Source organism: Sinorhizobium fredii USDA 205, from assembly GCF_001461695.1.
Taxonomy (GTDB): Bacteria; Pseudomonadota; Alphaproteobacteria; order Rhizobiales; family Rhizobiaceae; genus Sinorhizobium; species Sinorhizobium fredii.
On the sequence record NZ_AUTC01000045.1, the window covers coordinates 57,115 to 113,586 of the forward strand.

General features: G+C 64.1%; 52 protein-coding genes and 2 pseudogenes (2 of these 54 cut by a window edge). 29 read left to right on the plus strand and 25 right to left on the minus strand.

All coding sequences use genetic code 11. The features are described 5' to 3' along the window. The 3 genes in view from N181_RS06185 to N181_RS06195 are tightly spaced (each overlapping or abutting the next) and all read left to right on the plus strand, a layout consistent with a single transcriptional unit that may run on beyond the window. A protein-coding gene (locus N181_RS06185; RefSeq protein ID WP_037394049.1) for a precorrin-8X methylmutase crosses the window boundary here: on the plus strand, positions 1–315 show its 3' portion. Its footprint begins 318 nt before the window's first position; 315 of the gene's 633 nt are visible here — the last part of the coding sequence; its start codon lies off the left edge, out of view; it ends in the stop codon at positions 313–315. After that, positions 312–1,061, plus strand: coding sequence for a precorrin-2 C(20)-methyltransferase (locus tag N181_RS06190; protein WP_037394052.1), 750 nt, complete (start codon positions 312–314; stop codon positions 1,059–1,061). Before N181_RS06185 ends, N181_RS06190 begins: the two co-directional genes overlap by 4 nt. After that, positions 1,058–1,822, plus strand: a complete 765-nt coding sequence (locus N181_RS06195) for a precorrin-3B C(17)-methyltransferase (RefSeq protein WP_037394055.1) — start codon at positions 1,058–1,060, stop codon at positions 1,820–1,822. Before N181_RS06190 ends, N181_RS06195 begins: the two co-directional genes overlap by 4 nt. Here N181_RS06195 and N181_RS06200 read toward each other — a convergent pair. After that, positions 1,786–2,586, minus strand: coding sequence for a cobalt-precorrin-6A reductase (locus N181_RS06200; protein ID WP_037394108.1), 801 nt, complete (start codon positions 2,584–2,586; stop codon positions 1,786–1,788). The genes N181_RS06195 and N181_RS06200 overlap by 37 nt on opposite strands. Here N181_RS06200 and N181_RS06205 point away from each other — a divergent pair. Beyond that, complete coding sequence (locus N181_RS06205) at positions 2,564–3,796, plus strand: bifunctional cobalt-precorrin-7 (C(5))-methyltransferase/cobalt-precorrin-6B (C(15))-methyltransferase (protein ID WP_037394056.1); 1,233 nt, start codon at positions 2,564–2,566, stop codon at positions 3,794–3,796. The genes N181_RS06200 and N181_RS06205 overlap by 23 nt on opposite strands. A gap of 19 nt (positions 3,797–3,815) precedes the next feature. Beyond that, on the plus strand, positions 3,816–4,574 hold the full coding sequence (gene cobM, locus N181_RS06210; protein WP_037394059.1) for a precorrin-4 C(11)-methyltransferase: 759 nt from the start codon (positions 3,816–3,818) through the stop codon (positions 4,572–4,574). A gap of 7 nt (positions 4,575–4,581) precedes the next feature. Here the strand turns inward: cobM and mnhG are convergent, their stop codons facing one another. The 11 genes and pseudogenes from mnhG to N181_RS06265 form a co-directional block, all read right to left on the minus strand. Continuing rightward, positions 4,582–4,953, minus strand: a complete 372-nt coding sequence (gene mnhG / locus N181_RS06215) for a monovalent cation/H(+) antiporter subunit G (RefSeq protein WP_037394062.1) — start codon at positions 4,951–4,953, stop codon at positions 4,582–4,584. Beyond that, positions 4,950–5,231, minus strand: coding sequence for a K+/H+ antiporter subunit F (locus tag N181_RS06220; RefSeq protein ID WP_014329881.1), 282 nt, complete (start codon positions 5,229–5,231; stop codon positions 4,950–4,952). Before N181_RS06220 ends, mnhG begins: the two co-directional genes overlap by 4 nt. After that, positions 5,228–5,713 carry a Na+/H+ antiporter subunit E gene (locus tag N181_RS06225; protein WP_037435146.1) on the minus strand — a complete coding sequence of 162 codons (486 nt, stop codon included), beginning with the start codon at positions 5,711–5,713 and terminating at the stop codon, positions 5,228–5,230. Before N181_RS06225 ends, N181_RS06220 begins: the two co-directional genes overlap by 4 nt. Positions 5,714–5,715: 2 nt before the next feature. Then, positions 5,716–7,362, minus strand: coding sequence for a monovalent cation/H+ antiporter subunit D (locus N181_RS06230; protein WP_037394067.1), 1,647 nt, complete (start codon positions 7,360–7,362; stop codon positions 5,716–5,718). Next, a complete protein-coding gene (locus N181_RS06235; RefSeq protein ID WP_014329878.1) occupies positions 7,328–7,678 on the minus strand; it encodes a Na+/H+ antiporter subunit C in 351 nt (116 codons plus the stop codon). Before N181_RS06235 ends, N181_RS06230 begins: the two co-directional genes overlap by 35 nt. Beyond that, positions 7,678–10,607: pseudogene (locus tag N181_RS06240) on the minus strand (monovalent cation/H+ antiporter subunit A). Before N181_RS06240 ends, N181_RS06235 begins: the two are co-directional and overlap by 1 nt. A 238-nt stretch (positions 10,608–10,845) precedes the next feature. Then, positions 10,846–13,512: a bifunctional diguanylate cyclase/phosphodiesterase gene (locus N181_RS06245; protein WP_050984024.1), complete on the minus strand. Its 2,667-nt coding sequence runs from the start codon at positions 13,510–13,512 to the stop codon at positions 10,846–10,848. Positions 13,513–13,617: 105 nt separating this feature from the next. Continuing rightward, a complete protein-coding gene (locus N181_RS06250) occupies positions 13,618–15,231 on the minus strand; it encodes a cisplatin damage response ATP-dependent DNA ligase (RefSeq protein ID WP_037394072.1) in 1,614 nt (537 codons plus the stop codon). 3 nt (positions 15,232–15,234) lie between these two features. Next, positions 15,235–16,245 (minus strand): ligase-associated DNA damage response exonuclease, encoded by a 1,011-nt coding sequence (locus N181_RS06255; protein ID WP_037394113.1) that lies wholly within the window; start codon positions 16,243–16,245, stop codon positions 15,235–15,237. Between the two features lie 277 nt (positions 16,246–16,522). Then, the gene (locus tag N181_RS06260) at positions 16,523–17,476 is read right to left on the minus strand and encodes a nucleoside hydrolase (protein WP_037394075.1); all 954 of its coding nucleotides are present in this window, start codon (positions 17,474–17,476) and stop codon (positions 16,523–16,525) included. A gap of 91 nt (positions 17,477–17,567) precedes the next feature. Continuing rightward, the gene (locus tag N181_RS06265) at positions 17,568–18,803 is read right to left on the minus strand and encodes an NAD(P)/FAD-dependent oxidoreductase (RefSeq protein ID WP_037394078.1); all 1,236 of its coding nucleotides are present in this window, start codon (positions 18,801–18,803) and stop codon (positions 17,568–17,570) included. A gap of 201 nt (positions 18,804–19,004) precedes the next feature. Between N181_RS06265 and N181_RS06270 the strand changes: the two genes are divergently transcribed. Further along, positions 19,005–19,652 carry a hypothetical protein gene (locus N181_RS06270; RefSeq protein ID WP_037394081.1) on the plus strand — a complete coding sequence of 216 codons (648 nt, stop codon included), beginning with the start codon at positions 19,005–19,007 and terminating at the stop codon, positions 19,650–19,652. Positions 19,653–19,738: 86 nt separating this feature from the next. Here N181_RS06270 and lysS read toward each other — a convergent pair whose 3' ends face one another. From lysS to N181_RS06290, 4 genes are all read right to left on the minus strand, one after another. Next, complete coding sequence (lysS, locus tag N181_RS06275) at positions 19,739–21,235, minus strand: lysine--tRNA ligase (protein WP_014329869.1); 1,497 nt, start codon at positions 21,233–21,235, stop codon at positions 19,739–19,741. Positions 21,236–21,245: 10 nt separating this feature from the next. Further along, positions 21,246–22,703 carry a glutamate--tRNA ligase gene (gltX, locus tag N181_RS06280; protein ID WP_037394117.1) on the minus strand — a complete coding sequence of 486 codons (1,458 nt, stop codon included), beginning with the start codon at positions 22,701–22,703 and terminating at the stop codon, positions 21,246–21,248. Positions 22,704–23,142: 439 nt separating this feature from the next. After that, positions 23,143–23,898, minus strand: a complete 756-nt coding sequence (locus tag N181_RS06285; protein ID WP_037394084.1) for a TerC family protein — start codon at positions 23,896–23,898, stop codon at positions 23,143–23,145. A gap of 182 nt (positions 23,899–24,080) precedes the next feature. Beyond that, positions 24,081–24,920: an AraC family transcriptional regulator gene (locus N181_RS06290; RefSeq protein ID WP_037394087.1), complete on the minus strand. Its 840-nt coding sequence runs from the start codon at positions 24,918–24,920 to the stop codon at positions 24,081–24,083. 200 nt (positions 24,921–25,120) lie between these two features. Here N181_RS06290 and N181_RS06295 point away from each other — a divergent pair, with 200 nt between their 5' ends. Beyond that, on the plus strand, positions 25,121–25,459 hold the full coding sequence (locus N181_RS06295; protein WP_234885891.1) for a VOC family protein: 339 nt from the start codon (positions 25,121–25,123) through the stop codon (positions 25,457–25,459). A gap of 19 nt (positions 25,460–25,478) precedes the next feature. Here the strand turns inward: N181_RS06295 and N181_RS06300 are convergent, their stop codons facing one another. Next, positions 25,479–26,165: a TetR/AcrR family transcriptional regulator gene (locus N181_RS06300; RefSeq protein WP_037394092.1), complete on the minus strand. Its 687-nt coding sequence runs from the start codon at positions 26,163–26,165 to the stop codon at positions 25,479–25,481. A 246-nt stretch (positions 26,166–26,411) separates the two neighbouring features. Here N181_RS06300 and N181_RS06305 point away from each other — a divergent pair, with 246 nt between their 5' ends. The 15 genes and pseudogenes from N181_RS06305 to N181_RS06375 all read left to right on the plus strand — a co-directional run bounded on the left by N181_RS06305 (position 26,412) and on the right by N181_RS06375 (position 44,100). Beyond that, positions 26,412–27,626: an HlyD family secretion protein gene (locus N181_RS06305; RefSeq protein WP_037435151.1), complete on the plus strand. Its 1,215-nt coding sequence runs from the start codon at positions 26,412–26,414 to the stop codon at positions 27,624–27,626. An 84-nt stretch (positions 27,627–27,710) separates the two neighbouring features. Continuing rightward, the gene (locus N181_RS06310) at positions 27,711–29,300 is read left to right on the plus strand and encodes a DHA2 family efflux MFS transporter permease subunit (RefSeq protein ID WP_037394130.1); all 1,590 of its coding nucleotides are present in this window, start codon (positions 27,711–27,713) and stop codon (positions 29,298–29,300) included. A gap of 160 nt (positions 29,301–29,460) precedes the next feature. Beyond that, positions 29,461–30,579, plus strand: coding sequence for a metallophosphoesterase (locus N181_RS06315; RefSeq protein ID WP_050984026.1), 1,119 nt, complete (start codon positions 29,461–29,463; stop codon positions 30,577–30,579). Positions 30,580–30,677: 98 nt separating this feature from the next. Continuing rightward, positions 30,678–31,715: a LacI family DNA-binding transcriptional regulator gene (locus N181_RS06320; RefSeq protein ID WP_037394132.1), complete on the plus strand. Its 1,038-nt coding sequence runs from the start codon at positions 30,678–30,680 to the stop codon at positions 31,713–31,715. Between the two features lie 10 nt (positions 31,716–31,725). Further along, complete coding sequence (xylB, locus tag N181_RS06325; protein WP_050984027.1) at positions 31,726–33,180, plus strand: xylulokinase; 1,455 nt, start codon at positions 31,726–31,728, stop codon at positions 33,178–33,180. A gap of 121 nt (positions 33,181–33,301) precedes the next feature. Further along, positions 33,302–34,612 carry a xylose isomerase gene (xylA, locus tag N181_RS06330; RefSeq protein WP_037394143.1) on the plus strand — a complete coding sequence of 437 codons (1,311 nt, stop codon included), beginning with the start codon at positions 33,302–33,304 and terminating at the stop codon, positions 34,610–34,612. Between the two features lie 292 nt (positions 34,613–34,904). Further along, positions 34,905–35,957: a sugar phosphate isomerase/epimerase family protein gene (locus N181_RS06335; RefSeq protein ID WP_014329857.1), complete on the plus strand. Its 1,053-nt coding sequence runs from the start codon at positions 34,905–34,907 to the stop codon at positions 35,955–35,957. Between the two features lie 157 nt (positions 35,958–36,114). Beyond that, on the plus strand, positions 36,115–37,299 hold the full coding sequence (locus N181_RS06340; RefSeq protein WP_014329856.1) for a Gfo/Idh/MocA family protein: 1,185 nt from the start codon (positions 36,115–36,117) through the stop codon (positions 37,297–37,299). Positions 37,300–37,496: 197 nt separating this feature from the next. Next, positions 37,497–38,870: a GH1 family beta-glucosidase gene (locus N181_RS06345; protein ID WP_014329855.1), complete on the plus strand. Its 1,374-nt coding sequence runs from the start codon at positions 37,497–37,499 to the stop codon at positions 38,868–38,870. Between the two features lie 340 nt (positions 38,871–39,210). Beyond that, on the plus strand, positions 39,211–40,290 hold the full coding sequence (locus N181_RS06350; protein WP_014329854.1) for a methionine ABC transporter ATP-binding protein: 1,080 nt from the start codon (positions 39,211–39,213) through the stop codon (positions 40,288–40,290). After that, a complete protein-coding gene (locus tag N181_RS06355; RefSeq protein WP_014329853.1) occupies positions 40,280–40,945 on the plus strand; it encodes a methionine ABC transporter permease in 666 nt (221 codons plus the stop codon). The genes N181_RS06350 and N181_RS06355 overlap by 11 nt, the downstream gene beginning before the upstream one ends. Before the next feature lie 46 nt (positions 40,946–40,991). After that, a pseudogene (locus tag N181_RS06360) lies at positions 40,992–41,770 on the plus strand (MetQ/NlpA family ABC transporter substrate-binding protein). 222 nt (positions 41,771–41,992) lie between these two features. Next, a complete protein-coding gene (locus N181_RS06365; RefSeq protein WP_014329851.1) occupies positions 41,993–42,391 on the plus strand; it encodes a GFA family protein in 399 nt (132 codons plus the stop codon). Between the two features lie 45 nt (positions 42,392–42,436). Further along, positions 42,437–43,681: an aconitase X gene (locus N181_RS06370; RefSeq protein ID WP_037394135.1), complete on the plus strand. Its 1,245-nt coding sequence runs from the start codon at positions 42,437–42,439 to the stop codon at positions 43,679–43,681. After that, positions 43,678–44,100, plus strand: a complete 423-nt coding sequence (locus N181_RS06375; RefSeq protein ID WP_014329849.1) for an aconitase X swivel domain-containing protein — start codon at positions 43,678–43,680, stop codon at positions 44,098–44,100. The genes N181_RS06370 and N181_RS06375 overlap by 4 nt, the downstream gene beginning before the upstream one ends. Positions 44,101–44,122: 22 nt before the next feature. On the opposite strand, the gene trhO is transcribed toward N181_RS06375, so the two are convergent. The 3 genes from trhO to N181_RS06390 form a co-directional block, all read right to left on the minus strand. Continuing rightward, on the minus strand, positions 44,123–45,067 hold the full coding sequence (trhO, locus tag N181_RS06380) for an oxygen-dependent tRNA uridine(34) hydroxylase TrhO (protein WP_014329848.1): 945 nt from the start codon (positions 45,065–45,067) through the stop codon (positions 44,123–44,125). Between the two features lie 68 nt (positions 45,068–45,135). Further along, complete coding sequence (locus tag N181_RS06385) at positions 45,136–46,044, minus strand: CHAD domain-containing protein (RefSeq protein ID WP_014329847.1); 909 nt, start codon at positions 46,042–46,044, stop codon at positions 45,136–45,138. After that, positions 46,041–46,514 carry a CYTH domain-containing protein gene (locus tag N181_RS06390; RefSeq protein ID WP_014329846.1) on the minus strand — a complete coding sequence of 158 codons (474 nt, stop codon included), beginning with the start codon at positions 46,512–46,514 and terminating at the stop codon, positions 46,041–46,043. Before N181_RS06390 ends, N181_RS06385 begins: the two co-directional genes overlap by 4 nt. 200 nt (positions 46,515–46,714) lie before the next feature. On the opposite strand from N181_RS06390, the gene N181_RS06395 reads away from it, so the two are divergent. The 4 genes from N181_RS06395 (at position 46,715) to N181_RS06410 (ending at position 49,246) form a co-directional block, all read left to right on the plus strand. After that, entirely contained in the window at positions 46,715–47,353 is a 639-nt protein-coding gene (locus N181_RS06395) for a 2-dehydro-3-deoxy-phosphogluconate aldolase (protein WP_014329845.1), read from the plus strand. Positions 47,354–47,518: 165 nt separating this feature from the next. Further along, positions 47,519–48,217, plus strand: a complete 699-nt coding sequence (locus N181_RS06400; RefSeq protein ID WP_014329844.1) for a tellurite resistance TerB family protein — start codon at positions 47,519–47,521, stop codon at positions 48,215–48,217. Between the two features lie 118 nt (positions 48,218–48,335). After that, complete coding sequence (locus tag N181_RS06405; protein ID WP_014329843.1) at positions 48,336–49,034, plus strand: GNAT family N-acetyltransferase; 699 nt, start codon at positions 48,336–48,338, stop codon at positions 49,032–49,034. After that, entirely contained in the window at positions 49,031–49,246 is a 216-nt protein-coding gene (locus N181_RS06410) for a hypothetical protein (protein WP_037394138.1), read from the plus strand. The genes N181_RS06405 and N181_RS06410 overlap by 4 nt, the downstream gene beginning before the upstream one ends. 7 nt (positions 49,247–49,253) lie before the next feature. Here the strand turns inward: N181_RS06410 and N181_RS06415 are convergent, their stop codons facing one another. The 3 genes from N181_RS06415 to N181_RS06425 form a co-directional block, all read right to left on the minus strand. After that, on the minus strand, positions 49,254–50,291 hold the full coding sequence (locus N181_RS06415) for a nickel/cobalt transporter (protein ID WP_042775664.1): 1,038 nt from the start codon (positions 50,289–50,291) through the stop codon (positions 49,254–49,256). Next, on the minus strand, positions 50,285–50,929 hold the full coding sequence (locus N181_RS06420; protein ID WP_037394164.1) for a DUF1007 family protein: 645 nt from the start codon (positions 50,927–50,929) through the stop codon (positions 50,285–50,287). The genes N181_RS06415 and N181_RS06420 overlap by 7 nt, the downstream gene beginning before the upstream one ends. Positions 50,930–51,036: 107 nt before the next feature. Beyond that, positions 51,037–51,930, minus strand: a complete 894-nt coding sequence (locus tag N181_RS06425; protein ID WP_037394153.1) for a LysR family transcriptional regulator — start codon at positions 51,928–51,930, stop codon at positions 51,037–51,039. Between the two features lie 606 nt (positions 51,931–52,536). On the opposite strand from N181_RS06425, the gene odc2 reads away from it, so the two are divergent. Both odc2 and N181_RS06435 read left to right on the plus strand, forming a co-directional pair. Beyond that, positions 52,537–53,670: an ornithine/lysine decarboxylase gene (odc2, locus tag N181_RS06430; RefSeq protein WP_014329838.1), complete on the plus strand. Its 1,134-nt coding sequence runs from the start codon at positions 52,537–52,539 to the stop codon at positions 53,668–53,670. Positions 53,671–53,756: 86 nt separating this feature from the next. Next, entirely contained in the window at positions 53,757–54,347 is a 591-nt protein-coding gene (locus N181_RS06435) for a GNAT family N-acetyltransferase (RefSeq protein ID WP_014329837.1), read from the plus strand. A 118-nt stretch (positions 54,348–54,465) separates the two neighbouring features. Here the strand turns inward: N181_RS06435 and N181_RS06440 are convergent, their stop codons facing one another. Continuing rightward, the gene (locus tag N181_RS06440) at positions 54,466–55,101 is read right to left on the minus strand and encodes a LysE family translocator (RefSeq protein ID WP_060563299.1); all 636 of its coding nucleotides are present in this window, start codon (positions 55,099–55,101) and stop codon (positions 54,466–54,468) included. Positions 55,102–55,365: 264 nt separating this feature from the next. Here N181_RS06440 and N181_RS06450 point away from each other — a divergent pair, with 264 nt between their 5' ends. Then, a complete protein-coding gene (locus N181_RS06450) occupies positions 55,366–55,812 on the plus strand; it encodes a glyoxalase superfamily protein (protein ID WP_014329835.1) in 447 nt (148 codons plus the stop codon). Between the two features lie 25 nt (positions 55,813–55,837). On the opposite strand, the gene cysE is transcribed toward N181_RS06450, so the two are convergent. Then, positions 55,838–56,472, minus strand: partial view of a serine O-acetyltransferase gene (cysE, locus tag N181_RS06455; protein WP_014329834.1) — the 3' portion only. 193 nt of this gene lie beyond the right edge of the window; only the last 635 of its 828 coding nucleotides appear in the window; its start codon lies beyond the right edge, outside the window; its stop codon occupies positions 55,838–55,840.

Here is a 56,472-nt window from a genome sequence, read left to right on the forward strand (position 1 = left end):
GAGATCGCCGCCGAGATCGGCAATACGCGCTCGGCGGCGGCGCTGAAGCTTTGGGGCGAGCGGATGGCAGGTTCGGTCGTTGCGATCGGCAATGCGCCGACGGCGCTGTTCTATCTGCTCGAAATGCTGCGTGACGGCGCGGCGAAACCGGCGGCGATCCTCGGCATGCCGGTCGGCTTCGTCGGCGCGGCGGAATCGAAGGATGCGCTTGCCGAGAATTCCTATGGCGTTCCCTTCGCGATCGTCCGCGGCCGGCTGGGCGGCAGTGCGATGACGGCGGCGGCGCTGAATTCGCTGGCGAGGCCCGGCCTGTGAGCGGGCCGGGCAGACTGATCGGCGTCGGAACCGGCCCCGGCGATCCGGAGCTCTTGACCGTGAAGGCGGTGCGGGCGCTTGGCGAGGCGGACGTTGTCGCCTATTTCGCCAAGGCGGGTCGCAGCGGCAACGGCCGCGCCGTCGTCGAACACCTTCTGAAGCCCGATCTTGTCGAACTGCCGCTCTACTATCCGGTGACCACCGAAATCGACAAGGACGACGAGGCCTACAAGCGGCAGATCACCGACTTCTACAATGCCTCCGCAGAAGCGGTTGCCGCGCACCTCAGGGCTGGGCGCACCGTCGCCGTTCTGAGCGAGGGGGACCCGCTGTTCTACGGTTCCTACATGCACCTGCATGTACGGCTCGCAGGCCGGTTCGCGGTCGAGGTCATTCCCGGCATCACGGCGATGTCCGGATGCTGGTCGGCTGCCGGTCTGCCGCTGGTGCAGGGCGACGAAGTTCTCTCGGTCCTTCCCGGCACGATGGGCGAGGCCGAACTGCAGCGCAGGCTTGCCGACACCGAAGCGGCCGTGATCATGAAGGTCGGCCGCAACCTGCCGAAGATCCGCCGCGCGCTTGCGGCGGCCGGCAAACTCGACGCGGCGGTCTATGTCGAGCGCGGCACGATGAAAAATGCGGCGATGATCCCGCTCGGCAAGAAGCCGGACGACGAAGCGCCCTATTTTTCGCTCGTGCTCGTTCCAGGTTGGAAGGACAGGCCCGGCCCGAAGGACAGAGCATGACCGGAAAACTCTTCATCGTCGGCACCGGCCCCGGCAATCCGGCGCAGATGACGCCGGAGGCGCAGGATGCGATCGCGGTTGCGAGCGAATTCTTCGGCTATGGCCCTTACCTCGACCGGCTGAGCCTCAGGGCCGACCAACGGCGCATCGCCTCCGACAACCGCGAGGAACTGGACCGCGCTCAGGCGGCGCTGACACGCGCGAGCGCCGGCGTCGATGTCTGCGTGGTCTCCGGCGGCGATCCTGGCATCTTCGCGATGGCCGCGGCCGTCTGCGAGGCGATCGACAAGGGGCCGGTCGAGTGGCGGCAGGTCGATCTCACGATCACGCCCGGCGTCACCGCCATGCTCGCGGTGGCGGCGCGCATCGGCGCACCGCTCGGTCACGACTTCTGCGCCATGTCGCTGTCGGACAACCTGAAACCGTGGGATGTGATTACCAAGCGCCTGCGGCTTGCGGCGCAAGCGGGGCTGGTCATCGCCCTCTACAACCCGATCAGCAAGGCGCGTCCCTGGCAGCTCGGCGACGCCTTCGAGGTGCTGCGCCAGGTGCTGCCGGCTCGTGTGCCGGTGATCTTCGGCCGGGCCGCCGGCCGGCCGGACGAGCGCATCGCCGTCATGACGCTCGGCGAAGCCGATCCCGAGCGCGCCGACATGGCGACCTGCGTGATCATCGGTTCGCCGGAGACGCGGATCGTTGCCCGCGACGGCAAACCGGATCTTGTCTACACGCCGCGGTCCTTCACCGGGGACAGCCATTGATGGATGCGTTCGAGCGCCTCGTCGCAGTCGCAGACCGTCGGCACATCGGCCGGCTTGTGGCGCTCGACCATCACTACCTCGATCCCGAGCTTCCGGGCCGCGGCGATCTTGCCATAGGTGGCGGTGCCGCCGCTGTTCTTGGCGACGACAACATCGATTGCATGTTCGCCGAGCAGTTCGAGCTCGTCCGCCTCGGCGAACGGGCCGTGCGCGAGAATCGCCGTGGCGTCGGGAAGGTTCAGCGGCGGCATCACCGGATCGACGCTGCGCACCACATAGCTGTGCTGCGGCGCCTTCTCGAAGTGGAAGGCCTCCTGGCGGCCGATGGCCAGGAAGACGCGCCGCGGCGCGGCGCCAAGGGTGGACACTGCCTCGGCTACGCTCGCGACGCGCGTCCAGCGATCGCCCGGTTGGGCGCCCCAGGCGGGCCGGCGCAGCGCGAAGAGCGGCGTTCCGGTTGCCGCCGCTGCGGTTGCCGCATTGTGGGAAATGCGCGCCGCAAAAGGATGGGTCGCATCGACGAGCAGGGCAACGGTCTCGAGCTCCAGGAAAACGGCAAGCCCTTCGGCGCCGCCGAAGCCGCCGACGCGGGTCGGCAATGGCTGCGGCCGCGGATCGGCGGTGCGGCCGGCCAGCGAGACCGCCGCGTCGTAGCGCCGATCGGTCGCGAGGCGTTCGGCAAGCTGCCGCGCCTCGGTCGTGCCGCCGAGGATCAGGATGCGAGGTCTCTCCATGGCTGACATGTCGAATAGCGTCTCGGCCATTGTCGCTCCCTGGTTGACCGTCATCGGTATCGGGGAGGATGGTGTAGCCGGTCTCGGCGACGAGGCCAAGCGGCTGATTGCTGCGGCCCCGGTCGTCTTCGGCGGCATCCGCCATATCGAGCTCGCGGCATCCCTGATCCGGGGCGAGCGCGAGGCCTGGCAGAGCCCCTTCGAAAAATCGGTCGAGGCGATCATTTCAAGGCGAGGGAGCCCCGTCGTGGTGCTCGCCTCCGGCGATCCGTTCCTCTACGGCGTCGGCGCCACGCTGGCGCGCCGCATCGAGGCGAGCGAGATGCGGACGATTCCCGCGCCCTCGGCCTTCAGCCTCGCAGCCGCGCGGCTCGGATGGGCGCTGCAGGAGGCGGCAACCGTTTCGCTGCACGGACGCCCGCTCGATCTCATTCGGCCGCATCTGCAGCCGGGCGCCCGCGTGTTGGCACTGACTTCGGACGGGAACGGCCCGAATGCGCTCGCCGGACTGCTCAGCGAAAGCGGCTTCGGTCAGTCCCGGCTTACCGTCCTCGAAGCATTGGGCGGCGAACGCGAGCGCGTCTCCCGGCACGTTGCCTCGAGCTTCACGCTGGAAAAGGTCAACGCCTTGAACGTCTGTGCGATCGAGGTCGTCGCGGATGCGGGTTCACGCGTTCTGCCGCTTGCCAGCGGCCGCGACGATGCGCTCTTCGAGCATGACGGTCAGATCACCAAGCGTGAGGTCCGGGCGCTGACCCTTTCGGCGCTGGCGCCGCGCAAGGGCGAGCTCCTCTGGGACATCGGCGCCGGCTCGGGCTCGATCGCCATCGAATGGATGCTGGCGGATCCGGCGATGCGGGCGATCGCCGTCGAAGCTTCGCCCGAGCGGGCGGCGCGGATCGGCCGCAATGCGGCGCGTTTCGGTGTCCCGGGATTGTCCGTCGTCGAAGGCCAGGCGCCGGACGCGCTCTCGGGACTGGCCCGGCCGGACGTGATCTTCATCGGCGGCGGCGGCAGTGAGGCCGGTGTCATGGAAGCGGCGATCGCAGCACTTCCCTCCGGCGGTAGGCTGGTTGCCAATGCGGTAACGACAAAAATGGAAGCGGTGCTGCTGGCCCATCACGCTGGGCTCGGCGGTTCGCTGATCCGTATCGACATCGCCCGTGCCTCACCCGTCGGCACGATGACGGGCTGGCGACCGGCGATGCCGGTGACGCAATGGTCCTGGGTCAAGGCCTGAGGTTTTTAGAGGATAGATCATGACGGTACATTTCATCGGCGCAGGACCAGGCGCGGCAGACCTCATCACGGTCAGGGGCAGGGACCTGATCGGCCGCTGCCCGGTCTGCCTCTATGCCGGCTCGATCGTCTCGCCGGAGCTCTTGCAATATTGTCCGCCCGGTGCCCGCATCATCGACACGGCGCCGATGTCGCTCGACGAGATCGAGGCGGAGTATCTGCGCGCGGCTGAAGCCGGAGAGGATGTCGCGCGGCTGCATTCCGGCGACCTGTCCGTCTGGAGTGCGGTTGCCGAGCAGATACGGCGTCTGGAGAAACACGGCATCGGCTACACGATGACGCCCGGCGTACCGGCCTTCGCCGCCGCGGCGGCGACGCTCGGCCGCGAACTGACCATTCCGACCGTGGCGCAAAGCCTTGTGCTGACCCGCGTTTCCGGCCGCGCCTCGCCAATGCCGAACAGCGAGACGCTAGCCGCTTTCGGCGCCACAGGTTCGACACTGGCAATCCACCTTGCCATCCACGCGCTCGACCGCGTCGTCGAGGAACTGCTGCCTCTTTACGGCGCCGATTGCCCGGTGGCGATCGTCGTCAAGGCCTCCTGGCCGGATGAACGTGTCGTGCGCGGCACGCTCGGTGATATCGCCTCAAAGGTCGCAGTCGAACCGATCGAGCGCACGGCACTGATCTTCGTCGGGCCGGGGCTAGAGGCATCGGACTTCCGGGAAAGCTCCCTTTATGATCCGGCCTATCAGCGCCGCTTCCGCGGCCGGGAATAGAGCGGTCTCATTCCGCATCCGGTTGCGCTACCGGCTTTGGCTTGCGCGGAACATCGCGCCGATCCTCGACGCGATCGCGGTAAAGCGCGGCCTGTCCGAGCAGCATCAGCGTAACCGGCGTCGTCACGATGACGAAGAAGATGATCAGCAGTTCGTGGAAGATCCAGCGGCTCTGCAGCACCGCGAAGCAGAGCATCGACGCCAGGCAGATGAGGATCGTGCCGCCACTCGTTGCGATCGTCGGCGCGTGCAGGCGGTCGTAGAAGCTCGGAAGGCGCAGCAGGCCGAGCGAGCCGACGAGCGTCATCGCCGCGCCGACAAGCAGCAATCCGCAGACGATGATCGCCGCCCAGGCTGGCAGGTCGGTCAGATGGTTCATTCGATCACCTCGCCCCGCATGAGGAATTTCGCAAAGGCGATCGAGGAGACGAAGCCGATCAGAGCGATGATCAGCGCCGTCTCGAAATAGATCGTGTTGGCCGTGCGGATGCCGAAGACAAGCAGCATCAGCATCGCGTTGATGTAGAGCGTGTCGAGCCCGAGGATGCGGTCCTGGGCGCGCGGACCCTTGATGATGCGGTAGAGTGCGAAGGCCATCGCCAAGGCGAGCATGACCTGTGCGAGCAGGACCGACCAGACGATTGCAAGCGCGATCATTGCAGTATCTCCTTCAGTCCCGCCTCGTAGCGCTTGACGGTTCGCCGCCAGAGATCCTCGTTGTCGATATCGAGCACATGCAGGAGCAAACTCTTCTGACGCCGGTCGTATTCGAGCCAGGCGGTGCCCGGCGTCGCAGTCAGGATGCAGGCGAGCAGGGCCAGCGCATTCTCGTTCTCCAGATCCACATCGACGGTCATGAAACCGGTATTTGCCGGTCTGCGTCGAGCCCGCAGGATGATCCCGGCGACTGCGACATTCGAGCGAATGATGTCGGCGGCGACGGCAAGTGCGAAGCCTGCCATAAGCCCCAGACGGCGCAGGCGCGATTGGGTCGGCTGCAGCTTCACCATGACCCAGGCGAGGAGCGTGCTCAGGAAGACGCCGACGACGATCGCGCCGGGTGCCATCGACTGGTTGAGCAACAGCCACATGAGGAAGAGGGCGATCGAGAACAGCGGATAGGGATACCAGGCGCGCATCTCTACTTTCCCCCCGCCCTGGGTGCGGAAAGAACCCGCTCGCTGAGGATGAGCGGGGCGAGCAGATCGTCGGCGGTCGCCTGCATGTATCGCATCGCGGGCCCGGCCTGGAAGCTCAGGAAGACGCAAGCCGCGAGCAGGACGGCAACGGGCGTGATCTCGATGACGACGACGCGCGGTATGGTTCCCTCGATCGAAGCCCAGAAGGTCCGGATGCCGACCCGGTTCATGGCGATCATGGCGGCGAGGCCCGAAAGGATGAGGAGCGCCACATAGATCCAGTCGGCGGCCGAAATCGTGCTCGCCTCTTTTGCTTCCGGCAGGTCGAAGAGCCCGCGCAGCAGCGCGAATTTGGCGATGAAGCCCGATAGTGGCGGCAGGCCGGACAGCAGGATGGCGCACACGCAGAAACAGAGCCCGAGAATGGCCATCGTGCCCGGAATGGCGACGCCCACTTCCTCCTCTTCTTCATCCTCGTCGAAGTCGCCATAGGCCTCCATCGTCACCGCCAGAACGTCGGCGCCAGCGTCGCGGCCGCGTTCGACAAGTTCGATAAGCAGGAAGAAGGCTGCGATCGTCAGCGTCGAGCTGACGAGATAGAGGAGGGCGCCGGCGAGCATTTCCGGTCGTCCGAGGCCGATCGCCGCAAGCAGCGTCCCGGAAGAGACGAGCACCGCATAGGCGGCGAGCCGACCCATTGCCTGCGAAGCAAGCACGCCGATGGTGCCGAAGGCGATCGTCAGCATGCCGCCGGCCAGAAGCCAGTCCTGGCCGAATCCGGCCGATGCGCCCGCCGCGGTGCCGAAGACGAGCAGATGCAGGCGGAGAATGACGTAGATGCCGACCTTCGTCAGGATGGCGAAGACGGCGGCGACCGGCGGCGTCGCCGCCGCGTAGGCGGTCGGCAGCCAGAAGCTCAACGGCCACATGCCCGCCTTGACGAGAAAGGCGACGCCCAGCACGGCGGCGCCGGTTTCGACGAGCCGCCGGCTTTCCGGCGCGAGCGTCGCGAGCCTCTGCGCGAGATCGGCCATGTTGAGCGTGCCGGTGGCGCCGTAAATCAGGCTGACGCCGATCAGGAACAGCGATGATGCGGCGAGGTTGATGGCGACGTAATGCAGCCCGGCCTTGACGCGCAACGGCCCGGAACCGTGCAGCAGCAGACCGTAGGAGGCGGCGAGCATCATCTCGAAGAACACGAAGAGATTGAAGAGATCGCCGGTCAGAAAAGCGCCGTTGAGGCCGGCGACGAGCAGTTGGAACAGCGAATGGAAATGGTGGCCGGCGGTGTGCCAGCGGGCCATCGAATAGACCTGGGCGGCGAGCGCCAGGCCGCTGGCGAGGCAGAGCATCAGCGCCGACAGGCGATCGAGGACGAGGACGATGCCGAATGGCGCCGGCCAATTGCCGAGCTGATAGACGCCGTCGCCCGGCAGGCTGCCGTCGCCCGCTGCGGCAAGCCGCATCAGTATCATCGCGACGATGAAGACGACGAGCGTCGATGCGAAGCCGATGGCTCCCTTCAACGTCCGATCGCGCTCGTCGATCGGGATCAGCACCGCCGCGACGGCGAGCGGCAGCAGGACCGGCAAGACCAGCAGGTGGTGCAACCAATCAGTCACCGCGCGGAGGCTCCCTTCCGTCAACATGGTCGGTGCCGGTGAAGCCGCGTGAAACGAGCAGCACGACGAGGAAAAGCGCGGTCATGGCGAAACCGATGACGATCGCGGTCAGGACGAGGGCCTGCGGAACGGGGTCGGTGTAGCGCAGGAGGTCGCCCACGCCTCCCGGCTCGAGCACCGGCGGGGCGTTCACCCTGAGCCTCCCCATGCTGAAGATGAAGAGATTGACCGCATAGGAGAGCAGCGAGAGGCCGATGACCACCTGATAGGTTCGCGGCCTCAGCAGAAGATAGATGCCCGATGCGGCGAGCGCCCCGATGCCGGCAGAGAGAATGAGCTCCATTACTGTGCCGCCTCCCTTTCCGGCCGCGCGGGTCGCATATGGGCGCGCGGCGCGCGGCGGACCGACTGGTGGGCCAGCGCGATGAGCAACAGTACCGTGGCGCCGAGGACGAGCGAAAAGACGCCGAGGTCGAAGAGGATGGCGCTTGCGAGCGGCACCTTGCCGATGACCGGCAGGCTGGCATATTCGGAGCGCGACGTCAGGAACGGATAGCCGAAGAGCCAGGAACCGACGCCGGTTGCCAAGGCGACGAGGAGACCGATGCTCATCCAGCGAAGCGGGTGAATGCGCAGCCGTTCCTCCACCCAGCGGGTGCCGCCCGACATATATTGCAGGATGAACCCGATCGACATGGCAATGCCCGCGGCAAAGCCGCCGCCCGGCAGGTCGTGGCCGCGCAGGAACAGATAGGCGGCGAGCATGCCGGTGACGGGGAACATCCAGCGCATGATCACCGAGGGGATGTGAAGATACTCGGCGACGCTGTCGCCCTCCGCCCTCTCGGGATGGTCGTCGTCATAGGCCTTCTGCACCTTCTGCTGCTCCGGCGTTTCCAGGCTGTCCGGGTGCGGGCGGAAGCGCAGCAGCAGCGCAAAGACCGTGAGCGCGACGATGCAGAGCACGGCGATTTCGCCGAGCGTGTCGAAGCCGCGAAAATCGACCAGGATGACATTGACGACATTCGTGCCGCCGCCCTCGTGGTAGGCCCGGGCGAGGAAGTGGCTGCGATGGTCTCCTGTATCAACGGCCGGGTCATCACCGTGTAGGCGACGAGCGCGACGCCGCCGCCCGCCGCGGCGGCGAGCAGGAAGTCGCGCAGGCGCCTGAAGCGGACCTTGAGCGGAATATCCGCCGTCTCGGGCTCCTCTATGCGCTTCGGCAGCCAGCGCAGCCCGAGCAGGATGAGCACCGTCGTGACGATCTCGACGAGAAGCTGGGTGACGGCAAGGTCGGGAGCAGACAACCAGACGAAGGTGAGGCAGGTGACGAGCCCGGCGCCGCCGAGGAGCACGAGCGATGCGAGCCGGTGGAACTTCGCCAGGAAAGCCGAGCCGACGGCGCAGGCGATGCCAATGCCCCAGAGCAGGGCGAAGGCGGGATCAATGCCGCGAATGACGAGCGGCGGCAGCTGGAAGCCGCCGATTGCGAGGGGCAAAGCGCCGGCGGCGAGTGCCAGGAACACCAGGAGCCGCATCTGCGGCTGCAGGTGGCGCGTGCCGAGGCTCTGCTCGAGCGAGCGGGCCCATTTCCACGAAAGCGTCACCAGCACGCGCTCGAAGATGCGCTGTCCCTCGAGCAGGCGGAAGACCGGCGGCCCCTCTATGCCCGTCGCAAGATAGGAGCGCATGAGGAAATAGAGGCCGACGCCGCCCGACAGCGCCACGAAGCTCATGATCAGCGGGATGTTCAACCCATGCCAGACGGCAAGGCTGTAGACCGGCGTTTCCTCGCGCAGGATCGAGACCACGGCGGTGTGCAGGAACGGCCCGATCGTCTGGGCGGGAATGATCCCGACGACCAGGCAGGCGAGCACCAGGAAGTCGACCGGAGCCCGCATCCAGCGCGGCGGCTCGTGCGGCTTCTTCGGTAGGTCGGAGGGGAGCGGCCCGAAAAAGACGCTGTGAATGAAGCGCAGCGAATAGGTCACCGCAAACATGCTTGCGATCGTGGCGACATAGGGGGTCGCCGTGTCGAGCGTATTGATGAGATGCGTCTCGATCGCCTCGGCGAAGAACATTTCCTTCGACAGGAAGCCGTTGAGCAGCGGCACGCCGGCCATGGCGGCGCTCGCGACCATGGCGAGCGTCGCGGTAATCGGCATGTAATGGAAGAGCCCGCTCAGGCGGCGCATGTCGCGCGTGCCGGTTTCGTGGTCGATGATGCCGGCGGCCATGAACAGCGAGGCCTTGAAGGTCGCGTGGTTGACGATATGGAAGACCGCCGCGATTGCGGCCAGCGGGCTGCCGAGGCTCAACAGAACGGTGATCAGCCCGAGATGGCTGATCGTCGAATAGGCGAGCAGCCCCTTCAGGTCCTGCTGGAAGATAGCGAAATAGGCGCCGAGCAGCAGTGTCGTCAGGCCGGCAAGGCCGACGATCCAGAACCAGGCTTCCGTGCCGGCCATCACCGGCCACAGCCGCGCCAGCAGGAAAACGCCGGCCTTCACCATGGTCGCCGAATGCAGATAGGCAGAAACCGGCGTTGGGGCGGCCATGGCATGCGGCAGCCAGAAATGAAAGGGGAACTGGGCGCTCTTTGTCAGGGCGCCGAGCAGAACGAGGACCAGGATCGCGTTGTAGAGCGGATCGTTGCGGATCACGTCGCCCGAGGCGAGCACGACGTCGAGGTCGTAGCTGCCGACGGCCCGGCCGATCAGCAGCAAGCCGACGAACATTGCAAGGCCGCCCATGCCGGTCATCGTCAGTGCGATGCGAGCCCCGTCGCGCGCATGCGCGTTGTGATGCCAGTAGCCGATCAGCAGGAAGGAAACGATGCTCGTCAGTTCCCAGAAGACCGCGAGCAGGATGAGGTTGCCGGAAAGCACCACGCCGAGCATCGAGCCCATGAAGGCGAGAAAGAGCGCGAAAAAGCGCGGCACGGGGTCTTCCTCGGCCATGTAATAGCGGGCGTAGAGGACGACCAGGAATCCGATCGCCGTAATCAGCGCCGAAAACAACCAGGCAAACCCGTCCATGCGCAACTTGAAGTTCAGCCCGAGTTCGGGGATCCAGGCGAGCTCGAAGCGGAGCACGCCGCCAGTGGCGACAAAGGGGTAGAGGGCGGCCGTGACGAGGAAACAAATGAGGGCGATCGCGCCTGCGAACCAGGCTGTGGCGCCGCGTTGATCGGACGGAAAGAAGATTGCGATGAGGCTTCCCCCGAACGGGGCGAGAATGAAGACGGATAGCAATTTTTCCGCGTATTCGATCGTTCAGCCCTCTCGGTCTGGATGCATCGGAGATTGGAACTGCTGGTTCCGGAGGGACAGCCGCCGAAGCAACCGTCGCCGAAATGCCCGGACTATCCGCGAAGCGGCAGAGGCATATGTTTTTATGACTTTTTTCCGCTCGACTGCCAAGCCTTTCGGGGCAGAAAAACGCGCCGAAACGTCGCGTCATGCGGTGCCCGGTGCGAGAGCGCCGCGTTCGCAGCCGGTAGCCCCTATCTCAGGCGGCGCGCCACTTTCGTTCGAAGATGAAGGTTGCGAGATCATTGGCGCTCATCGGCCGGGCGAAGGCATAGCCCTGCAGTCCATGGCAGCCGAGCTGCTTGAGAATGGCGGCGTGTTCGTGCGTCTCCACGCCTTCGGCGATCACTTCGATGCCGAGGGAGGTCCCGATGTCGATAATCGATTCGACGAGGCGGCGTTGCTGGGGGGATTCGAGAAGCGGCAGTACCAGTTGCCGGTCGATCTTCAGGCGACGCGGTGTCAGCTTCAAGAGGCTGAGGATGGAGGCGTAGCCGGTGCCGAAATCGTCGATCTCGATGTCGATGCCCAGTTCCTTGATGCGCCTGATGTTCGACAGCAGCGTCGTGTCGTTCTCGTCGAAGGAGATCGATTCCAGCAATTCGAAGGAAAGTCGACCCTCGGGTATCCGCATCTGCTCCAGCCGTTCGATCAGCCCCTCGTCGCGCAGCCGCGAATAGGAGAGGTTGACCGAGACCTTGGGTATGCGGATGCCGTTCGCCTCCCAGCGGCAGATCTGGAAGAGCGCCTGTTCCAGGATCGCCTGGTCGATGGCAGCGACGACGTTGATGTCTTCGGCGGTCTTCAGGAAGGCGTGCGGCCCGATCAGCCCCTTGGTGGGGTGATCCCATCGCGCCAGCGCCTCGACGCCGATGACCTCCAGGGATGCCGGACAAAACTGCGGCTGGAAATGTGCGACGAACTCGTTCTGCTCGAGCCCGCGGAGGATCTCGTCGGCCGTCTGCTTCGTCTGGAACACGGCGGTCTTGAGCGCGCCGGTAAAGGTTTCGTGCCTGTTGCGGCCGCGCCTCTTGGCCTCATAGAGCGCGATGTCGGCGTTGACGAGGATCTGGGCGAGCTCATCGGTCGTCGCGGCCTGGGCGGCAATGCCGATGCTGACGCCGATGCGGCATTCCTGCTCCTTGTAGCGGACCGGCATGCTCATTGCCTCGATGATGCTCGAGGCCAGCGCCGCATCTTCCTCGGTGTTGCCGCCGGCCCGAATGATGACGAACTCGTCGCCGCCGATCCGTGCGACGAAGTCGCTCTCCCGCGCGCTCGCGCGCAGCAGTCCGGCGGCGTGTCTAAGTATTTCGTCGCCCGCCGCATGGCCCATCGTATCGTTGATCTGCTTGAAACGGTCGAGGTCGATATGGAAGATGCTGACCCTTTCCCGGGCATCGAATTGCCGGGCGCGGTCCGCGAGGATCTGATCGAGGAAGCGGCGGTTCGGCAGGCCAGTCAAGGGGTCGTGCAGGGCGTTGAACTCCATCCGGTACCGCGCAGCCTCGAGCTCGGCGCTATGTGCTTCGGCGAGACGTTTGGCTTCCGAAAGTCTTGCGCGTGTTTCGACGTCGGCCGTCACGTCCCAGTTGACGCCGACGATCTTCCGGCTCCCCCGCGCGCTCACGTGGATCGAACCGATGGCACGGATGTGGCGGATCTCGCCGCCCGGCAGCCGAATACGGAATTCGGAATTGTAGGCGCCGCCGCTTGCGACCGTCTCGGTATATTCCGCCTCGGCGCGCGCGAGATCGTCGGGATGCAGCGCCTCCTTCCAGTCGTCATAGTTTTCGCGGACGGATGAGCCGACGCCGTAGAGCTCCTTCATGCGGTTGTCCCACAGCAGCCTGCCGGTGTCGATATCGAGTTCCCAGATGCCGATCTTGGAAGTGTCGAGCGCGATCTTGAGGCGATGCGAAAGTTCCAGCAGCTGGTCCTTGCTCTGCCGGAGCGCGCGGATGTTTCGCTGGCGCTCCGTCGTCAGATGTCCCGTGACGATCATCGGCACGACGATCATCAGGCCGCCGAGCATGATGAGCAGGCGGACCTGCCAGGCATTGTCCGGCGTCGCGGGCCAGCCGCCCTTCGGTATCGCCGCCATCTGCCACGAGCCGCCGGGCAGCGTCACGTCCATCTCCACCGGCGCCTTGCCGAAGATCGCCGGGTCGCCGAAGAAAATCGCGCCATCGCGTCCCTGGCCATCACGGCCGGCAAGGGCGATGTCGATACCGAGCCTCGAGGAGACGAGACCGCTGTCGCGATAGAGCTGATCGATGTCGATGACAGCCGACATCAGACCCCAGAAGCGCTTGCTGCCGCCGGCATTGGCCGTCACCGGAAAGCGGCCGATCAATCCGCGACCGCCCTGGACGAGATCGACCGGGCCGGCAAGCACCATCTTTCCGCTCGCCACCACACGCATGACGGCTTCGCGTTGCTTGTCGTTGGTGCGGTAGTCGAGGCCGATCGCCTTCTCGTTGCCCGCCACCGGGTAGACCATGGAGACGACCAGATTGGGCGCCGCGGCGAGGTTGCGGAGTTGCGAGCGTTCGCTGAAGATGCTCTGTGCAAGTTCGCTGAAGCGCTGCTGCCGCATGTCGGGCTCGGTGGCGATCGTGCCGATCAGGCCACGGACGAGTTGGATATTGCCGTTGACGCTGCTTTCCAAGCGGGAGCGTATCGGATTGAGTTCGTCCGCGACCTCGGAGCGCAGACGCGCTTCGAAAACGACACGGTTCTGATTGTCGGCGAGAACCCCGGCAATCAGAACGACGAAGGTCGCGATCAGCGCCGGGACGTAGTTGGGCGTCAGAAACCGCGAGAGCCGGTGTTTCCCAAAATATTGACCTTTGATTTTTGGCACAAGACGACCCTGCGGATGCGGATTTGGGCTAGATAGCCCGAATATTCCAAACTCTCCTTAACAATTCTTCATTCGCAGTCACTGAAATAGCCGAAATCGGGACGCCTAACTTTTGATCCCGATCATCGCCTGCAAGGTCTCCAGACGGTCGGCCTCCCGCGGCAGTTTGTCCGGTCTCAGCCGGGCGATGCGCGGGAAGCGCATGGCGACGCCCGACTTGTGGCGGGTCGATCGGTTCAAACCCTCGAAGGCCACCTCGACGACAAAGCCGGCGTCCGGTTCGGCGCGGACCGCCCGCACCGGGCCGAAGCGCTCGACCGTGTTGTCGCGCACGAACCGGTCGAGAACCTCGAGCTCGGCGTCGGTAAAGCCGAAATAGGCCTTGCCGACGGGAACCAGGGCTGTGCCGCCCTCGGCCTCCGTCCAGACGCCAAAGGTGAAATCCGAATAGTAGCTGGAGCGCTTGCCATGGCCGCGCTGCGCATACATCAGCACCGCGTCGATGTTGAATGGCGCGCGCTTCCACTTGAACCATGGACCTTTCATCCGACCGGCCAGATAGGGCGAGTCGAGCCGCTTCAGCATGATACCCTCGATGACCGGATCCGGTGGCTCCGAGCGCAGGCGGTCGAGTTCCTCCCAGGTCGAGAAGGGGACGAGCGGCGACAGGTCGAAGTGCTGCGGCGAGGCGGCGTCGATGAGGGCCGCCAAGGCTTGGCGACGAGTTTGGAAAGGTTCGGGCCGCATGTCGCGCTCCCCCGAAAAGAGGATGTCGTAGCCGCGAATGAAGGCCGGAAAGTCTTCGAACAGCTTGCGGTTGACGGTCTTTCGATTGAGGCGCTGCTGCAGGTCGCCGAATGTGGCTGTGGCGCGGTTGGTGCGCATCGTTCCGCCGACCAGCAGCTCGCCATCGATCACGCCGGCGATATCGGCGGCCTCGATGATTTCCGGAAAGGCGCCCGAAATCTCGTCGCCGCTGCGGGAATAGAGCCGCCGTACGCCGCCGATATTGGCGAGCTGGACTCGGATGCCGTCCCATTTCCATTCGGCGGCGAAGTCGGCCGGGTCCAGTCCTTCGAGGTCGCCCTCTCCGATCGGGGTGGCCAGCATGACCGAATGAAACACGGCAGGCGTGGTCAGAACGGGCATCTCCGCTTCGCCGGAAAGCCACAGAAAGAGCGGGAGATATGGCGGCGAAAGCCCATGCCACAAGGTTTCGATCTCGCCGATATCCTTGCCGCCCATGTCGGCCAGCGCCTGTTTGGCGAGCCGCGCCGAGACGCCGATCCGTAAACCCCCGGTGACCAGCTTCAGAAAGGCGAAGCGGCCGGCAGTATCGAGCCGGTCGAGCACGTCGCGGACGAGCGACCGAACCTCGGACCGCCCCGCCCTTTGAAGCCGCTCGACGACTTCCCCGAGCGGGATGTCTGCAGGCGCAGTCCCCTGCGGCGGCTCCCAGGCCAACGAAACCGTCTCGGCAAGATCGCCGACATAGTCATAGGAATAGTGGAACAGCACCTCGTCCATGCGCTCGAGCAGCAGGTCGCGGATCAATGCCGGTTTCACGGTGTTGAGCGAAAGCGTTCCGGCGATCGCCGCGAGCGCAAAGCCGCGGCTCGGGTCGGGGGTGCTGCGGAAATAGTCGGCAAGCAGCCTAATCTTGGCGTTTCGCTGGGGTGTCAGGACGAGGCGGCCGAGCAGTTCGGCGAAGGCTTTCATCCGTCATTCCCCCTCGTCGTCGTAGCCGACGAGATGGAGTGGGCGGGCCGGGATGCACTCCAATTCGCACCAGCGCACCAGGGCCTCCTCGCGGCCATGCGTCACCCACACTTCGGCCGGGGCGATCTCGCGTATGGTGCCGGTCAGCTCGGCCCAGTCGCAGTGGTCGGAGATGACGAGCGGCAGTTCGACGCCACGCTGCTTGGCGCGCTGGCGAATGAGCATCCACCCGGACGCGAAAGCGGCGACCGGCTCGGCGAAGCGCCGCGCCCAGCGGTCGGCAAAGGCCGAAGGCGGACCGATCACGATGCCGCCGGCGAAATCCGGCCTTTTGTCGCCGGCAAGGGTGGCCGGGCGGAGATCGCCGAGATCGATCCCTTCGGTCCGGTAATACTCACAGAGTTTGGCGAGCGCGCCGTGGATATGGATCGGCTCGTCGTAGCCCTGCTGGCGCAGCAGCGCGATCACCCGTTGCGCCTTGCCGAGCGCGTAGGCGCCGACGACATGGGCACGTTCGGGGAACTGCTTCAGCGATGCGAGGAGCCGGGCGGTCTCCGCCCTGTCGTCGGGATGGTGGAAGACCGGCAGGCCGAATGTCGCCTCGGTAATGAAGACATCACAGGAGACCGGTTCGAAGGGGCGGCAGGTAGGGTCGGAGCGGCGCTTGTAGTCGCCGGAAACGACGATCCGTTTCCCACCCGCCTCGACCGCGATCTGGGCGGAGCCGAGCACATGGCCGGCCGGATGGAATGAGACCCGCACACCGTTGACGGTCATCGCTTCGCCAAGCTTGGCGATCTCGCTCTCGCCGCAAAACCCGTCGCCGTAGCGGATGCGCATGATGTCGAGCGTCTCGCGCGTCGCGAGCACGCGGCGATGCCCGGCGCGGGCATGATCGGAATGGCCATGCGTGATCAGCGCCCTTTCGACCGGCTGGACCGGGTCGATATAGAAATCTCCCTTCTGGCAATAGAGCCCCTTCGGGGCTGGATAGAGCAGACTGTCCGGCTTCATGCGAACAAAGATAGCCGGCAGACGCGCCTCTGCCAGCTGTCCGCGCAAGTTTTTCGTTAGAGTCCTTTCTGAGCACGTCAGTGCACGCGGAGCGCGGCAAGACCCCTCCCCAACCCCTCCCCACAAGGGGGAGGGGCTCACGTGCCGCGCCGTTTCCACCTCCAGCAAAACCCTTTGCGTCAAACGCGGGGGGTGCAGTTAGCAGGCGGTCGCCGCGAGCGCCTAGCCCCTCCCACCTGTGGGGAGGGGTTGGGGAGGGGTCTTTTGGGAGCGGTTTCTACAGCCGGTTCGCCAGCGTTTCGCCGATCAGTTTCAATACCGCGCCTGCATCGATGCCGATGCAGGCTTTCTGGCTCGGCGCCTCGTCCCAGGCATTCGGCGGGAAAAGCCGGCCGTCCGGCTTCTGGATCGTCTGGCCGTCGGCGATGCCGCCGCACAGGACGCGGATCGCGCCGCTGCGGGTCCGGAACAATTCCGGTGCCACGACATAGGCACAGGCGCAGCTGTCGTGGATAACCATGCCGTCATCGACATGCTGCTCGTAGAAGACGATGTAGAACTGCGAGATGTCGGCAAGGAGCTCAGCCGCCTTGCCGCCGCGTTCGGCGATGTCGGCGAGCATGGCGCGCGTCATCACGGTTTGCGAGGTCACGTCGAGACCGATTACCGTCACCGGCCAAGGAGCCGTCATCACCGCATCGGCTGCCTCCGGGTCACCATGGATATTGGCCTCGGCCGCCGGGGTGATGTTACCGGGCACGTCGAAGGCGCCGCCCATGATCACCACCGCCTTGACGAGGCCGGCGATCGCCGGGTCTTCGCGCACTGCGCGAGCCAGATTGGTCATGCGGCCGACGGCAACGAGCGTCACTTCACCCGGATTGGCGCGCACCGTATCGATGATGAAGCGATGGGCAGGACGGGGGTCAAGTGGCAGGTCGATTTCGTCCGGCACGTCGATATTGCCAAGCCCGTCGTGGCCGTGGATGCCGGTCGGCCAGTCGATATGCGGCCGACCGGGATTGAACATCTCGCCGAGGCCCTTGGCGACCGGCGCGGCAATACCCCAGGCCTGCTTGAGAAAGAGCGCGTTGCGCGTCGTCGTCTCGATGGAGGCGTTGCCGAACACCGAGGTGATGCCGATGAGGTCGATCTTCGGGTGCCGGTGCAGGAAGAGAAGCGCCATGGCGTCGTCGACGCCAGGATCCGTATCGAAAATAACCTTGTGCATGTCGTCTTCCTTCTCTGGGGAACTCTGACCCTGTGCGCCGGCGGCAATGGGCAAACTGCGGGGGAAAGTCAATCAAGCGGGTTTCGTTGGGCTACTGGAAACGCCCGATGCTGAAGGGTTCGAGATCGGCACTGGCCCCTTTCGAGAGGATAGTGGCAACCTTCGCACCGGTGATCGCCGAGAGCGTCAGGCCGAGATGACCGTGGCCGAAGGCCATGGCGATACGGGGGTCCGCCGGATGAAGGCTGATGACCGGCACCGAATCCGGTGTCGAGGGGCGCCGGCCCATCCATTCCTTGCCGCCGGTCTCGGGAAGGCTCGGAACATAACGCCGCATCTTCTGACGCATCGCGGCGGCTCGCGCATAGTTTGGCGGCGCCTCCGGCCGTGCCAGTTCCACGGCACCGCCGATGCGCAGGGCGTTGGCAAGCGGCGTCGCCACGAAACCGTGCTCGGCGAAGAAGATCGGCAGTTCCAGCTTTACGAGGGGATCGGCGAAGGTGGTGTTGTAACCGCGCTCGGTTTCCAAGAGCACCTTCAGCCCAAGCTTGCGGACGAGCGTGCGCGACCATACGCCCGCGGCGATCACCACCTTGTCGAAGACCTGCCGTTCGCCGCTGTCGGCGATGACCGTGACCCCCTCGGCGCCTGGCTGCACGGCCTCGACGCCGGCTTCGACAAGCGTAGCGTATTGCCGGACGTGGTGCTGCACGTCGCGCAGCAGTTTCAGCGGGTCGAGAAAAGTCTGGTATCCGCTGCTGAAGACGCCGCCGGCAAACGTGCCCTCGAGTGCGGGAACCCGGTCGCGGGCGGCGCGGGCGTCGAGCCGTTCGACGCCGAAGCCGAGAAGCCGGGCGGTTGCCTGATCGTGCCAGAAGGCGGCGTCGAGGGCAGCCTCGCTGTCGAAGATCGTCAGAGCCCCGGTCGGGCTCATATGGCCGGAAATGCCGCAAAGCCTCGCCATCGCCTCATGCGCGGCGAGAGCGTCGCGCATGAGGCCGAGCAGGGCCTGACGGGACCGTTCCACCCGGGCTGGGCGCGCCGCCCGAAGGAGATGAAATAGCCATGGCGCAAGCGCCCGCAGGTCCTGCCAGCGGAGTGTCAGCGGCCCAAGCGGATCGACGAGCCATTTCGGCGCTGCAAAGAGCATTTCGGGGCGGGCCATCGGATCGATCTCCGGAACGGCGAGTATGCCGGCATTGCCGACCGACGCGGGCAGGCCGTCGACGTCCTTTTCGAAAACGGTGACCGCGTGACCTTCGGCGATGAGGTGAACCGCCGCGGCGCAGCCGATAATTCCCGCTCCGACTATTCCGATACGCGCCATGATACCCCGCCGGTCCCTCTAACTGAGAATTGCCGCTTCGTTTTTAGTGATGGCCGGCAGGAGAGCAAGAGGCTTGCGCCTGTTCCAGGCAGCATTTCGCTCAGTAATCCGGATGGCCGTTTAAGCTTTCCGAAAGGGTGTTTCGACTATCTTCAATGCCGTTCTGGCTTTTTTGTATTTGCGTCCACAGCGGAGCCGCCTGTGAAGGCTATCTTCAGTAAACTGCGTCCTTCGAAGCGGCTCGTGGTCATCCTGGCTGCGGCTTTTGCCGTCTCGGCCGCGTCCGGCGGCGCGGCCGTCTATGTAGGACGCGACAAAATTGCCGCGCGGCTCTCGGAACCCTCCGCCTCCGGGCTCGAATGCACGACGCTCAGGACGCTCAAGCTCGACCACCGCGGGCAGCGCTGGATACGCATGCACGTAAAGACGGACAGGGCCGGCGGGCCGGACCGCGTTCGCACCGCGCTGCGCGTCGTCGGCGCACTTGCCAAGAAGGAAAGGGCCGACCTCTACCAAGTCGTCGTGCTCGATGCGGCAGGCCCGCAGGAGCGCGCCGCGGTGCGCGGTGCGGCGGTCGGTGCCGAAGTGCTCTTCGCGCCAGGTCCGCAGAGCGTCAAGGGCATGGACGAGCCGTTCCGGGCTTCCTACAACGACGGCACGGCCAATCCGGACGGCATGTTCCATGGCAGAGTGATGAGCCTCGGGCTCGACGAGGTTCGCGCCATCATGGCCAATATGGACGATCACTCGCCTTGCATCGATCCCGCGGCGGCCGAGGCCGAAGGCGCGGGGGCTTCGGAAGCCAGCGAGCATCCGGTCGAGACTGCCGAAGGACACGGCGGCCACTAAATCCGCACCACTTAACAGTTCAGGCCAATACGAAAAGCCCATCGCCTGGGCGATGGGCTTTCCTGTTCGGGGTTTGCTGGTCCCGCTCAGTCGGCCTTGTGGCGACGGGCCGGGAAGAGAATGACGTCGCGGATCGACGGCGCGTTGGTGAGCAGCATGATCAGCCGGTCGACGCCGATGCCGAGGCCGCCGGCCGGCGGCATGCCCTGGTCGATCGCATCGAGGAATTCGTCGTCGAGCTGCTTGGCCTTTTCGCCGCGCACATGGGCCTGCTCAAGCTGCTCGACCATGCGGGCGCGCTGCTCTTCCGGATCATTCAGTTCCGAAAAGGCGTTGCCGAGTTCCCAGGTGTTGCAATAGGTCTCGAAACGTTCGACGAGACGCGGCTCGCCCGGCACTTCCTTGGCGAAGGGCGAGATATCCTTCGGGAAGTGCGTGACGTGGGCCGGCTGGATCAGCGTCGGCTCGACCTTCTCTTCGAAGACGAAAGCGAGGCATTCGCCCCAGGTTGCGTCCTTCTCGATTTCGAAGCCGGCGGCGCGGGTGGCGGCACGCGCTTCCTCGTCGGTCTTGATCGCGAGGAAGTCGATGCCGGTCACTTCCTTGACGGCGTCCGGCATGGGCACGCGGCGGAACGGACCCTTGAAGGAGATTTCCTTGTCGCCATAGGCGAATTCCGTCGTGCCGTGGATCGAGACCGCCAGTTCAGCGAAAAGCCGCTCGACGAGGTCCATGATGTCCTCGTAGTCGGCATAGGCCCAATAGCACTCCATCATCGTGAATTCCGGATTGTGCCGGGTGGAGACGCCTTCGTTGCGGAAGTTGCGGTTGATCTCGAAGACCTTGTCGGTAAGCCCCGAAACCAGTGTGCGCTTCAGGTAGAGCTCCGGGGCGATGCGCAGGTACATGTCGAGCTTCAGAGTATTGTGATGCGTCTTGAACGGCTCGGCGGTTGCGCCGCCATAGACCGAATGCAGCATCGGCGTCTCGACTTCCATGAAGCCGTCGTTTTCCATGAAGCGTCGGATTCCGGAAACGATCCGGCTGCGCTGCCGGAAGCGGAGCTTCGACTCTTCATTGGTCATGATGTCGAGATGGCGCTTGCGGTAGCGCAGCTCGATATCCGCAAGACCATGCCACTTCTCCGGCATCGGCAGCAGCGACTTGGTCAGCATGGTGATCGCTTGCGCGTTGATCGTGAGCTCGCCGCGCTTGGTCCGACGGACAATGCCCGTAACGCCGATGATGTCGCCGATGTCGATCATCGGCAGCAGCGCGCGCGCCTCTTCCGGCGTCGTGTCCTTGTGCGAGAAGATCTGGATCTTGCCGGAAGCGTCATGGAGATCCATGAACATGCCGGAGTTGCGCGAGGAAAAGACGCGGCCGGCGACGGTCACGACATCCTGCGTTTCGGTGTCCGGCTCCAGGCCTTCATATTTGGCAGCGAGTTCGACATTGGTCATCGACCGGTGAAAATGCGCCGGATAGACATCGCCGATCTGCTCGCGCAGCAGCTTCAGCTTCTGGGCGCGCACTTCCGTCGCGTCGGAGGAAAGGCCGGCGGTTTCTGTCTTCTCGTTCATGGTCGTGTCCTTACTTTCCGCTGCCCGCCATGGAGGCGACCACCTGCGCCGCCACCTTGAGCCGCTGGCGCACCACGGCGCGGCCGAGCAGTTCCATCGAATCGAAGAGCGGCAGCGAACGCTGCGAACCGGATACGGCGACGAAGAGGGGAGCGACGACGGCTTTCAGCTTCTTGCCCATCCGCTCTGCACTGGCGCGCAGTTCAGCCTCGATCGATTCCTTGTTCCATTCGAGAATCTTTTCGAGGTCCGGCTGAACGGTGTTGAGGACTTCGAGCATCTCCTCGGGCGACGCCTTCACCCCGGCGAAGGCGGCGGGCTGCAGGCCGAGATCCGACTTGAAGAGGAAGGCGGCGAGATCCGGCAGTTCGCCGAGCTTGGAGATGCGCGACTGCGAGAGCTTCAGGCCCTCCTTGAGGCGATCGTTTTCCGATGCCCAGGCGAAGACCCGCGCGGCGAACTCGTCCTCCGAGAGCTTCTCGCGGATCCAGCGGGCGTTCAGCCAGTCGAGCTTCTGGATATCGAAGATCGCGCCGGCCTTCGACAGGTTTTCCGGATCGAACTTTTCAGCGAGCTCTTCGACGGTCAGCAGCTCTTCGCCCTCGGCGATCTGGATGAAGAACAGGCCGAGGAAGTTCATCAGCGCTTCCGGCAGGTAGCCGAGCGCCGTGTAGTAGGAGATCGAGGTCGGGTTCTTGCGCTTCGACAGCTTCGACTTGTCGGCATTGCGCATCAGCGACAGGTGCATGAACTTCGGCGGCTCGAGGCCGAGATACTGATAGATCAGGATGTGCTTCGGCACGGAGGCGAGCCACTCCTCTCCGCGCGCCACATGGGTGATCTTCATCAGGTGGTCGTCGACGACGTTCGCCATGTGATAGGTCGGCATGCCGTCGGCCTTGAGCAGCACCTGCATGTCGACCGCGTCCCACGGAATCTCGACATCGCCATAGACGCCGTCGTGGAACTTGCAGGCGCCTTCCGTCGGGATCTTCATGCGCACAACATGCGGCTCGCCGGCGGCGACGCGCGAGGTTACTTCCTCGGCGGAAAGGCTGAGGCACAGGCCGTCATACTTCGGCGGCTTGCCGGCAGCGCGTTGCGCTTCGCGCATCTGCTCCAGCCGCTCGGGCGTGCAGAAGCAGCGGAAGCCATGGCCATTTGCGACGATCTTCTCGACAAAGGGCCTGTAGATGTCCTTGCGGTCGCTCTGGCGATAGGGCCCATAGGGGCCGCCGATATCCGGGCCTTCCGACCATGTGAGCCCGCACCACTTCAGCGCATCCAGCACCTTCTTCTCGAATTCCGGCGTCGAGCGCGTCGCGTCGGTGTCCTCGATGCGCAGGATGAATTCGCCGCCGTGCTTCTTGGCGAAGAGATAGTTGAACAGCGCGATATAGGCGGTGCCGACATGCGGTTCGCCGGTGGGGGAGGGGGCGATGCGTACCCGGACTGCAGAATCTGCCATGGTCATTGCCCGTCTTGACGTGCTCTTGGGCCCTTGCCGGAATGCCTACCAGCGTGCGGGCGCGCATTTTATGGGAAGGAAGGCCCGCAAGGGTGCCGCGGCAGCGGTATCGGCGGGCAATTCCAGTCGGCAGGGGTGAGACCATAGAAAGCCCCTGATGTCAACGGAAAGAGGAAGGCGCGTGCCTTCTTGACGCTGGCGCGCCATGGGCTTGGAACGCTACCCGCGCTGCTGCGTTATCGCAGTCGAGGACGCGGACTGTGGCAACCGGACGCGACGGAAATGGAGAACACGGGAATTTTGCCGGTTTCTTCCCGTGGCCAACGAAACGGCAGGCGAGCTCCTGACACCGTCCAGCTCGCATCCTCGCCTACCTCCCGCAGCAAGAGGCCCGCATTCATACGAATGCGGGCCTCTTCGCAACGTCGCAAGGGCGCGGTCAGTGCAGCTTCGAGGCCTGCTGCTTCCTGATGCGCGCGTTGCGGGCGACCATGTTGAGGATCTCGACCAGTGCCGAGAAGGCCATGGCGGCGTAGACGTAGCCTTTCGGTACGTGGAAGCCCATGCCTTCGGCAATCAGTGTCGTGCCGATCATCAGCAAGAAAGCGAGCGCCAGCATGACGATCGTCGGGTTCCTTTCGATGAAGTTGGCAAGCGGGTTGGCAGCAACCAGCATGACCGTCACGGCGACGACGACGGCGATAACCATGATCGGCAGATGCGGGGTCATGCCGACGGCGGTGATGATGCTGTCGACGGAGAAGACGAGGTCGAGCAGGAGGATCTGGCCGATCGCAGCGGTGAAACCGTTGATCGCCGAGCTTGCGATGAAATCCTCGCCATGGTCGCTCGGGTCGACACTGTGGTGGATTTCCTTCGTCGCCTTCCAGACGAGGAAGAGGCCACCGGCGATCAGGATCATGTCCTTCCAGGAGAAGCCGTGGCCAAAGGCCTCGAAGACCGGCGCGGTCAGTTGCACGATCCAGGCGATCGTGCCGAGCAGCCCCAGCCGCATGATCAGCGCGAGACCGATGCCGATGCGCCGGGCGCTGACGCGGTTCTCAGCAGGCAGCTTGTTGGTGAGGATTGAAATGAAGATCAGGTTGTCGATGCCGAGGACGACTTCCATCACGATGAGCGTAATGAGCGCGATCCAAGCCTCCGGGCTTTGAGCGAGCGTGAGGATTTCCTGCATCGGCGAACTGTTCCTTTCTGACGAAGCGTGACCGGTCCAACAAACCGGAGCGGAAGGCGGGCGGAAAACCGCACGCACTTTCCCCTCCGCGGCGCATCGTTGCGCCAGACTAGCCCGCAGTATTTAAGGAGTAGCGCCGAAGTGGCAAGCGCTGCCGCGGTTTTGCGGCAGCGTTTTACCGTTTACTGTTTTATCGGAACCCACATTTCGACGATCCCCATGCCGGAATCCGGGTCGAAGCGCTCGTCGTAGCGTTCGATGAGATCGGGCGTCTCGCCGTGCTCGAGGCCGGATTGCGGAAACCACGTGCCGAAGATCTCGTGGGCCGTGGTCGAGATCGCCGAGATGTGGCCGCGATGCAGGAATACGGCATAGCGTTGCTTCGGCAGTCTCAAGGTTGAGAACCCCTTTGGCAGTGCGTCCGCATCTCCGACTTCGACAGCCGCCATGTAGCGAAAGCTACCGGCCTCGGCATCGGCGTGGGTGCAGACGCCATAGGCAACGTTGCCGCGCTGGCCCGGAATATGGCCGAAATGGGTGTTGAAGCGTTGCCAGAGCGAAGGGATTCCTTCGGTGCGATTATAGGCATAGGTTTCTTCAAGGCCGGCGAGGAGCAGGGCAGTGCCCTCCTCGAAGCGCGGCGGTTCGATCTTCAGCTTGCGCGTGTCGTCCATCCTGATGGGCTCCATCAATTCGATATTGCGGAGATGCCTTTGCTTGCGGATCGATTCGGGTGTCATGCCGAACTGCTCGCGAAAGGCACGGGTGAATGCCTCGTGCGAGCCGTAGCCCGCATCGAGCGCCACCTCGAGAATGGTGGAGTTGCCGTTTGCCAGCAGAAGCGCCGCCGAGCTCAGCCGGCGACCGCGGATATAGGCGCTGATCGAATGGCCGGTCGCAAGGCCGAAAACGCGCGACAGGTGATAGCGCGACAGGCCGGCGGCGTCGGCAATCTGCTCCAGTGTTATATCCTTCGCGAAATGGCTTTCGATGTACCAGATCGCCCTTCCGATGGCACTCATGTTCACTCCCGTGGTCGGCGACCTAGCTCTTACGGGTTTATCGGAGGGCGCGTTTGATCGCCGTTGCTGGATTCCTGAAAAGATAGCGCCGAACGCATTGCCGGCAATTTCGGGCTGTCGTCCGCCTCGACCTCAGCAATCCGTGATCTACTTTTCAAACCATGACAACGTTTGGCGCTCTGTTTCGCGGAATCAATGTGGTGTCGATCTCGGTGACCGACCTTGATCGCGCCCGCGCGTTTTACGGCGAGGTGCTCGGGTTCGGGCCGCCGATCTACGACCTGCCCGATGCCGGCTGGATCGAATTCTCCCCCGGGGCGGCGGGCGGGAACGTTTCGGTGACTTTGGCCGCGAGTGGCTGGATCCCGTCCACCGGGACGACCCTCGTCCTGACGGTGGAGGATTGCCAGGCGGCGGTCGTGGAACTGCGTCGCCGCGGCGTCCAGTGCGAGGATGCGCAGGTGTTCCCCGGCTTCGTGACCTTTGCGAGCTTCTACGATCCGTTCGGCAATCGCCTGCAGATGTGCAGCCCGGCTTAGGAATGCCCCCGTATTGCCGTCAGCGGAGTTGCCGCGGGCCGTAAGCGGCCATGAAGACGCGGATGGCCGATGTCACGTTCTTTTCGATTTGTCCGGCCGGGACGGTGTCGCACATGCCGAACAGGCGGCCCTTGAAGAGCCCGGCCATGGAAAGCTCGATGAACTGCTTGGCGGCCAGTTCCGTATCGTCGATCCAGAGCGTGCCTGCTGCCACCTGCTGGTCGAGATAGGCCTTCAATACGGTGTAGCCATTTTCCGGTGTCGCGGTGAAAAAGCGCTGTGCGAGCCGCGGCATGCGGTCGATCACGCCGAGCACGGTTCTCATTGCGCGGATCGTGTAGTCGGAGGTTATGCTGGTCACCAGCGTCACGGCGAAATCGTGAAGCGCTTCGTCGATCGGCTCGATGTCGTTCAGCGACTGCTTGATGCTGCTGACGATGCGGCTGCGCTCGCGGGCGATGAGCGCCTCGAAGAGATCTTCCTTGTTCTCGAAATAGACGTAGAGCGTACCCTTCGAAACGCCGGCCTCGCGGGTGATGTCGTTCATGCTGGCGGCGTCGAAATTGCTTCGCATGAAAACGCGCTTGGCGCCTTCGAGAATCTGCTCGCGTTTGACCGGGTCCTCGCCGGCGGCGCGTCGCCCGCTCGAAGGGTGCTGATCCTGCTGCAGGGACTTTTCCTGCTGTGCGCTTTTCGCTGAGGTCATAATCGCCGGACGTTTCCACTCCTGTAGATCACGAGGATCCTGGAACCAATTCCAGAATCATAAACGTGATCGATTGCGATAGAAAGCAAGGCGCGGGGAGGAACCTCGCTGTTTTTTACCTTGCTCATCACTTCGAACCGCTCGGTTCGATTTCCTCTTGATATGCGACGCAAAAGGCATTATGTCAAGATCAATCGAACCGAACGGTTCAGTTCAATTTAGCTAATTTAGCCAAAACGGTGTCCCATGTCCGCTTCCAGCACCTCCAGCGTAGCGCGCGTCCGTCCGGTCGACGACGATTTCGAAGGCGCCGATGCTCCGAGCCCAGAAGCCAAGGCCCCGACCGGCGAGGCCCCGCCGGTGACGGATCGTCCAGCTGCCGAGGCTGTCGCTCCCGCCAAGAAGCGCCGCAAGCCGATTGTTCCAGCCATCGGACTGGCGCTGCTCGCCGCCGGGGCCTGGTACGGCCACGACTGGTGGACCAACGGCCGCTTCATGGTCTCGACCGATGACGCCTATATCGAGGGCGACATCGCGACGATCTCTCCGAAAGTCTCCGGCTATGTCGCCAAGGTCGATGTGGTCGCCAATCAGCATGTGAAGGCGGGCGATCCGCTCGTCACGCTGGATGACGGTGACTATCGCATCGCGGCGGAGCAGGCCGAGGCGCAGATCGCCACGCAGAAGCTGGCGCTCAGCCGGTTCGATGCGCAGATCGCCGGCGCCCAAGCGAGCCTCAGCCAGGCCGAGGCCCAGAAGAAAGCCTTCGAAGCGGCGGTCAGGGGTGCCGAACTCACCCAAAAGCGCGCCAGCGATCTCCAATCCAGGGCCTTTGGAACGGATGCTTCACGCGACAGCGCCCAGGTTGCGCTCGATCAGGCGCGGGCAAATCTCGTCGGCGCCGAAGCCAACATCGCCTCGGCAAAGGCCAATATCACCGTGCTCGAGGCGCAGCGCGCCGAATCGGACAGCACGATCCGTTCGCTGGAGCTTTCGCGTGACAAGGCAAATCGCGACCTCGGCTTCACCGTGCTGAAAGCGCCCTATGACGGCGTCATCGGCAATGTCGCCGTCCAGGTCGGCGACCTCGTCTCGGCCGGCCAGCGCCTTGCCGCCCTCGTGCCGGTGGATCAGCTCTATATTGACGCGAATTTCAAGGAAACGCAGATCGCCCATCTGGTTCCCGGATCGAAGGTCCAGGTCCATGTAGACGCTTACGACGAGCACTCGATCGAGGGTACCGTCGCATCGATTTCGCCAGCCTCCGGCTCGGTCTTCTCGCTGCTGCCGGCGGAAAATGCCACCGGCAACTTCACAAAGATTATCCAGCGCGTGCCGGTTCGGATCACGCTCCCGGTCGACGCGCTCGCCAAGGGCAACCTGCGGGCCGGCCTGAGCGTCGTGGTCGACGTCGACACCCGCACGGCGCCGGAAGCCGCGAAGGTCGCCGAAGCGAAATAAGCGCGCGAGCGGGATGAGGAAAAGTGTGAGCGGTTTTCCGCCCGCATCCCGCACCAGCAAGATTAGGCGCAAGGAGTAGCAGACATGGCTGCGACGGCAACAGCGGGCCCGGTGGCGACAAGCGGCGCCGGGGCCGAGGAGCGCATGGATCCGCGGCGGCTCATCGCCTTTTTCGCGATGGTCGTCGGCATGTTCATGGCGATCCTCGACATCCAGATCGTTTCGGCCTCACTTGCCGAAATCCAGGCGGGACTTTCCGCCGGATCGGACGAGATCGGCTGGGTGCAGACCTCCTACCTGATTGCCGAAGTCATCATGATCCCGCTGTCGGGTACGCTTGCCCGCATCGTTTCGACGCGGGTGCTGTTCTCCGTCGCGGCCGCCGGCTTCACCGCCTCCAGCGCGCTTGCCGCAACCGCCACCAATATCGACCAGATGATCGTCTATCGGGCGATCCAGGGCTTCATCGGCGGCGGCATGATCCCCTCGGTCTTCGCCGCCGCCTTCACGATCTTCCCGCCATCGAAGCGCAATATCGTCTCGCCGATCATCGGCCTGATCGCGACGCTTGCCCCGACCATCGGCCCGACGGTCGGCGGCTACCTGAGTCATGCCTTCTCCTGGCACTGGCTGTTTCTCGTCAACGTCATTCCCGGCATCATCGTCGCGACGCTGACCTGGATTTTCATCGACTTCGACGAGCCGGAACTGGGCCTGATGAAGAAGTTCGACTGGTGGGGCCTGTTCTCGATGGCGATCTTCCTCGGTTCGCTCGAATATGTGCTGGAGGAGGGCAATGCCAATGATTGGTTCAGTGACGACTACATCGTCATCGGCGCGGTCGCCGCGACTGTGGCCGCTGCGATCTTCTTCTACCGGGCCTTCAAGGTGGAGTTTCCGGTGGTCGATCTCAGGGCCTTCGCCAATCGCAACTTCACCTTCGGTTCGCTGTTCTCCTTCGTGATGGGCATCGGCCTCTACGGCCTCACCTATCTCTATCCGCTCTATCTCGGGCGCATCCGCGGCTACGATTCGCTGATGATCGGCGAGACGATGTTCGTCTCCGGCCTCGCCATGTTCCTCACCGCCCCGGTCGCCGGATTCCTGGCAGGCCGTCTCGACCCGCGCCTGATGATGACCATCGGCTTTGCCGGCTTTGCGGCGGGCACCTGGACGATGAGCCAGCTGACTGCGGACTGGGATTTCTGGGAACTGCTCGTGCCGCAGATCCTGCGCGGCTGCTCGCTGATGCTGTGCATGGTGCCGATCAACAATATCGCGCTCGGCACGCTGCCGCCGGCACGAATCCGCAACGCCTCCGGCCTCTTCAATCTGACGCGCAACCTCGGCGGCGCCGTCGGCCTCGCGATCATCAACACGATCCTGACGCAGCGCCAGGATCTCCACTATGCCCGCATGGCCGAACATATCCAGTGGGGCAATCCGGAGGCGATCGATCGGTTGAACAATATGACGTCGAACTTCGACGCCTACGGCCTGGATGGCGCGACGGCCGCCGTCAAGCAGCTGGCTGCGATGGTCCAGCAGCAGGCCGTCATCATGTCCTTCATCGACGTGTTCCTGATCCTCACTGCCCTGTTCCTGGCGATGATCCTTGGCGTGCTGATGATCAAGAAGCCGGAGGGCGCCGGCCCCGGAGGTAGTGGGCACTAAAGCCCGGCAACGCCCTCGCTCCGCTGCCGCGACCCTCTCCCCATATGCGGAGAGAGAGTGTAAACGGCACGCTTTACGCGTTCCGAGCCCTGCGGCAAAATCGCGCTTCGCTTGTTCCGTCCGAGCTGGTCGAGGGCGGTGAGGGAGCGCGGGGGGCAGCATGAACGACAATGCATTCCATGTGTCGTCCAGAAGGACGTTTCTTGCCAGTGCGGCGGGCTTCGGCCTTTCGCTGATGGCAGGCGGCGGACGTACGGCAACCCGGCCCCCGGTCGACGCGACTTTCCTCTTTTCCAATGACATCCATGCCTGCATCGTTTCGACGGAAGGCCTGGCGCCGAACTGCGAACAGGAAGGCAAGACCGACGCAAACCTGTTGCGCCACATTGCGGCGCTCAATGCGATGCCCGGCCAGCATTGGCCGGAATTGATTGACGGAAAGCCAAGCGGTCTTGCCAGCGCCGGAACGAAGATCGCCCGGCCGTTCGGCCTTGTCCTCGGCGGCGATATCACCGACGACGGCGGCGGCCAGGTGCGCGATCCGCGCGAAGGGCGGCAGTTGCAGCAGTTCCAGAGCCGCTACGAGCATGGTGTCGGGCCGCATCACATCCACTATCCCGTCTATGTCGGTCTCGGAAACCATGATCTCGACCAGGATGGCGCGCCGCCGAACGTCGACTGGTATCGCCGCGAATTGCGCGACTATGTGGAGCTTACCCATCGCCAGTCCGTGTTCTACAGGCCCCCGGTACCCGTCACCAACTACGATCCGCTATCGGACAACTATTCCTGGGACTGGGGCGGTCTTCATCTCGTGCAATTGCAGCGCTTCGGCGGGGACGAGAACAAGGGGGCCGTGAGCGGCCTGCCGTGGCTGAAGCGCGATCTCGCCGCTTACGCCGCTGACGGCCGCCCGGTTGTGCTGTTCCAGCATTATGGCTGGGATGCATTCTCGACCGAGGTCTGGGACGCCGCGGCGAAAACCTTCGACGATCAGGGAGACGGCGAACCGCATTGGTGGAGCCCGGCTGAGCGCGATGCCTTGCTTGACGCTCTCAAGGGCTACAATGTCGTCGGGCTCTTCCACGGTCACGAGCATGACCGGGTGATGGCCTATCGCGCCGGCGAGCTTGACATCTTCAAGCCCAAGGCGGCCTATCTCGGCGGCTTCGCGCTGGTGCGGGTGACCGACAAGTTCCTGGATGTCGTCTTCGGAGAGGCGCGTGGCGAGACAGGCGACGCCGCCTTCACGCACGCGTTCAACAGGCGTTTCGACTGACATGTCGACGCATAAATTTAGTGGCTTTTTCGCTCTCTCGATATTTTTGATTTACGTACATCAAAACTTCCTCTAAGGGGTGTCGCGAGGAGGAAGAGATGCGACCAACCGTTCACGATATCGCCGCCGAGGCAGGCGTCAGCCTGGCGACCGTCGACCGGGTTCTGAACAACCGGCCGGGCGTTAGGTCCGTGACGCGCGACAAGGTCGAGCGGGCAATCGCGACGCTTGGCTATGTGCGTGACGTTGCGGCGGCCAATCTCGCCAAGGGCCGCAGCTATTCCCTGATCTTCATCCTGCCTGCCGGCGAAAACTCCTTCATGCGCGGGCTCGAGGCCGAGGTGAGGGCCGCCATGGCGCACTCGCCGGCCGAACGGACTGAAATCGCCATACTCTCCGTTCCCGCCTTCGACGCGCGCGCCCTCGCGGACGCCGTGGCAGAGGCCCACCGGCGAAGGCCCGCAGGCGTTGCCGTCGTCGCTGTCGACGCCCCCGAGGTGACGCAGGCGGTGAAGCGTCTGCGCGAGGATGGGATTGCCGTGGTCACGCTCGTTTCGGACCTGCCGGGGTCGATGCGCGATCATTTTGCCGGCGTCGACAACATCGCGGCCGGACGCACCGCCGGAAACCTGATGGGTCGCTTCCTCGGCGATCGCCCCGGGCCGGTTGCGGTGGTGGCAGGTTCGATGCTCGTGCGCGACCACAGGGAGCGGTTGGAAGGCTTCCAGGGGGTCATGCGCCAATGCTTCGAAACACGCTTGCTGCTGCCTGTCGTCGAGGGTCAGGACGATGCAGCCCTCGTCGAGAAGCTGGTCGGCGCGCTCATCGAGCGCCATCCGGATCTTGCCGGCATCTATAGCCTCGGCGCGGGCAATCGCGGCCTCGTCGCCGCGGTCGAGAAAGCCGGCAGGGAAATGAAGATCTGTGCGATTGCGCACGAACTGACGCCCCATAGCCGGGCCGCTCTGCTTTCCGGAACGATCGATGTGCTGCTCAACCAGGATGCGGGCCACGAGGTCAGGAGCGCAATCCGGGTGCTGAAGGCGAAGGCCGACGGGCTGGCGGTGATCGAGGCGCAGGAACGCATCCGCATCGACATATTCCTGAAGGACAACCTGCCGATCGAGCAGGCATAGGAGGACAGAGATGTATCTCGGACTGGATCTCGGCACGTCCGGCGTCAAGGCCACGCTGATCGACGGCGAGCAGAAGATCATCGGCTCCGCCTCGGCCGCGCTCGACGTCTCGCGGCCGCATCCCGGCTGGTCGGAGCAGGACCCGGCCGACTGGACCCGGGCCGCCGAGGCGGCGATCGACGGCCTCAAGAAGGCGCATCCGCAAGCGCTTGCTGCGGTGCGCGGCGTCGGTCTTTCCGGCCAGATGCACGGCGCGACGCTTATCGACGAAAGCGACAAGGTGCTGCGTCCGTGCATCCTCTGGAACGATACGCGCAGCTTTCGCCAGGCGGCCGCACTCGACGGCGACCCGCAGTTCCGGGCGCTGACCGGCAATATCGTCTTTCCCGGCTTCACCGCGCCGAAGCTCGCCTGGGTGCGCGAAAACGAGCCGGAGATCTTTGCCAAACTCCGCTGGGTGCTCCTGCCCAAGGACTATCTCCGCCTGTGGCTGACCGGCGAACATATTTCGGAAATGTCGGATTCCGCCGGCACGTCCTGGCTCGATACGGGCAAGCGCAACTGGTCTGAAAGCCTGCTTGCCGCCACCCACCTCGAGGAACGGCAGATGCCGGACCTTGTCGAGGGAACCGACAGCGCCGGCACGCTCAGGCCGGAACTTGCGAGCCGCTGGGGCATGGGGCCGGGTGTCGTCCTTGCCGGCGGCGCCGGCGACAATGCGGCGTCGGCCTGCGGCATGGGCACCGTGGGCGAGGGGCAGGCCTTCGTCTCGCTTGGTACATCCGGCGTGCTGTTCGCCGCCAATGCCAGCTATCTTCCGAATCCGGAAAGCGCCGTCCATGCCTTCTGCCATGCGCTGCCGAACACCTGGCACCAGATGGGGGTGATCCTCTCGGCGACCGACGCGCTCAACTGGCATGCGGGCATCACCGGCAGAAGTGCTGCGGAGCTGACGGGCGAGCTTAGCGATACGCTCAAGGCGCCGGGTTCGGTGACATTCCTTCCTTATCTCTCGGGCGAGCGCACGCCGCACAACGACGCGGCGATCCGCGGCGTCTTTGCCGGCCTCGGCCATGAAAGCTCTCGCGCCGCGCTGACACAGGCGGTGCTGGAAGGGGTGGCCTTCGCGATCCGCGACAGCCTGGAAGCGTTGCGTGCCGCCGGCACGACGCTCAATCGTGTCACCGCGATCGGCGGCGGGTCGCGGTCGCGCTATTGGCTGAAGTCGATCGCGACCGCACTCGACCTGCCGGTCGACCTGCCGGCCGACGGCGATTTCGGTGCCGCGTTCGGTGCGGCCCGGCTCGGCCTGATCGCCGCGACCGGCGCCGATCCGGTCGCGACCTGCTATGCGCCGGCGACGGCGGAGACGATCGCGCCGGACGTCTCGCTGGTGGCGGCCTATGAGGACGCCTACCAGCGCTATCGCCGGCTTTACCCCGCCATCAAGGGAGCGACGACCTAAGATCCCGGTCAGACCGGTACCGTTGGTTACAGCGTACCATGCAATGAAAACGATTACTTTCCACCAGATGGCCGCCTTTTTGCACAAGCGGCCGGCAACAGTCCACGATAAGGAGACAGCCGTGAGCACCGGATTTTTCGGCGATATCGCCAAGATCAAATATGAAGGGCTGGAGAGCACCAATCCGCTCGCCTTCCGCCACTACAATCCGGACGAGGTCGTTCTCGGCAAGCGGATGGAAGACCATCTGCGCTTCGCCGTTGCCTATTGGCACACTTTCGTCTGGCCGGGCGGCGATCCGTTCGGCGGCCAGACCTTCGAACGCCCCTGGTTCAAGGACACGATGGACGCGGCGAAGCTGAAGGCCGACGTGGCCTTCGAATTCTTCCAGCTTCTCGGCGTGCCATTCTATTGCTTCCATGACGCCGACGTTCGCCCGGAGGGCCGGAACTTCGCCGAGAACACCAGCAACCTCAATGAGATCGTCGACCACTTCGCCGAGAAGCAGGCCGAGACCGGCGTCAAGCTGCTGTGGGGCACGGCGAACCTGTTCTCGAACCGCCGCTATATGGGCGGTGCCGCGACCAATCCGGATCCGGACGTCTTCGCCTTTGCGGCGGCGACGGTGAAGACCTGCATCGACGCGACGCAGCGGCTCGGCGGCGAGAACTATGTGCTGTGGGGCGGGCGTGAGGGCTATGAGACCCTGCTCAACACCGATCTCAAGCGCGAACTCGACCAGCTCGGCCGCTTCGTCAACCTCGTCGTCGAATACAAGCACAAGATCGGCTTCAAGGGCGCGATCCTGATCGAGCCGAAGCCGCAGGAGCCGACCAAGCACCAGTATGACTTCGACGTCGCGACCGTCTACGGCTTCCTCAAGAAGTACGGTCTCGAGAACGAGGTGAAGGTCAATATCGAGCAGGGCCATGCGATCCTTGCCGGCCATTCCTTCGAACACGAGCTGGCGCTCGCCAATGCGCTCGGCATCTTCGGTTCGATCGACATGAACCGTAACGACTACCAGTCCGGCTGGGACACCGACCAGTTCCCCAACAACGTGCCGGAAATGGCGCTCGCCTATTATCACGTTCTCTCGGGCGGCGGCTTCAAGACCGGCGGCACGAACTTCGATGCGAAGCTGCGCCGCCAGTCGATCGATCCGGAGGATCTCTTGATCGGCCATATCGGCGGCATGGATTGCTGCGCCCGCGGCCTCAAGGCGGCGGCGAAGATGGTCGAGGACCAGGCGCTCTCCGGTCCGCTCGAAAAGCGCTATGCCGGCTGGAATGTCCCCGAAGCGAAGAAGATGCTCGATGGCGGCTTCTCGCTCGAGGAGATCGAGGCCTGGGTGCGGAAGGCCGATCTCAACCCGCAGGCGAAGTCCGGCAAGCAGGAGTACCTGGAAAACGTGGTCAATCGCTACGTCTGACGGGGCGAATGGCTCCGGGCGGGCTGGCGGGTGGCATGGATTTCATGATGCCTGTCAGCCGCTTCCGGGCGGCTCGTTACCCGTCCTCGTGGGGCAGCCCGCGGGTGCCAACCGATCCTCTTCGCGACAGGACAGAAGCCCATTGCCCCTCGCGAAGAATCTGCTAGCTTCTGGCTCCTGCAACGTTGCAGGTATTTAAGATATCGCGAAAATTGCGGGGCAAGGCGCTCGAATATCACTCGACCGGCAGGCCGGTGTGTCAGAAATCCGATCCATTAGGGAGGAAATTTGCATGAAGACCATCAAGGGACCGGGGCTTTTTCTTGCGCAATTCGCCGGCGACGCGGCGCCGTTCAATTCGTGGGATTCGATTACCAAATGGGCGGCCGATTGCGGCTACAAGGGCGTGCAGGTGCCGAGCTGGGACGGCCGGATCTTCGACCTGAGGAAGGCGGCCGAATCGAAGAGCTATTGCGAAGAGATCGCCGGCAAGGCGCGCGACAATGGCGTCGAGATCACCGAGCTCTCGACGCATCTGCAGGGCCAGCTCGTCGCCGTGCATCCGGCCTATGACGAGGCCTTCGACGGCTTTGCCGCACCGGAGGTGCGCGGCAATCCGAAGGCGCGGCAGCAATGGGCGGTCGAGCAGGTGAAGCTGGCGCTGACCGCCTCGAGAAACCTCGGCCTCGATGCCATGGCGAGCTTTTCCGGCGCGCTCGCCTGGCCTTTCGTCTATCCTTGGCCGCAGCGCCCGGCGGGGCTGGCGGAGACAGCCTTCGACGAACTGGCTCGACGCTGGAAACCAATCCTCGATCATGCGGAGGACTGCGGCGTCGATGTCTGCTACGAGATCCATCCGGGCGAGGACCTGCACGACGGCATCACCTATGAGATGTTCCTGGAGCGCACCGGAAACCATGCCCGGGCCTGCATGCTCTACGATCCGTCGCACTACGTCCTGCAGTGCCTCGACTATCTCGACAATATCGACATCTACAAGGACCGCATCCGGATGTTCCACGTCAAGGACGCGGAATTCAATCCGACCGGCCGGCAGGGCGTTTATGGAGGCTACCAGAGTTGGGTCAACCGCGCCGGCCGCTTCCGTTCGCTCGGCGACGGCCAGGTCGATTTCGGCGCGGTGTTCTCGAAGATGGCGGCGAACGATTTCGCCGGCTGGGCGGTGGTCGAGTGGGAATGCTGCCTGAAGCATCCGGAAGACGGCGCGCGCGAGGGGGCGGAATTCGTCAAGGCGCATATCATCCGCGTCACCGAGAAGGCCTTTGACGATTTTGCCGACAGCGGCACGGATGAGGCGGCGAATCGGCGGATGTTGGGGATCTGAGTGGGGCAAGTCCCCTCTCCAACCCCTCCCCACAAGGGGGAGGGGCTTGTTGCGGCGCCGCCGCGATTCTCGCCCCCTTGTGGGGGAGATGCCCCGGCAGGGCAGAGGGGGTCTTCATCCCCGGCAACCAGACACACATTCCAGGAGAGAAAACACGATGGCTATCGAGGGAAACAGTACGGAAACTCGTCAACAACGGATCCGCCTCGGCATGGTCGGCGGCGGCTCCGGCGCCTTCATCGGCGCGGTGCACCGGATCGCCGCAAGGCTTGACGACCAATACGAGCTGGTCGCCGGCGCTCTGTCGTCGACCCCCGAGAAGGCGCAAGCCTCGGGACGCGAGCTTGGGCTCGACTCGTCGCGCGTCTATTCGGATTTCAAGGAAATGGCGATCCGCGAGGCGAAGCTGAAGAACGGCATCGAAGCCGTGGCGATCGTGACGCCGAACCACGTTCATTACGCGGCGGCAAAGGAGTTCCTGAAGCGCGGCATCCACGTGATCTGCGACAAGCCGCTGACCTCGACGCTCGCCGACGCGAAGAAGCTGAAGAAGGCGGCGGAGGAAAGCGACGCGCTCTTCGTGCTGACGCACAATTATACCGGCTATCCGATGGTTCGGCAGGCACGCGAGATGATCGCCAATGGCGAGATCGGCGCCGTACGCCTGGTGCAGATGGAATATCCGCAGGACTGGCTGACGGAAAATATCGAGCAGTCCGGCCAGAAGCAGGCAGCGTGGCGGACCGACCCGGCACGCTCCGGCGCCGGCGGCTCGACGGGCGATATCGGCACGCATGCCTACAATCTCGGCTGTTTCGTATCCGGGCTCGAACTCGACGAACTCTCGGCCGATCTCGACAGTTTCGTCGCCGGTCGCCAGCTCGACGACAATGCTCATATGATGCTGCGCTTCAAGGAGAAGGACGGCGCACGGGCGAAGGGCATGCTCTGGTGCAGCCAGGTGGCGCCCGGTCACGAGAACGGCCTGATGGTGCGCGTCTATGGCACCAAGGGCGGCCTCGAATGGACGCAGAAGGATCCGAACTACCTCTGGTACACGCCCTTCGGCGAACCAAAGCGCCTGCTGACGCGCGCCGGAGCCGGGGCTTCCCCCGCATCGGCACGCGTATCGCGCATTCCCTCCGGTCATCCGGAAGGCTATCTGGAAGGCTTCGCGAATATCTATGCCGAGGCCGCCCGCGCGATCCATGCCAAGCGCAACGGCGACAAGGTGGATCCCGCTGTCACATATCCGACGATCGACGACGGTATGAAGGGCATGGTCTTCGTCGATGCCTGCGTGCGGTCTTCGCAGCGCAACGGCGCCTGGATCAAGGTCTGATCCGGACCGGCAAGTTCATGAAGGGCGGGGTGTGCCTCGCCCTTTTTCGTTGACATTTGCTGCAGCGGCTTTAGGCCACGCTCACGAACGAGAGCGGCATGGAAGACGCCTGTCTTTTCGTGCGCGCCGCTCTCCCATTGGAAACGAATGCAGCCGCGCCCCTTCCGACGCGCTGTGCAGACGACGGGACAAGAACGATGATCGAAGCCAAGAAACTCGCAGAACGCTTCCCTGGCGACTTTGTCTTCGGCGTCGCCACCGCATCCTTCCAGATCGAGGGTGCCAGCAAGGCCGACGGCCGCAAGCCGTCCATCTGGGACGCCTTCTCCAACATGCCGGGTCGCGTTTTCGAGCGCCACAATGGCGACGTGGCTTGCGATCATTACAATCGCCTGGAACAGGATCTCGATCTCATCAAGAGCCTCGGCGTCGAGGCCTACCGCTTCTCGATCGCCTGGCCGCGCGTTATACCCGAAGGCACCGGGCCGATCAACGAGAAAGGGCTCGACTTCTACGACCGCCTGGTCGACGGCCTGAAGGCGCGGGGCATCAAGGCCTTCGCGACGCTCTACCATTGGGACCTGCCGCTGGCGCTGATGGGCGACGGTGGCTGGACGGCGCGCACGACCGCCTACGCCTACCAACGCTATGCGAAGACGGTGATCGCCCGTATCGGCGACCGGCTCGATGCGGTAGCCACCTTCAACGAGCCCTGGTGCTCGGTGTGGCTCAGCCATCTCTACGGCATCCACGCGCCGGGCGAGCGCAACATGGACGCCGCCCTTGCCGCACTGCATTTCACCAATCTCGCCCATGGCCTGGGTGTCTCGGCGGTCCGCTCGGAACGCGCTGACCTGCCGGTCGGCATCGTCATCAATGCCCATTCGGTCTATCCCGGCAGCGACGGCGCCAAGGACAAGGCCGCGGCCGAGCGCGCCTTCGACTTCCATAATGGCGTCTTCTTCGGCCCGATCTTCAAGGGGGAATATCCGGAAGGCTTCCTCGCGGCGCTCGGATCCCGCATGCCGCTGATCGAGGACGGCGACATGGCGACGATCGCCCAGCCGCTCGACTGGTGGGGGCTCAACTACTATACTCCGATGCGCGTTTCGCATGATCCGGCGGCCGGCGCCGAATATCCGGCGACAATCAATGCGAAGCCGGTCAGTGACGTGAAGACGGATATCGGTTGGGAGGTATATGCACCGGCGCTCGGCGCCCTGGTGGAAACCCTCAACGCCCGCTACACGCTTCCGGATTGCTACATCACCGAGAACGGCGCCTGCTACAATATGGGAGTCGAGAACGGCCTCGTCGACGACCAGCCGCGGCTCGACTACATTGCCGATCACCTATCGGTGACGGCGGACCTGATCGCCAGGGGTTATCCGATGCGCGGCTATTTCGCCTGGAGCCTGATGGACAATTTCGAATGGGCGGAAGGCTACCGGATGCGTTTCGGCATCGTCCATGTCGACTATGAGACGCAGGTCCGGACGATCAAGAAGAGCGGTCAGTGGTACAAGCAACTGGCGGAACAATTCCCGAAAGGCAATCACAGGCCGGCCTGAGGGACGGCAACCGCGCGGCGCGGCGGAATTATTTTACATAAAAAGAGTAGACTTTGCGCCGAGCCGCGGCCTTCGGGAAAATCGTGCCTGTGAAACGCGAGAGCCGACGGGCATAACAACCCTGAACTTTGCGGCATGGCAGCCATGCTGCTCGCGACATTGAACCGACCGGTTGCCCGATGATAGAGAATTGCTCTCCAATCCGAATGTGTTGCCGCGTGTCGACTTGACCAGGCGCATTCGCTTCCCGGCTCCTGCTGACTGGGACAGAGTTTCGAACATCCGAGAGCATCATGTATCCTGACATCGCTGTGATCCCTCCTTTGGGGGCGGCCGGACAATGAGTTTTACGACATCCACAATTGCGGCCGACGATGCCGCCGTCGTCTTCGACGGCGTTTCCAAGCGCTTCGCGGCATCCGGAAAAAGCGCTGCCTTCACGGCGCTCGACAATGTCAGCCTGACGGTCGCGCGCGGCTCGATCACCGGCATCATCGGCCGCTCCGGCGCCGGCAAGTCCACGCTGATCCGGCTGGTCAATGGTCTCGAGAAGCCTACGAGCGGCAAGGTGTTCGTCGACGGCGTCGATGTCGGCGTGCTCGACGAGGGCGGATTGCGCGACCTGCGGCGCTCTGTCGGCATGATCTTCCAGCACTTCAATCTGCTCTCGTCGCGGACCGTTTTCGGCAATGTGGCCCTGCCGCTGGAAATCTCCGGCATGGACCGCCGGGCGATCGATGAGCGCGTGCGGCCGCTTCTCGACCTGGTCGGCCTCGCCGACAAGCATGGCCGCTATCCGTCCGAGCTTTCCGGCGGCCAGAAGCAGCGCATCGGCATTGCCCGGGCGCTGGCGACCGAACCGAAACTGCTTCTCTCGGACGAGGCGACCTCGGCGCTCGACCCAGAAACGACCCAGTCCATTCTCCAGCTCCTGAAGCGGATCAATGCGGAGCTCGGGCTGACGGTGCTGCTCATCACACATGAGATGGAAGTGGTGAAGGCCGTCACCTCCGATGTGGCGGTGATCGACAAGGGCGAAATCGTCGAACGCGGCCAGACCTTCGACGTCTTCACCCATCCGAAGCACGCGACGACGCGGGCGCTGCTTTCCGGCCTGCCGGGGTCGAAACTGCCGGAAGCCATTGCCAGAGGCCTCAAGACCGCAGCGGCAGAGGGCGATCGCGTCGTCGTGCGGCTGACCTTCTTCGGCGCCGCGGCCGAGCGGCCGCTGATCTCGCGGCTCATCCAGTCGATCGGCGCCGAGGTCAACATCATCGCCGGCACGATCGACGAGATCGGCGGCAAGCCCTACGGCTCGCTCGTCGTCGCCTATGGCGCGGATCCGGAAACCGCGGCAAGGGCCGATCGTTTCTTCGCCGAGAACGGACTGGTCACGGAGGTGCTCGGCTATGTCGCCTGATCTTCTCATGCTCATCGGCAAGGCCACGCTCGACACGTTGCGGATGGTGGCGATCGCCGGCTTCATCGGCGCGCTGATCGGCCTCCCGATCGGTATCTTCCTGGCGACCAGCGGCAGGGGCGAACTGTTTCCGGCGCCCAATGTCAACCGCGCCGTCGGGCTAATCGTCAATGCGACGCGATCGACGCCCTTCATCATCCTGGTCGTGGCGATCATCCCGTTCACAAGGCTCGTTACCGGCACCTCGATCGGCACCAAGGCGGCGATCGTGCCGCTGACGATCGCAACCATCCCGTTCTTCGCCCGCCTCGTCGAAGCGGCAATCCGCGACGTCGACAAGGGCCTGATCGAGGCGGCGCGGGCCATGGGCGCCACCCCGATGCAGATCGTCTTCAAGGTGCTGCTCGCCGAGGCGCGGCCGGCACTGACGCTGGCGCTCACCATGACGATCGTCAGCCTCATCGGCTATTCGGCGATGGTCGGCGCCGTCGGTGGCGGCGGTCTCGGCGATCTCGGCATCCGTTACGGCTACCAGCGCTTCATGCCCGACGTCATGCTGATCGTCGTCATCGTCCTGATCGTGCTCGTGCAGCTCGTCCAGAGTGCCGGCGACCGCCTGGCGCGCCGCTTCGACAAGCGCAGCCGCAAGACCTGACCTTTCCTCCCCACACGCGACTTCCTTCAGATAACAGGAGCCTCCCATGAAGAAATTCCTCCTCGCAGCATCGCTCGCCCTCGCCTTCGCGGCCGGGGCAGCCAGCGCCGAAACGATCAAGGTCGGCGTGACACCCGGACCGCATGCCCAGATCATGGAAAAGGTCAAGGAAGTGGCAGCCGGCAAGGGCCTCGACATCGAGATCCTCGAATTCTCCGCTATGTCATGCCGAATCAGGCGCTTGCCGATGGCGAGCTCAATGCCAACTCCTTCCAGCACAAGCCCTATCTCGACAATCAGGTCGCCGACCGCGGCTACGACATCGTCAGCATCGCCTATACGGTCAACTTCCCGATGGGCGTCTATTCGAAGAAGGTGAAGAGCCTCGAAGAGCTTGCCGACGGTGCGACGGTGGCGATTCCGAACGATCCGACCAATGGTGGCCGCGCGCTGCTGATCCTCGCCGACAAGGGCCTGATCAAGCTCAAGGAAGGTGCAGGCCTCAAGGTCGGCCCGGCCGACGTGGTCGAAAATCCGAAGAATCTCACCTTCGCCGAGCTCGATGCCGCCCAACTGCCACGGTCTCTGGATGATGTCGATGCCGCCGTCATCAACACCAACTATGCGCTCGAAGCCGGCCTCGACCCGTCCAAGGATCCGATCGCCCGCGAAGGCGAGAAGGCGCCCTATGTCAACATCATCGCCATCAACGGCAAGGACAAGGACGCGCCGTGGGTGAAGACGCTGGTCGAGTCCTATCACAACGACACGGTGAAGACGTTCGTCAACGACACCTTCAAGGGCTCGGTCATCGCCGGTTGGTGATCCTGGAATTTGCCATCATCCTAGCCCTCTCCCCGCAAGCGGGGCGAGGGAGCTTGAGCGGTCGCCGCGCGTGTCCTTCGCCCCGCGTGCGGGGAGAAGGTGGCCGGCAGGCCGGATGAGGGGCGAATCCCAACATGCAAAGTTGCGTGTCCTGACGCGCGGCTTCCATTGATCGACGCAGGCACAGCGCTATTTCTTCCCGCTTTCGAGGGAGGAAAACACATGAAGGGTCAATGTCTGTGCGGCGCGGTCCGCTATGAGGCGAAGCGAGCACCGATCTATTCCGGGTTCTGCCATTGCCGCGATTGCCAGCGGGCCACGGGGACCGGTCACAGTTGCTACATGATATTCTCGCGTGTCGACGTCCTTGTTACCGGCGAGCTTCGCACCTTCCAGACGTTGGCCGAAAGCGGCAACGTGTCGATCCGCTATTTCTGCCCTGCCTGCGGCAGCCAGATTTTCGCTTCCGGCCCGCCGGATGACGATCAATGGACGGTTTTTGCGGGCACGCTCGACGACACCGCGCTGTTTGAACCGACAAATGCGGTCTTCGCGCGGAGTCGCCCGCATTGGGACCGGCCCACTCTTCCCGTCGACGAGTACGAGACGCTGCCGGCCTGATGGGCCTGAATTGACATCCGGACGACGGTCGCGTCTAACGTCGGCATGCCTGTTGCACTTTCCACCTTCGACCGGTCGCTTCTGTCCGGCGAGCAAGGCGAGGCTGCCGCCTTCGCCATGCGGCTGCTCGTCCGTTTCGCCGAGGCCGTTGGCGCGGAGCGCTTCATCGACATCGAGGCGGCGCATATCGACGGCTGTCTCTATCTCGGCCAGGTGAGCCTCGACTTCGTCGAGCATCTGGTGCGTCTCGGCGGTCGCGTTCGCGTGCCGACGACGCTGAATGTCGGCTCCGTCGATCTCATCCATCCGGAACTTTTTCATGGCAGCGACGAGGTCGGCCGGGGTGGAGCGCGGCTGATGAGGGTGCATGAGGAACTCGGCTGTGTGCCGACCTTTACCTGCGCGCCCTATCAGACGATCTTCCGGCCGCGCTTCGGCGCCCAGATCGCCTGGGCCGAGTCGAACGCCATCGTCTTTGCCAATTCCGTGCTCGGCGCCCGCACCAACCGCTATGGCGATTTCATCGATCTGTGTTGTGCGCTGACCGGTCGTGCCCCCTATTACGGCCTGCATATCGGCGAGAACCGCCGCGCACGCATCCGTGTAGAGGTCGAGAGCCTGCCCGGGGAATGGGCGGAAGCGGGGCTCGCCTGCGTCGCCGTCGGGCATGCGATCGGCCGGCGCTGCGGCGACCGGGTGCCGGCGATCACCGGCCTGCCGGCTTCGACCAGCGAGGATGATCTGAAGGCGCTCGGTGCCGTCGCCGCTTCCGCGGGTGCGGTTGCGCTTTTCCATGCCGTGGGGCTGACGCCGGAGGCGCCGACCATCGATGCGGCATTTCAGGGCCAAGCGCCGGAAGAGGTGATCCGACTCACGGCGGCGGACCTCCGAGAAACCGTAAGTAAGCTTTCGACGGTTCCGGACGGCACCCCATTGACTGCCGTCAGCCTGGGCACGCCGCATTTCTCGCTTGCCGAGTTCGAGCGGTTGATGCCGCTGATCGACGGGGCTCGGCTGATGGTCGATGTCTATGTCAACACCCATCGGGCAGTGCTCGAGGACTTGCAAAGACGCGGCTGGGAGGAGCGCCTGAGGGCAGCCGGCGTGACGCTGGTCATCGATACCTGCACCTATGTGACGGCGGTGATGCGTGACCTGTCCGGCGCCGTCATGACCAATTCCGGCAAATGGGCCTATTACGCGCCGGGCAACATCGGCGTCGACGTCGCCTTCGGATCGCTTGCGGACTGTGTCGGATCGGCCCGGGCCGGCAAGGTGGTGCGGCTGTGACGGTGCGGCTCAAGGCAGCGACGCTGGTCGGCGGATCGGCGCAGGCAGAAACGCTGGTGCTTTCGGAACCCTTAAGCTTCTGGGGCGGCCTCGACTCGGCGACCGGGCGGATCATCGACCAGTGGCATCCGCAGAAGAACGAGGTGATGATCGGCCGGATCCTGGTGATGCGGGCAGGGCGCGGCTCGAGCTCCGGGAGCTCAGTGCTGGCGGAAGCGCTACGGCGCGGAACCGGGCCGGCAGGTATCGTGCTGCTGGCGCGCGACGCGATCGTCACCGTCGGGGCGATGGTCGCGGCCGAGCTCTACGGCAAGGCCTGCCCGGTGGTTCTCGCCAGCGAAGCGGATTGGGCGGCGATCACCGGGGCCACGTCACTCGCGATCGAGGCGGGCGACGAATCGGCAGTGATCGAGATTTGACGCTGGCGATTGCGGCTTCGCCTCAGCTGCCGAGATGCCGCTCGCCGCGCGTCTTCGCCAAAGCGATCTGCCGCTGCCGCTCCCGATAGCGCTCGCGATCCTCGTCGGTGCGGGCCTCATGGCAGTGAACGCAGGAGACGCCTTCCTCGTGAAGGGGCGAGAGGAGGTCTTCCGGCGTCAAAGGCTGGCGGCAGGCGTGGCAGAGCGTGTGCTCGCCCTCCGCAAGGCCATGGGTGACGGAGACGCGTTCGTCGAAGACGAAGCAGGCGCCGTCCCAGAGGCTTTCCTCCGCCGGGATCTGCTCAAGATACTTCAGGATGCCGCCCTTGAGATGGTAGACCTCTTCAAAACCCTGTTCCTTCATGAAGGCGGTCGCCTTCTCGCAGCGGATGCCGCCGGTACAGTACATGGCGATCTTCGGCTTGTTGTGCAGGCCGGTGTGGTTGCGGACCCAGTCGGGAAACTCGCGGAAGGTCTTGGTTTTAGGGTCGACGGCGCCGCGAAACAGGCCGATCGCCGTCTCGTAGTCGTTGCGCGTGTCGATGACCAGCGTATCCGGATCGGAAATCAGCGCGTTCCAGTCCTTCGGTTCCACATAGGTGCCGACCACCTGGTTGGGGTCGATGGCCTCGACGCCCATGGTGACGATTTCCTTCTTCAGCCGCACCTTCATGCGCAGGAAGGGCATGGCCGCGGCCCGGCTCTCCTTGTGTTCCAGGCCAGTGAATTCAGGCTGAGCGATGAGGTAGGCCAGCACCGCGGCAATGCCCGTCTCGGTGCCGGCGATCGTGCCGTTGATGCCTTCATGGGCGAGAAGCAGCGTGCCCTTCACGCCGTTGGCATCGCAGACAGCCTGCAGCGGTTCGCGGAATTCGGCGAAGCGCGGAAAGGAGACGAAATGATAGAGCGCGGCCACCAAAAACTGGCCCTGCGCCTCTGGGCGCGGTGTCGTGAACATGTCGGTCATGGGGCACGCAAATACAGCTTTCGCGGTTCAAGCGCAATTGCGGCGAATCGGACCGAAAGGTCCAAGCGTTACCGCCCGGCCTCGAGCCACAGCAGTTCGATCGTGCGGCTTTCGCTCCCCGGGTCGTCGAGGAAGACCGCCGCTGCCCGCTGCAGGGCTTCCAGTCTCAGATCCTCTTGCCGGGTGATGACGGCGGAAAGGAGATGAGCCTGATTCTGGCTGTCGCCGGCGAGCTCCGGCTCTTCGTTGATGAGGGACGTCATCGTGGCGAGGTCGTTCAAATGGCCGAGCACGTCGACCAGTTCCTTGGTTTCCGCCCTCTTCGCTTGCATCGCCGAAGGCCATGCCTCTCGCAACAGCCCCAGATGCATCCTATAGTCCTGGGCGCGCTTGCGCAGCTCGTGCAAGAGCTCGGCCTCGGTGCTCGTTTCGCAAGCGGCCCTGGCGCGCGCGGCGCGGCTCAAGGTTCGCCGCCAGCCTTTTGCCAGTCGGCCGGCGGATTCTCGTCTGCCGTCGTCGAAGGAAACATGCGTAAGTGCCGCGAGCGCCTGTTCGCAAATGACGATGGTCGAGTCGATCTTGCCTTCGAGATCAGTTTCGCCTTCAGCGATCCGGTCACGGCGGTCTGCGAGGATCGAGCAGACCTTGTCGAGCGCCAATTGCTGCTCTTCGCTGGCCGCATGCTCGCGGAGATAGCTGGCGTTCTCGACAAGAGCTGCTGCGTCGCGAACGGTCGAGAGATTGCGCGCCACATCTCGGATGCGGGCGTTTTCCTGCTTCTGAAAGAGTGGAGCATCGCAGGCGACGAGCCGGTAGAGCGAGCGCAGGCGCTTGAAATTCTTGCGCGCGTCGTGGATGGCTTCGTGCACGCCCGCCGGCTGATCCTTGAGCACTGCCACCGCACGCGCGACCTGCTCGGCGCCGACGGCGCGAAAGTCCTCGGTGAAGGGACGGCCCGGACTGAAGGCGTAGGTCATGGTTGCGCGACCAGCAGTCCCTCAGTGGCCAGCGCCTGGTTGGAATAGCGGCGGTCGCCGGTGATCTCGCGGCCCAGCCATGCGGGAAGGGCGGGGAGGTCCGTCTCCTTCTTCATCTCGACCTCGGCGACGACCAGGCCTTCGAGGGCTCCCTCATAAACATCGACCTCCCAGGTGAAACTCTTGTGCGGGACGCGATAACGGCGCTTCTCGATGACGATGCCGACGGCCTGGGTCAGCAACTCGCGGGCGTCGTCCATAGGCAGGTCGTATTCGTACTCGTTCCGCACCAAAGCCGATTTGCCGATCTTGACGGTAAGGCGGGCCCATTTGTTTCCATGGATTCGCACGCGCACCGAACGATCCTCCATGGTGACGATATAGGCTTGGCGTAACCTGATGCCTCCGTCGGCGCGCTCCCTCCAGTCGTCGGAAGCAACCAGGAACTTGCGCTCTATCTCCTTCGCCATGGAATGTCCTGCCGTTCGAGAGGTCGACCGTCATCAAACTATCGCATTGCGGGTTAGGCTCAAGCCATCTCTTTGTTGCAGATGATATTTTATCGTCTTCTTTTGTACGGCGCGTACGGCACGGGGTCTTTCGGTCTCGACAATGGCAGGCGGGCGGAGTATGCGAGTGCAGATTCAATCGTTTTAAAAGGACGGCGGGCATGAGCGCGAAGACCGACAAGCTTCTTTCCATCCTCAAGCTGCAACCGGTGGTACCGGTGCTGGTGATCGATGATGCAGCAACTGCAGTCCCGCTGGCTCGGGCGCTTGTTGCAGGTGGCCTGAAGGCGATCGAGATCACGCTGCGCACGCCGGCGGCGCTCGAGGCGATCCGCGCCGTGGCGAACGAAGTTGAAGGGGCGGTTGCCGGTGCCGGAACCATACTCAACGCCGCCCAGTTCGAAGAGGCCGTTTCGGCCGGCTCCGAGTTCATTGTCAGCCCCGGCACGACGCAGGAACTGATCGACGTCGCCGACGACCACGAGGTGCCCCTGCTGCCGGGGGCGGCGACGGCGAGCGAGGTGATGGGGCTGCGCGAGGAAGGCTACGGCGTCATGAAGTTTTTCCCGGCCGAGCAGGCCGGCGGCGCCGCCTATCTGAAATCTCTGTCGTCGCCACTTGCAGGTACTTTGTTCTGCCCGACCGGCGGCATTTCGCTTGCCAATGCGCGGGACTATCTTTCGCTGCCGAACGTCGTCTGCGTCGGCGGCTCCTGGGTTGCGCCGAAGGAGCTGGTCGCCAGGGGCGACTGGGCCGGCATCACCAAGCTCGCTGCCGAGGCCTTTGCGCTAAAAGGCTGACCGGGCGAAGCAAAGGACAATCCATCAAGAAGCCGGGCCCTCGTCCGGCTTTTTCATGTCCGGTTCGTGTTTGTATTTTCACCTGCCGGTTCCTATGTCTCACTCCGACAACGACGACGCAGAGAGGCTGCCGCTTCCGCGCGTCAAACCTAAGGAGCGAGGCCGATGTTCGACGCGAAGAAATTGCTGGATCAGTTCTTAGGTTCGCAGGTGCCCGGCGCCGGCGGCACGGTTCGCGGCCGCGCCGATCAGGTGACCCAACTCGCCAAGGACAATCCGCTGGCGACCGGCGCGATCGCGGCCGTGCTGCTCGGCACGAAGTCAGGACGCAACCTGGCCGGCAATGCGGCTGTTCTCGGCGGGCTGGCGGCGATCGCCGGCCTCGGTTACCAGGCCTACAAGAACTATCAGGCCGGGCAGGCGCCGCAGCCAGCGTCGCCTGCACCCATGGAACTCCCCGCGCCGCCTGCCGATTCCGGCTTCGCGGCGCCGGAAGCGCTCAGCAATGACTTCGCGCTGGTGCTCGTTCGCGCCATGATCGCCGCCGCCCGGGCGGATGGCCATATCGACGAAACCGAACGTCGTCGGATCATGGACAAGCTCTCCGTCTCGGGTCTCTCGGCGGATGCCACGGCCTTCCTCGAAGGCGAGCTTGCCAATCCGATCGATCTCGACGCCATCGTCGCTGCCGGCAAGACGGAAGAGGAACGGGTCGAGATCTATACGGCATCGCGCCTTGCGATCGAGCCGGATGGCCGGGCCGAGCGCGGCTATCTCGATCTTCTCGCTGGCCGGCTCGGGCTTGCCGATGCGCTTGTCGACCACATCGAGGCGACGGTTTCGGCGGCCAAGGTTTCTGTCTGAGACGCAGCGCGATGAGCGGAGCGTATCCGTTCCGCTCATGGTTCGATCACGAGTTTGAATTTGAAACGCGGCGGTGTCTGTCCTATTGCCAAAGCAAGTGGAACGCGGGGAGCGATCGATGCGCGATCTTGCCAATTGGAAGGGATGTCCGGCGCCGCAGCCGGTTTTGATCGAGGGCCGCTATGTGCGGCTGGAGCCCTATGACCGCGCGGTGCATCTGGAGCCGCTCTGGCACGATGCCTTTGGCGGCCTGGCGATCAACCCGCTGCTCAAATATTTCACCCAGGACGATTTTTCGGGAATCGAGGCCTTCGACGCCTGGCTCTCGGCTGTTCAGGCGAAATCCGGCTGGATCACCGAGGTGTTTCGCGACAGGGCAACCGGCAGCGTCGTCGGCATGGCGAACTACATGCGCGCCGACCCCGCCAATGGCGTCGTCGAGGTCGGCGGCGTGGCGCACGGGCCGGCCATGGCGCGATCGCCGCTCTCGACGGAAGCGCACTACCTGATGGCGAGGCACGTTTTCGAGGATCTCGGCTATCGCCGCTACGAGTGGAAATGCCACAGCGAAAACCAGCCTAGCCGCACCACGGCGCTCAGGCTCGGCTTTACCTTCGAAGGCATTTTCCGCCAGCACATGATTTCCAAGCACGGCAATCGCGACACCGCCTGGTTCTCGATGATCGACGGCGAATGGCCGCTCCTCAAGGCCGCCTTCGAGGGCTGGCTTTCACCCGACAATTTCGATAGCGAAGGGCTCCAGAAGCGACGTCTCGAGGACATCCGCGCGGAACTGGCGACAAAGGAGCAAGCGTGAGCGCGCCCGAGAAAAAGGAAAGGTCGGCTGCGATCGCCGCCGCGATCATCCTGGCGATCGTCGGCATCGGCTTCTTCGTGCTGCCATCGATCATGGTGCGGCTCGGCGACATTTCCCCGTGGCTCGCCGCCGGCGTCGGGGCGATTTTCGTGCTCGGCTTCTTCCTGATCTTCTGGCTGCGCGCCCGCCATCAGCGCCGGCGGGGGCTGTAGCTGCGCCTCAGCCTTGCAGCGCGGCACCCAGCAGAACAAGCCCCAAGACCAGGACCAGCAGCGCACCGGCGATTTCGATGCCGTTCGAGATGCGCGCCGCAGCCGATTGGCTCGAGGCGTAGCGAACGGCGAAGCCCTTGGCGGTGACGGCCAGGGTGGCGAGGATCGAGACGGTGATGGCGGTGCCGATCGACATGGCGAAGACCGACAGCACGCCGCCGAGATAGAGCCCGTTCAGCAGCGCGAAGGAAAGCACGATCAGGGCACCGGAGCAGGGGCGTAGACCCACTGCAACGATTGCCGACCAGGCTTCGCTGAGCGCAAAACGATCGCCCTTCAGCATTTGCGGATCGGGCGCATGGGCGTGGCCGCAGGTGGCGCAGACCTCGCCGGGGCCATGCGCGTCGCCGTGATGATGCGAATGATGGTGACCGTGATGGCCGTGATCATGGGAACCATGCTGATGATGGGCGTGCCCGTCGGCAAGGGCCAGCCTCGGCCGGGCCATCGATCGCAGCTTGCGGAAGACCAGCCAGCTGCCGAAGGCGGCAATCAGCGCATAGCTCGCGACCTCGAGCCAATGGGTGGCGCGCGTCATGTTGATGGAGGAGCCGCGCAGCACGAGATAGACGGCGCCGATCAACAGGATCGCCACGACGCCCTGCAGGATCGACGAGAGGAACGACAACAGCACGCCACGTTTCAGTTCCGTCTCATTGGCGATCATGTAGGAGGAAATCACCGCCTTGCCGTGGCCGGGGCCGGCCGCATGGAAGACGCCATAGGCGAAGGAAAGGCCGATCAGCGACCAGAGCTGCCAGGGGTTGTCGCGCATGTCCTTGAGCGCGCCGGTCAGCAGCCGGTAGAAGCTCTGCTGTTCCATGTTGACCCAGGCGAAAAACCCGCCGAAGACGCCGGTGGTCGGGATCGAAGGCTCGGCGGAGCCGATGCCGAGCGGCGATTGCGCCATGGCGAGCGTCGCCGAAAGGGCTGCCAACAGAAGGCCGGCGACGAGCGGACCGCCGATCCTGCGCAGGTTCAGCATGTCACCTCGATCCTCGTTGCGAAGAGTTTCGACATGTCGGTGCCGGTCGGATCGTTCCAGAAGGCGTCGGTGAGCGTGTCCTTGTTTTCGGCCAGCACCTCGTCCGGATCCGGCCGCACCACCTGGTGCTGGCAGGCCTCGATCTTCTCGCCGACGACGGTGAGATCACCGTCAGTCGGGAAGTCCATCGCCGTGTACATGGTCGGGTCGTAGACACCGAAGGAGAGCTTGCCCTTGAGCGGCATCGCCTCCGCCGGCTTGACCGCGAACATCATCAGCAGTTGGTTGTCCTTGTAGTCGACCGTGATGCTGTCGGGCTTTGTGACTTTTACCGATTTTCCATTGTCGAATATCGCCGTGTAATAATTGTACTCGGAAAGCGACTCGAGCACAGTCTGGCCGACTTCCTTCAACTCATCCGGATCGAGCGTGGCATTGGAGTTCTTGTCGAAGTCGAGCACGACGCTTGCCGAAAACAGCTCGTCGAATCGCCAGACGTTGCGAAGTTCGCCGATATTCCCCTTGTCGTCGGAGACGATCTCCAGCCGCGCCTCGGCGAAGATGTGCGGATGGGCGACGGCGAGCCCGGGCATCAGCAGGGTCGCAAGTCCGGCCAGGACGAGACGTTGTGTGTTCATCGGAATCGGGAGTCCTTTCCGGTCGAAGCCGACCGTACGAATCGCCTCGGAATGTACCGCAAATGGGACGGAATTGGGACTTCGCAGGCGAAGTGCCGGACACGCCTTCATTGCGTCTTGCGGAACCAGCCGTGCAGGAAATCGACGAAGGTGCGCACTTTCGTCGGCAGATAACGCCGGTGCGGATAGATCGCATAGATGCCGCGGTCCTTGGGGAGGTAGTCGTCGAAGAGCGTCACCAACTCGCCGGACTGGATTCTCGGGCGGGCGATGAAGTCGGGGAGGACCGTCACGCCGATGCCGGTCACCGCGGCGCGCGCTGCGGCAAGCGGGCTGTTGACCTCGATCGGACCGCTTACCGGCACGGTGAAGGGCGAACCGTCCGGCTCGATGAAACGCCAGTTCGAGTAGGAGCGGCCGTTGGTGTCGAGGATGCATGGAATCTTCGAAAGCTCGCTCGGGTGCGCGAAGGGGCCGGCCTTCGCCAGGAAGTCCGGCGAGGCGCAGACCAGCAACTGGAAGTCATCGAGCTTGCGGGCGATCAGCGTCGAATCCTCGAGCCGGGTGATGCGGACAGCCACGTCGAAGCCCTCTTCGACCAGGTCGACGAATCGGTCGTCGGAGACGATCTCCAGCGACAATTCCGGGTGCTGCCGGCCGAAATCGATCAGCGACTGGCCGATCTCCGCATCAACGAAGGTCCGCGGCACGGTGATTCTGAGGCGGCCGCGCAGGTCGGAATTGTTGGCGCGGACGAGATCGGCAAGATTGTCGATCTCCTTGAGGATCTCGGAGGCGGAGCGGTAATAGGTGTGACCGGCCTCGGTCAGCGAGAACTGCCGCGTCGTGCGGTTGAGGAGCAGGGCGCCGAGCTCGTCTTCGAGTTCGCGGACATATTTTGACAGAAGCGCCTTGGATTTGCCGATGCGCCGGGCAGCGGCCGAAAAACCCTCCGCGTCCACGACGTCGATGAAGGCGCGGATGCGGGTCAAAGTGTCCATGATTCGTCTTTCCCTTTTCACGCTGCGGAGGCCGGAACCTCCCTTCGGAAGTCCCGATTTCGGGCGTCTCTGCCGCGCGCACCAGCCACGCCGCGATCGTTCATTGAAAGTGAACACTCACGCCATGGTCCGGTCCAGAAAAATTTAGGGGCGAAGCGGAAAAAACTCTTGATTACGACAGTGATTTTTCTTACCTACGCACTTGCCCAAAGTCGCACGTGCCTGTGGGTGTCCGCCGACCCTCGATTAGGTGAGGGTATCGGTAAGGTACCTGGAACTAACCCCTCCAGTCGCTATTCCGGCCAACCGGGAAATGCGAGGACATCTTGAAGCAACGACGGTGCGGGCCTTTCTGGTGTCTGCCGGCTTTCCAACAGCCGGGGTTACTGAAGAGGCACACCTTCATTGCCGGAAGTGCGGTTGGGTTATTCCCTCCAATCCATGGCAGACAAAGCCGAATCTTAGCCTTTGAGGGCTTCGATTCATCGTTTCGCGCATCGAGCGCATGCATGGTTCCGGGGTCTCCACCGGCTGGTTCCAGTGCAAGCGCGCGTATGCCCTTTGTCCTCCACAGTTGTGGAGTCTAATGGATCGGGGAATAAAGCCATGACCACCGCACGCATCATCGACTTCCTCAACACCCGACGACCCGAAGGCCCCTGCCTCGTTGTCGACCTCGACATCGTGCGCGACAATTTCAAGGCTTTCCGTCACGCGCTGCCCGACAGCGCCATCTACTACGCCGTGAAGGCCAACCCGGCGCCGGAAGTCCTGCGCCTTCTCGCCGGTCTCGGCTCCAACTTCGATTGCGCGTCTGTCGCCGAAATCGAAATGGCGCTCGATGCCGGTGCGACCCCGAGCCGCATCTCTTATGGCAACACCATCAAGAAGGAGCGCGACATTGCCCGCGCCCATGCGCTGGGGATCAACCTCTTCGCGGTCGACAGCCATGAAGAGGTCGAGAAGGTGGCGCGTGCCGCTCCGGGCGCCCGGGTGTTCTGCCGCGTGCTCACCGATGGCGAAGGCGCCGAATGGCCGCTGTCGCGCAAGTTCGGCTGCGTGCCGCAGATGGCCGTCGACGTGCTCGTCTATGCCCATCAGCTCGGCCTCGTCTCCTACGGCGTGTCGTTCCATGTCGGCTCGCAGATGACCAAGCTCGACGCCTGGGATGCGGCGCTCGCCGATGCCAAGCGCGTCTTCGGGCAACTTGCCAAGCAAGGCATCGAGCTCAAGATGGTCAACATGGGCGGCGGCTTCCCGACGAAGTACCTCAAGGACGTTCCGACGGCCGAAGCCTATGGCCAGGCGATCTTCGGTGCGCTGAAGAAGCACTTCGGCAACAACATTCCGGAGACGATCATCGAGCCGGGCCGCGGCATGGTCGGAAATGCCGGCGTGATCAAGGCGGAAGTCGTCCTCGTCTCGAAGAAGTCGGACAACGACAGCCACCGCTGGGTGTTCCTCGACATCGGCAAGTTCGGCGGTCTCGCCGAGACGATGGACGAGGCGATCCGCTACCCGATCCGCACGGCGCGCGACGCCGACGAAATGGAGCCCTGCGTGCTCGCCGGTCCGACCTGCGACTCGGCCGACGTGCTCTACGAGAAGAACATGTACCCGCTGCCGATCTCGCTGACGATCGGCGACGAGGTTCTGATCGAGGGCACCGGTGCCTACACGACCACCTACTCGGCTGTCGCGTTCAATGGCTTCGAGCCGCTGAAGGCCTATGTGATCTGACCTGCTCGCTCCCGTCTCAGGCGGGAGCGGCGACTTCACAATCATCTTTGGTCCGCCTGAAGCGGTTTTGATGACGGGAGGCCCCGATGGCCGCTGTTGTTGACACCCTGCGCGCGTTCTTCGCGCCGTCCACCTTTGTTATAGACGCCGAAAATCCGGGCGACGTCGTCGCGCGGGAAAACCTGCTCGACCGGGCCATGGGACCCGGCCGCAGCAAGAAGTCGTCGGAAAAGCTGCGGCGCGGCCGCGTGCCGGCCGATGGGCTCGCCCTTGTGACACGCGATGTCGACGGCCACGTCATCGGCACCGTCCGCCTCTGGAATATCGAGGCCGGCGTCACCCGCGAAGGGCAGGCCGTCCCGGCGCTGCTTGTCGGGCCGCTCGCCGTCGATCCGGCGCATGAGGGCAAGGGGATCGGTGGGACGCTGATGCGGGCGGCAATCCAGGAAGCCAAGAACCGCGGCCACGGCGCGATCCTGCTCGTCGGCGACGCCGCCTACTATGAGCGCTTCGGCTTCTTCGCGGAGCGGACGCAGCACCTCGTCATGCCCGGCCCGTTCGAGCGCAACCGCTTCCTGGCGCTCGAACTCAAGGAAGGCTGGCTGGAGGGCGCGGCCGGCATGCTGGTCGCGAGCGGCCGGAAACTTGCCATGCCGCCGGTCAAGCGCGCCGCCTGACATTTCTTCCGCCTCTCACCCTGCGGAGGCGACAACGAACAGCGCTCCCGTCGCGAGGCGGGGGCGCTGTCGTGTCTTGCGACCATGCTGGCGAAGCTCGTTCGCGGAGCGTCATCGATCAAGAGGTAGCCCTTCGATAGAAGGCCAGCGATCCGGCAAGCGCGAGAAGGGCACCGCCGCACAACCGGTCGAGCCAGATCGCGCCGGAGCGCTTCAGGAAGCGCACGGCCTGCGAACCGAGCACGGCATAGCCGAACATCACCATGAAATCGATCGAGGCAAAGACGAGCGCCAGCGCGATATATTGCTTCGCCTGGGGCAGGGTCGGGTCGATGAACTGCGGCAGGAAGGCCGAAAAGAAGAGATAGCCCTTCGGGTTGGTGACGGCGACGAGGAAACTCTTCAGGAAGATCGAGCGCCGCGTGCCTTCACCGGCGCCATGCGGCTCCTGCGACGCGATATCCAGCGTGCCGCGGGAGCGCAGCAGCGCGATACCGAGAAAGGCGAGATAGGCCGCGCCCAGCCACTTGACCACCGTGAACCAGAATTCCGACGCTGCAAGCAGCGCACCGAGGCCGAGCGCCACGGCGCCGATCAGCACGAAATCCGAGAGCACCGCACCGATCATGCCGTAGCCGGCGCGTCGCACGCCGTGGCGCGATCCGTTGGTCAGTGCCAGGAGCACGGTCGGTCCTGGCGTTGCTATGCCGATGAAGGCGACCAGGGCGAATGCAAGGATGGTCATCTCGTTCATGGAAATCTCCTCTCGCCGTCGCACAGTCGTTCCATATCTTCGACAGCGCTGCAACGAAGAATTGCACGTTTCGGAAGTGCGTGCATTTGACAGCACGCACCGCTTCGCCTATGGAGGCGGCGGGCGAGGGCCCCAGCCGTCCGCGAGCGTTCAAGCTTTGGTGAAGTCCCTCTTTTCGACTCGGTCACGCCTCGAAGGCATGCGAACCGATGGCAATGCGGGCACCCATCCGAAGAAGCGCATGCCGCAGCAGGAGACCCTGTCATGACGCATGAATTACGGACGCTTCCATCACTCGATATCTTGAAAGATCAGGCGAAGCACTTGCGCGCCCTGCTCGCCGCCGCAGGCAATGAGATCGGACACTCGAAATCTCTCGAACTGATCGCCGCCCAATACGGCTATCGCGATTGGAACACGCTGCACGCAGCCGCTGGCAACCGGCCGCCGTTCAATCCATGGATGCTCGGCGCGCGGGTGAGGGGCCATTATCTCGGCCAGCCCTTCGCGGGCGAAATCCTTTCGGCCCAGGCCCTGACGGCCAAGCCGGGTCACTACCGGCTGACGTTCAAGTTCGACGAGCCGGTGGATGTCGTCACCTTCGAAAGCTTCTCGGCCTTCCGGCAGAGGGTGACGGCAATCGTCGACGAAAACGGCCGCACGGTCGAAAGGACGTCGAACGGACGGCCGCACCTGGAACTGGAATGGTGACGCCGCGAAGAGGCGCGATGATGGATCAGACGATCGTCTGGTCCATCTCCGCCGCCGGTATTTCGTCGACGCGATGGATGCGCACCACCGTTGCCGGCACGCCGGCGACCGTCGTCCTGGGCGGGACGGGTTTCAGGACGACACTGCCTGCGGCCACCTTGCTATAGGCGCCAACCTCGATGTTGCCGAGGATCTTGGCGCCGGCCCCGATCATCACACCGCGACGGATCTTCGGGTGCCGGTCGCCGGTTTCCTTGCCGGTGCCGCCGAGCGTGACGTTCTGAAGGATCGAGACCTGGTCCTCGATGACCGTGGTCTCGCCGATGACGATGCCGGAACCGTGGTCGAGCATCACCGCCCTTCCGATGCGGGCGGCGGGGTGAATATCGGGGCCGAACAGGAGCGAGGCCAGATTGGAAAGCCAATTGGCCACTTCCGTGCGGCCGTCGAGCCAAAGCCGGTGCGCGGCGCGATAGGTCTGCAGCGCCTGGAAGCCCTTGAGATTCACGAGGACGTGCATCAGGCCCGGGCAGGCGGGATCGCGCGCCAGTACGGCGCGAAGGTCGGCCTCGGCTGCGACCAGTATGTCGGAATCGGCATCGAACAGGCCGGCGAGCAGCGTCGCAAGCGACTGTTCGTCGATGCGTGCCAGAGCGAGGC

What these genes read in the sequence shown, in the direction of transcription:
- N181_RS06195 (WP_037394055.1), top strand. Translation starts at nt 1,058, where the DNA reads ATGACCGGAAAACTCTTCATCGTCGGCACCGGCCCCGGCAATCCGGCG.
- N181_RS06205 (WP_037394056.1), top strand. Translation starts at nt 2,564, where the DNA reads ATGTCGAATAGCGTCTCGGCCATTGTCGCTCCCTGGTTGACCGTCATC.
- N181_RS06200 (WP_037394108.1), bottom strand. Translation starts at nt 2,586, where the DNA reads ATGGCCGAGACGCTATTCGACATGTCAGCCATGGAGAGACCTCGCATC.
- cobM (WP_037394059.1), top strand. Translation starts at nt 3,816, where the DNA reads ATGACGGTACATTTCATCGGCGCAGGACCAGGCGCGGCAGACCTCATC.
- mnhG (WP_037394062.1), bottom strand. Translation starts at nt 4,953, where the DNA reads ATGAACCATCTGACCGACCTGCCAGCCTGGGCGGCGATCATCGTCTGC.
- N181_RS06220 (WP_014329881.1), bottom strand. Translation starts at nt 5,231, where the DNA reads ATGATCGCGCTTGCAATCGTCTGGTCGGTCCTGCTCGCACAGGTCATG.
- N181_RS06225 (WP_037435146.1), bottom strand. Translation starts at nt 5,713, where the DNA reads ATGCGCGCCTGGTATCCCTATCCGCTGTTCTCGATCGCCCTCTTCCTC.
- N181_RS06230 (WP_037394067.1), bottom strand. Translation starts at nt 7,362, where the DNA reads ATGTTGACGGAAGGGAGCCTCCGCGCGGTGACTGATTGGTTGCACCAC.
- N181_RS06235 (WP_014329878.1), bottom strand. Translation starts at nt 7,678, where the DNA reads ATGGAGCTCATTCTCTCTGCCGGCATCGGGGCGCTCGCCGCATCGGGC.
- N181_RS06250 (WP_037394072.1), bottom strand. Translation starts at nt 15,231, where the DNA reads ATGAAAGCCTTCGCCGAACTGCTCGGCCGCCTCGTCCTGACACCCCAG.
- N181_RS06255 (WP_037394113.1), bottom strand. Translation starts at nt 16,245, where the DNA reads ATGAAGCCGGACAGTCTGCTCTATCCAGCCCCGAAGGGGCTCTATTGC.
- N181_RS06260 (WP_037394075.1), bottom strand. Translation starts at nt 17,476, where the DNA reads ATGCACAAGGTTATTTTCGATACGGATCCTGGCGTCGACGACGCCATG.
- N181_RS06265 (WP_037394078.1), bottom strand. Translation starts at nt 18,803, where the DNA reads ATGGCGCGTATCGGAATAGTCGGAGCGGGAATTATCGGCTGCGCCGCG.
- lysS (WP_014329869.1), bottom strand. Translation starts at nt 21,235, where the DNA reads ATGAACGAGAAGACAGAAACCGCCGGCCTTTCCTCCGACGCGACGGAA.
- gltX (WP_037394117.1), bottom strand. Translation starts at nt 22,703, where the DNA reads ATGGCAGATTCTGCAGTCCGGGTACGCATCGCCCCCTCCCCCACCGGC.
- N181_RS06285 (WP_037394084.1), bottom strand. Translation starts at nt 23,898, where the DNA reads ATGCAGGAAATCCTCACGCTCGCTCAAAGCCCGGAGGCTTGGATCGCG.
- N181_RS06290 (WP_037394087.1), bottom strand. Translation starts at nt 24,920, where the DNA reads ATGAGTGCCATCGGAAGGGCGATCTGGTACATCGAAAGCCATTTCGCG.
- N181_RS06300 (WP_037394092.1), bottom strand. Translation starts at nt 26,165, where the DNA reads ATGACCTCAGCGAAAAGCGCACAGCAGGAAAAGTCCCTGCAGCAGGAT.
- N181_RS06305 (WP_037435151.1), top strand. Translation starts at nt 26,412, where the DNA reads ATGTCCGCTTCCAGCACCTCCAGCGTAGCGCGCGTCCGTCCGGTCGAC.
- N181_RS06310 (WP_037394130.1), top strand. Translation starts at nt 27,711, where the DNA reads ATGGCTGCGACGGCAACAGCGGGCCCGGTGGCGACAAGCGGCGCCGGG.
- N181_RS06315 (WP_050984026.1), top strand. Translation starts at nt 29,461, where the DNA reads ATGAACGACAATGCATTCCATGTGTCGTCCAGAAGGACGTTTCTTGCC.
- N181_RS06320 (WP_037394132.1), top strand. Translation starts at nt 30,678, where the DNA reads ATGCGACCAACCGTTCACGATATCGCCGCCGAGGCAGGCGTCAGCCTG.
- xylB (WP_050984027.1), top strand. Translation starts at nt 31,726, where the DNA reads ATGTATCTCGGACTGGATCTCGGCACGTCCGGCGTCAAGGCCACGCTG.
- N181_RS06335 (WP_014329857.1), top strand. Translation starts at nt 34,905, where the DNA reads ATGAAGACCATCAAGGGACCGGGGCTTTTTCTTGCGCAATTCGCCGGC.
- N181_RS06340 (WP_014329856.1), top strand. Translation starts at nt 36,115, where the DNA reads ATGGCTATCGAGGGAAACAGTACGGAAACTCGTCAACAACGGATCCGC.
- N181_RS06345 (WP_014329855.1), top strand. Translation starts at nt 37,497, where the DNA reads ATGATCGAAGCCAAGAAACTCGCAGAACGCTTCCCTGGCGACTTTGTC.
- N181_RS06350 (WP_014329854.1), top strand. Translation starts at nt 39,211, where the DNA reads ATGAGTTTTACGACATCCACAATTGCGGCCGACGATGCCGCCGTCGTC.
- N181_RS06355 (WP_014329853.1), top strand. Translation starts at nt 40,280, where the DNA reads ATGTCGCCTGATCTTCTCATGCTCATCGGCAAGGCCACGCTCGACACG.
- N181_RS06365 (WP_014329851.1), top strand. Translation starts at nt 41,993, where the DNA reads ATGAAGGGTCAATGTCTGTGCGGCGCGGTCCGCTATGAGGCGAAGCGA.
- N181_RS06370 (WP_037394135.1), top strand. Translation starts at nt 42,437, where the DNA reads ATGCCTGTTGCACTTTCCACCTTCGACCGGTCGCTTCTGTCCGGCGAG.
- trhO (WP_014329848.1), bottom strand. Translation starts at nt 45,067, where the DNA reads ATGACCGACATGTTCACGACACCGCGCCCAGAGGCGCAGGGCCAGTTT.
- N181_RS06385 (WP_014329847.1), bottom strand. Translation starts at nt 46,044, where the DNA reads ATGACCTACGCCTTCAGTCCGGGCCGTCCCTTCACCGAGGACTTTCGC.
- N181_RS06390 (WP_014329846.1), bottom strand. Translation starts at nt 46,514, where the DNA reads ATGGCGAAGGAGATAGAGCGCAAGTTCCTGGTTGCTTCCGACGACTGG.
- N181_RS06395 (WP_014329845.1), top strand. Translation starts at nt 46,715, where the DNA reads ATGAGCGCGAAGACCGACAAGCTTCTTTCCATCCTCAAGCTGCAACCG.
- N181_RS06400 (WP_014329844.1), top strand. Translation starts at nt 47,519, where the DNA reads ATGTTCGACGCGAAGAAATTGCTGGATCAGTTCTTAGGTTCGCAGGTG.
- N181_RS06405 (WP_014329843.1), top strand. Translation starts at nt 48,336, where the DNA reads ATGCGCGATCTTGCCAATTGGAAGGGATGTCCGGCGCCGCAGCCGGTT.
- N181_RS06415 (WP_042775664.1), bottom strand. Translation starts at nt 50,291, where the DNA reads ATGCTGAACCTGCGCAGGATCGGCGGTCCGCTCGTCGCCGGCCTTCTG.
- N181_RS06420 (WP_037394164.1), bottom strand. Translation starts at nt 50,929, where the DNA reads ATGAACACACAACGTCTCGTCCTGGCCGGACTTGCGACCCTGCTGATG.
- N181_RS06425 (WP_037394153.1), bottom strand. Translation starts at nt 51,930, where the DNA reads ATGGACACTTTGACCCGCATCCGCGCCTTCATCGACGTCGTGGACGCG.
- odc2 (WP_014329838.1), top strand. Translation starts at nt 52,537, where the DNA reads ATGACCACCGCACGCATCATCGACTTCCTCAACACCCGACGACCCGAA.
- N181_RS06435 (WP_014329837.1), top strand. Translation starts at nt 53,757, where the DNA reads ATGGCCGCTGTTGTTGACACCCTGCGCGCGTTCTTCGCGCCGTCCACC.
- N181_RS06440 (WP_060563299.1), bottom strand. Translation starts at nt 55,101, where the DNA reads ATGAACGAGATGACCATCCTTGCATTCGCCCTGGTCGCCTTCATCGGC.
- N181_RS06450 (WP_014329835.1), top strand. Translation starts at nt 55,366, where the DNA reads ATGACGCATGAATTACGGACGCTTCCATCACTCGATATCTTGAAAGAT.